This is a genomic window from Rummeliibacillus suwonensis, from assembly GCF_007896435.1.
Taxonomy (GTDB): domain Bacteria; phylum Bacillota; class Bacilli; order Bacillales_A; family Planococcaceae; genus Rummeliibacillus; species Rummeliibacillus suwonensis.
Genome location: NZ_VCBL01000001.1, coordinates 1,563,857 through 1,621,527 on the forward strand (window position 1 = coordinate 1,563,857; position 57,671 = coordinate 1,621,527).

The 57,671-nt window shown below is 32.0% G+C and carries 61 protein-coding genes and 1 pseudogene (1 of these 62 cut by a window edge); 6 read left to right on the forward strand and 56 right to left on the reverse strand.

Annotated elements, in window-relative coordinates:
* Positions 1-683, forward strand: a 683-nt coding sequence (gene istB / locus FEU33_RS07245) for an IS21-like element helper ATPase IstB (RefSeq protein ID WP_146549929.1), incomplete at its 5' end; no start/stop codon positions are given.
* A gap of 546 nt (positions 684-1,229) precedes the next feature.
* Here the strand turns inward: istB (FEU33_RS07245) and FEU33_RS07250 are convergent.
* From FEU33_RS07250 to FEU33_RS07260, 3 genes are all read right to left on the reverse strand, one after another.
* Positions 1,230-2,915, reverse strand: coding sequence for a methyl-accepting chemotaxis protein (locus FEU33_RS07250; protein WP_146548733.1), 1,686 nt, complete (start codon positions 2,913-2,915; stop codon positions 1,230-1,232).
* An 812-nt stretch (positions 2,916-3,727) separates the two neighbouring features.
* The gene (locus FEU33_RS07255) at positions 3,728-3,952 is read right to left on the reverse strand and encodes a PspC domain-containing protein (RefSeq protein WP_312755295.1); all 225 of its coding nucleotides are present in this window, start codon (positions 3,950-3,952) and stop codon (positions 3,728-3,730) included.
* Positions 3,953-4,251: 299 nt separating this feature from the next.
* Complete coding sequence (locus tag FEU33_RS07260; protein WP_146548735.1) at positions 4,252-4,791, reverse strand: hypothetical protein; 540 nt, start codon at positions 4,789-4,791, stop codon at positions 4,252-4,254.
* 177 nt (positions 4,792-4,968) lie between these two features.
* Between FEU33_RS07260 and FEU33_RS07265 the strand changes: the two genes are divergently transcribed.
* Positions 4,969-5,433: a GNAT family N-acetyltransferase gene (locus tag FEU33_RS07265; protein WP_146548736.1), complete on the forward strand. Its 465-nt coding sequence runs from the start codon at positions 4,969-4,971 to the stop codon at positions 5,431-5,433.
* A gap of 100 nt (positions 5,434-5,533) precedes the next feature.
* Here the strand turns inward: FEU33_RS07265 and FEU33_RS07270 are convergent, their stop codons facing one another.
* From FEU33_RS07270 to FEU33_RS18745, 10 genes are all read right to left on the reverse strand, one after another.
* Positions 5,534-6,046, reverse strand: coding sequence for a barstar family protein (locus tag FEU33_RS07270; protein WP_146548737.1), 513 nt, complete (start codon positions 6,044-6,046; stop codon positions 5,534-5,536).
* 429 nt (positions 6,047-6,475) lie between these two features.
* Entirely contained in the window at positions 6,476-6,988 is a 513-nt protein-coding gene (locus FEU33_RS07275) for a GNAT family N-acetyltransferase (protein WP_146548738.1), read from the reverse strand.
* 23 nt (positions 6,989-7,011) lie between these two features.
* A complete protein-coding gene (locus tag FEU33_RS07280) occupies positions 7,012-7,524 on the reverse strand; it encodes a hypothetical protein (RefSeq protein WP_146548739.1) in 513 nt (170 codons plus the stop codon).
* A gap of 161 nt (positions 7,525-7,685) precedes the next feature.
* Positions 7,686-8,192, reverse strand: a complete 507-nt coding sequence (locus FEU33_RS07285; RefSeq protein WP_146548740.1) for a hypothetical protein — start codon at positions 8,190-8,192, stop codon at positions 7,686-7,688.
* Between the two features lie 72 nt (positions 8,193-8,264).
* The gene (locus tag FEU33_RS07290; RefSeq protein WP_186731346.1) at positions 8,265-9,803 is read right to left on the reverse strand and encodes an NAD(P)H-hydrate dehydratase; all 1,539 of its coding nucleotides are present in this window, start codon (positions 9,801-9,803) and stop codon (positions 8,265-8,267) included.
* A 14-nt stretch (positions 9,804-9,817) separates the two neighbouring features.
* Entirely contained in the window at positions 9,818-10,810 is a 993-nt protein-coding gene (locus tag FEU33_RS07295) for a S66 family peptidase (RefSeq protein WP_146548742.1), read from the reverse strand.
* A gap of 104 nt (positions 10,811-10,914) precedes the next feature.
* On the reverse strand, positions 10,915-11,880 hold the full coding sequence (locus FEU33_RS07300) for an NAD-dependent epimerase/dehydratase family protein (protein WP_146548743.1): 966 nt from the start codon (positions 11,878-11,880) through the stop codon (positions 10,915-10,917).
* Positions 11,881-12,160: 280 nt separating this feature from the next.
* Complete coding sequence (tnpA, locus tag FEU33_RS07305) at positions 12,161-12,637, reverse strand: IS200/IS605 family transposase (RefSeq protein ID WP_146548744.1); 477 nt, start codon at positions 12,635-12,637, stop codon at positions 12,161-12,163.
* Between the two features lie 303 nt (positions 12,638-12,940).
* Positions 12,941-13,579 (reverse strand): hypothetical protein, encoded by a 639-nt coding sequence (locus FEU33_RS07310; RefSeq protein WP_146548745.1) that lies wholly within the window; start codon positions 13,577-13,579, stop codon positions 12,941-12,943.
* Between the two features lie 164 nt (positions 13,580-13,743).
* Positions 13,744-13,881 (reverse strand): hypothetical protein, encoded by a 138-nt coding sequence (locus FEU33_RS18745; protein WP_186731347.1) that lies wholly within the window; start codon positions 13,879-13,881, stop codon positions 13,744-13,746.
* 618 nt (positions 13,882-14,499) lie between these two features.
* On the opposite strand from FEU33_RS18745, the gene FEU33_RS07315 reads away from it, so the two are divergent.
* Positions 14,500-15,057 (forward strand): hypothetical protein, encoded by a 558-nt coding sequence (locus tag FEU33_RS07315; RefSeq protein ID WP_146548746.1) that lies wholly within the window; start codon positions 14,500-14,502, stop codon positions 15,055-15,057.
* A 186-nt stretch (positions 15,058-15,243) separates the two neighbouring features.
* On the opposite strand, the gene FEU33_RS07320 is transcribed toward FEU33_RS07315, so the two are convergent.
* The 5 genes and pseudogenes from FEU33_RS07320 to FEU33_RS07340 form a co-directional block, all read right to left on the reverse strand.
* Positions 15,244-15,672 carry a YugN family protein gene (locus FEU33_RS07320; protein WP_146548747.1) on the reverse strand — a complete coding sequence of 143 codons (429 nt, stop codon included), beginning with the start codon at positions 15,670-15,672 and terminating at the stop codon, positions 15,244-15,246.
* Positions 15,673-15,755: 83 nt separating this feature from the next.
* Positions 15,756-15,953, reverse strand: a pseudogene (locus tag FEU33_RS07325) (TrmO family methyltransferase domain-containing protein); the annotation flags it as partial.
* Between the two features lie 579 nt (positions 15,954-16,532).
* Positions 16,533-16,844 (reverse strand): hypothetical protein, encoded by a 312-nt coding sequence (locus tag FEU33_RS07330; RefSeq protein WP_146548749.1) that lies wholly within the window; start codon positions 16,842-16,844, stop codon positions 16,533-16,535.
* A 231-nt stretch (positions 16,845-17,075) separates the two neighbouring features.
* Positions 17,076-17,618 (reverse strand): DoxX family protein, encoded by a 543-nt coding sequence (locus FEU33_RS07335; RefSeq protein ID WP_146548750.1) that lies wholly within the window; start codon positions 17,616-17,618, stop codon positions 17,076-17,078.
* Between the two features lie 1,148 nt (positions 17,619-18,766).
* A complete protein-coding gene (locus FEU33_RS07340; protein ID WP_146548751.1) occupies positions 18,767-19,612 on the reverse strand; it encodes a helix-turn-helix domain-containing protein in 846 nt (281 codons plus the stop codon).
* Between the two features lie 172 nt (positions 19,613-19,784).
* Here FEU33_RS07340 and FEU33_RS07345 point away from each other — a divergent pair, with 172 nt between their 5' ends.
* A complete protein-coding gene (locus FEU33_RS07345) occupies positions 19,785-19,988 on the forward strand; it encodes a helix-turn-helix domain-containing protein (protein ID WP_244950991.1) in 204 nt (67 codons plus the stop codon).
* Positions 19,989-20,027: 39 nt separating this feature from the next.
* Here the strand turns inward: FEU33_RS07345 and FEU33_RS07350 are convergent, their stop codons facing one another.
* Positions 20,028-20,912 (reverse strand): hypothetical protein, encoded by an 885-nt coding sequence (locus FEU33_RS07350; protein WP_146548753.1) that lies wholly within the window; start codon positions 20,910-20,912, stop codon positions 20,028-20,030.
* Between the two features lie 269 nt (positions 20,913-21,181).
* Here FEU33_RS07350 and FEU33_RS07355 point away from each other — a divergent pair, with 269 nt between their 5' ends.
* The gene (locus FEU33_RS07355; protein ID WP_222433411.1) at positions 21,182-22,312 is read left to right on the forward strand and encodes a TIR domain-containing protein; all 1,131 of its coding nucleotides are present in this window, start codon (positions 21,182-21,184) and stop codon (positions 22,310-22,312) included.
* Between the two features lie 400 nt (positions 22,313-22,712).
* Here the strand turns inward: FEU33_RS07355 and FEU33_RS07360 are convergent, their stop codons facing one another.
* The 30 genes from FEU33_RS07360 to FEU33_RS07495 all read right to left on the reverse strand — a co-directional run bounded on the left by FEU33_RS07360 (position 22,713) and on the right by FEU33_RS07495 (position 49,924).
* Complete coding sequence (locus FEU33_RS07360; protein ID WP_280524838.1) at positions 22,713-22,922, reverse strand: DUF5776 domain-containing protein; 210 nt, start codon at positions 22,920-22,922, stop codon at positions 22,713-22,715.
* A 339-nt stretch (positions 22,923-23,261) separates the two neighbouring features.
* On the reverse strand, positions 23,262-24,002 hold the full coding sequence (locus FEU33_RS07365; RefSeq protein WP_146548755.1) for a fibronectin type III domain-containing protein: 741 nt from the start codon (positions 24,000-24,002) through the stop codon (positions 23,262-23,264).
* A gap of 184 nt (positions 24,003-24,186) precedes the next feature.
* Positions 24,187-24,390, reverse strand: a complete 204-nt coding sequence (locus tag FEU33_RS18750) for a DUF5316 family protein (protein ID WP_186731416.1) — start codon at positions 24,388-24,390, stop codon at positions 24,187-24,189.
* A 30-nt stretch (positions 24,391-24,420) separates the two neighbouring features.
* A complete protein-coding gene (locus FEU33_RS07370; protein WP_146548756.1) occupies positions 24,421-25,173 on the reverse strand; it encodes a hypothetical protein in 753 nt (250 codons plus the stop codon).
* 371 nt (positions 25,174-25,544) lie between these two features.
* A complete protein-coding gene (locus tag FEU33_RS07375) occupies positions 25,545-26,486 on the reverse strand; it encodes a DUF5776 domain-containing protein (RefSeq protein ID WP_146548757.1) in 942 nt (313 codons plus the stop codon).
* 74 nt (positions 26,487-26,560) lie between these two features.
* The gene (locus FEU33_RS07380) at positions 26,561-26,953 is read right to left on the reverse strand and encodes a phage holin family protein (protein ID WP_146548758.1); all 393 of its coding nucleotides are present in this window, start codon (positions 26,951-26,953) and stop codon (positions 26,561-26,563) included.
* A 211-nt stretch (positions 26,954-27,164) separates the two neighbouring features.
* Positions 27,165-28,223, reverse strand: coding sequence for a hypothetical protein (locus tag FEU33_RS07385; protein WP_146548759.1), 1,059 nt, complete (start codon positions 28,221-28,223; stop codon positions 27,165-27,167).
* A gap of 151 nt (positions 28,224-28,374) precedes the next feature.
* On the reverse strand, positions 28,375-29,889 hold the full coding sequence (locus tag FEU33_RS07390; RefSeq protein ID WP_146548760.1) for a hypothetical protein: 1,515 nt from the start codon (positions 29,887-29,889) through the stop codon (positions 28,375-28,377).
* A gap of 80 nt (positions 29,890-29,969) precedes the next feature.
* Positions 29,970-31,451, reverse strand: coding sequence for a phage baseplate protein (locus tag FEU33_RS07395; RefSeq protein ID WP_146548761.1), 1,482 nt, complete (start codon positions 31,449-31,451; stop codon positions 29,970-29,972).
* The gene (locus FEU33_RS07400) at positions 31,433-32,308 is read right to left on the reverse strand and encodes a phage tail spike protein (RefSeq protein WP_146548762.1); all 876 of its coding nucleotides are present in this window, start codon (positions 32,306-32,308) and stop codon (positions 31,433-31,435) included. The genes FEU33_RS07395 and FEU33_RS07400 overlap by 19 nt, the downstream gene beginning before the upstream one ends.
* Positions 32,309-32,317: 9 nt before the next feature.
* Positions 32,318-34,018 (reverse strand): distal tail protein Dit, encoded by a 1,701-nt coding sequence (locus FEU33_RS07405; protein ID WP_146548763.1) that lies wholly within the window; start codon positions 34,016-34,018, stop codon positions 32,318-32,320.
* Between the two features lie 113 nt (positions 34,019-34,131).
* Positions 34,132-37,659: a phage tail tape measure protein gene (locus FEU33_RS07410; RefSeq protein WP_146548764.1), complete on the reverse strand. Its 3,528-nt coding sequence runs from the start codon at positions 37,657-37,659 to the stop codon at positions 34,132-34,134.
* Positions 37,660-37,891: 232 nt separating this feature from the next.
* Positions 37,892-38,197 carry a phage tail assembly chaperone G gene (gene gpG / locus FEU33_RS07415; RefSeq protein ID WP_146548765.1) on the reverse strand — a complete coding sequence of 102 codons (306 nt, stop codon included), beginning with the start codon at positions 38,195-38,197 and terminating at the stop codon, positions 37,892-37,894.
* 61 nt (positions 38,198-38,258) lie between these two features.
* Positions 38,259-38,837 (reverse strand): major tail protein, encoded by a 579-nt coding sequence (locus FEU33_RS07420; protein ID WP_146548766.1) that lies wholly within the window; start codon positions 38,835-38,837, stop codon positions 38,259-38,261.
* Positions 38,838-38,852: 15 nt separating this feature from the next.
* Positions 38,853-39,221: a DUF3168 domain-containing protein gene (locus tag FEU33_RS07425; RefSeq protein WP_146548767.1), complete on the reverse strand. Its 369-nt coding sequence runs from the start codon at positions 39,219-39,221 to the stop codon at positions 38,853-38,855.
* Positions 39,218-39,619, reverse strand: coding sequence for an HK97 gp10 family phage protein (locus FEU33_RS07430; RefSeq protein WP_146548768.1), 402 nt, complete (start codon positions 39,617-39,619; stop codon positions 39,218-39,220). Before FEU33_RS07430 ends, FEU33_RS07425 begins: the two co-directional genes overlap by 4 nt.
* Positions 39,616-40,008, reverse strand: coding sequence for a phage head-tail adapter protein (locus FEU33_RS07435; protein ID WP_146548769.1), 393 nt, complete (start codon positions 40,006-40,008; stop codon positions 39,616-39,618). Before FEU33_RS07435 ends, FEU33_RS07430 begins: the two co-directional genes overlap by 4 nt.
* The gene (locus FEU33_RS07440; RefSeq protein WP_186731348.1) at positions 39,992-40,297 is read right to left on the reverse strand and encodes a phage gp6-like head-tail connector protein; all 306 of its coding nucleotides are present in this window, start codon (positions 40,295-40,297) and stop codon (positions 39,992-39,994) included. The genes FEU33_RS07435 and FEU33_RS07440 overlap by 17 nt, the downstream gene beginning before the upstream one ends.
* A gap of 9 nt (positions 40,298-40,306) precedes the next feature.
* Positions 40,307-40,465: a hypothetical protein gene (locus FEU33_RS18755; RefSeq protein ID WP_186731349.1), complete on the reverse strand. Its 159-nt coding sequence runs from the start codon at positions 40,463-40,465 to the stop codon at positions 40,307-40,309.
* 14 nt (positions 40,466-40,479) lie between these two features.
* The gene (locus FEU33_RS07445; RefSeq protein WP_146548770.1) at positions 40,480-41,628 is read right to left on the reverse strand and encodes a phage major capsid protein; all 1,149 of its coding nucleotides are present in this window, start codon (positions 41,626-41,628) and stop codon (positions 40,480-40,482) included.
* Between the two features lie 19 nt (positions 41,629-41,647).
* Positions 41,648-42,406, reverse strand: coding sequence for a head maturation protease, ClpP-related (locus tag FEU33_RS07450; RefSeq protein WP_146548771.1), 759 nt, complete (start codon positions 42,404-42,406; stop codon positions 41,648-41,650).
* A 5-nt stretch (positions 42,407-42,411) separates the two neighbouring features.
* Positions 42,412-43,551, reverse strand: coding sequence for a phage portal protein (locus FEU33_RS07455; RefSeq protein WP_342355262.1), 1,140 nt, complete (start codon positions 43,549-43,551; stop codon positions 42,412-42,414).
* A 40-nt stretch (positions 43,552-43,591) separates the two neighbouring features.
* Positions 43,592-45,226 carry a terminase large subunit domain-containing protein gene (locus FEU33_RS07460; RefSeq protein ID WP_146548772.1) on the reverse strand — a complete coding sequence of 545 codons (1,635 nt, stop codon included), beginning with the start codon at positions 45,224-45,226 and terminating at the stop codon, positions 43,592-43,594.
* On the reverse strand, positions 45,223-45,585 hold the full coding sequence (locus tag FEU33_RS07465; RefSeq protein ID WP_146548773.1) for a hypothetical protein: 363 nt from the start codon (positions 45,583-45,585) through the stop codon (positions 45,223-45,225). The genes FEU33_RS07460 and FEU33_RS07465 overlap by 4 nt, the downstream gene beginning before the upstream one ends.
* A 306-nt stretch (positions 45,586-45,891) precedes the next feature.
* Positions 45,892-46,629 (reverse strand): IS21-like element helper ATPase IstB, encoded by a 738-nt coding sequence (gene istB, locus FEU33_RS07470; RefSeq protein WP_425328582.1) that lies wholly within the window; start codon positions 46,627-46,629, stop codon positions 45,892-45,894.
* A complete protein-coding gene (gene istA / locus FEU33_RS07475) occupies positions 46,629-48,128 on the reverse strand; it encodes an IS21 family transposase (RefSeq protein ID WP_146548774.1) in 1,500 nt (499 codons plus the stop codon). Before istA ends, istB (FEU33_RS07470) begins: the two co-directional genes overlap by 1 nt.
* Positions 48,129-48,250: 122 nt before the next feature.
* Positions 48,251-48,508: an HNH endonuclease gene (locus FEU33_RS07480; protein WP_342355263.1), complete on the reverse strand. Its 258-nt coding sequence runs from the start codon at positions 48,506-48,508 to the stop codon at positions 48,251-48,253.
* Between the two features lie 3 nt (positions 48,509-48,511).
* Positions 48,512-49,012, reverse strand: a complete 501-nt coding sequence (locus FEU33_RS07485; protein ID WP_146548776.1) for a hypothetical protein — start codon at positions 49,010-49,012, stop codon at positions 48,512-48,514.
* A gap of 73 nt (positions 49,013-49,085) precedes the next feature.
* Complete coding sequence (locus FEU33_RS07490) at positions 49,086-49,499, reverse strand: hypothetical protein (RefSeq protein ID WP_146548777.1); 414 nt, start codon at positions 49,497-49,499, stop codon at positions 49,086-49,088.
* A 95-nt stretch (positions 49,500-49,594) separates the two neighbouring features.
* The gene (locus FEU33_RS07495) at positions 49,595-49,924 is read right to left on the reverse strand and encodes a hypothetical protein (protein WP_146548778.1); all 330 of its coding nucleotides are present in this window, start codon (positions 49,922-49,924) and stop codon (positions 49,595-49,597) included.
* A gap of 138 nt (positions 49,925-50,062) precedes the next feature.
* Between FEU33_RS07495 and FEU33_RS07500 the strand changes: the two genes are divergently transcribed.
* Entirely contained in the window at positions 50,063-50,248 is a 186-nt protein-coding gene (locus FEU33_RS07500) for a hypothetical protein (RefSeq protein WP_146548779.1), read from the forward strand.
* Positions 50,249-50,347: 99 nt separating this feature from the next.
* On the opposite strand, the gene FEU33_RS07505 is transcribed toward FEU33_RS07500, so the two are convergent.
* The 7 genes from FEU33_RS07505 to FEU33_RS07535 all read right to left on the reverse strand — a co-directional run.
* On the reverse strand, positions 50,348-50,641 hold the full coding sequence (locus FEU33_RS07505; RefSeq protein ID WP_146548780.1) for a hypothetical protein: 294 nt from the start codon (positions 50,639-50,641) through the stop codon (positions 50,348-50,350).
* A 49-nt stretch (positions 50,642-50,690) separates the two neighbouring features.
* Positions 50,691-51,242 carry an HNH endonuclease gene (locus FEU33_RS07510; RefSeq protein ID WP_146548781.1) on the reverse strand — a complete coding sequence of 184 codons (552 nt, stop codon included), beginning with the start codon at positions 51,240-51,242 and terminating at the stop codon, positions 50,691-50,693.
* 145 nt (positions 51,243-51,387) lie between these two features.
* Positions 51,388-52,104 carry a BRO-N domain-containing protein gene (locus tag FEU33_RS07515; RefSeq protein WP_146548782.1) on the reverse strand — a complete coding sequence of 239 codons (717 nt, stop codon included), beginning with the start codon at positions 52,102-52,104 and terminating at the stop codon, positions 51,388-51,390.
* 412 nt (positions 52,105-52,516) lie between these two features.
* A complete protein-coding gene (locus FEU33_RS07520) occupies positions 52,517-52,705 on the reverse strand; it encodes a helix-turn-helix domain-containing protein (RefSeq protein ID WP_186731350.1) in 189 nt (62 codons plus the stop codon).
* Positions 52,706-53,064: 359 nt separating this feature from the next.
* Complete coding sequence (locus tag FEU33_RS07525; protein ID WP_146548784.1) at positions 53,065-55,899, reverse strand: hypothetical protein; 2,835 nt, start codon at positions 55,897-55,899, stop codon at positions 53,065-53,067.
* Between the two features lie 260 nt (positions 55,900-56,159).
* Positions 56,160-57,098 (reverse strand): hypothetical protein, encoded by a 939-nt coding sequence (locus FEU33_RS07530; protein WP_146548785.1) that lies wholly within the window; start codon positions 57,096-57,098, stop codon positions 56,160-56,162.
* A gap of 318 nt (positions 57,099-57,416) precedes the next feature.
* Positions 57,417-57,671 carry the 3' portion of a hypothetical protein gene (locus FEU33_RS07535; RefSeq protein ID WP_146548786.1) on the reverse strand. The gene runs 150 nt beyond the window's last position, so 255 of the gene's 405 nt are visible here — the last part of the coding sequence; its start codon lies off the right edge, out of view — the gene reads right to left on this strand; the stop codon is at positions 57,417-57,419.

The following is a 57,671-nucleotide window of genomic DNA, read 5'->3' on the forward strand; positions in this document are numbered from 1 at the left end:
AATTTGAGGAGATACCTTTTGAAAGCAAAGAACAGTTTTTACGTGATATTCTATCGATTGAAGTCAATTCCAGACAAACCACCAAAATCGCTAGACTGATAAAAAAGGCTAAATTTAGAGAGCTTAAATGGCTTAGGGATTATGAATGGTCCGACCAGCTGCACTTACCAGCAACAACCTCGAAAGAGGAAATCTGTGACCTCCGTTTTATAAAGAAAAAACAGAATCTTCTACTTTTAGGAACGCCAGGCACTGGGAAAACTCATCTAGGAACGGCTTTAGGTGTGAAGGCATGTGAACTGGGATTTGAGGTCCGTTTCTTTAGGGTGGCTGATTTGGTGGGACAATTAGAAGAAGCGATGAAAGAAGGCACCTTGCAGAGATTAAAACGACAGATTGAGAAGTGCGATTTGCTTATACTGGATGAATTGGGATACGTTCCTTTTCAAAAGCAAGGATCGGAATTATTGTTTCACATTATTGCAGACTGTTACGAGCATAAAAGTGTGATTGTAACCTCCAATTTGGAGTTTGGTCAGTGGAATCGGGTTTTTGGGGATAACCGTCTAACTTCCGCCCTTGTGGACAGACTAGTTCACCACGCGCATGTCATAGCGTTCACAGGGGAAAGTTACCGGTTGAAAAATGCCTTATCCTCCGTAAAAACGGATACTGGGATTTAATGTAAAAGAAAAGCTGCAAGCCTATGTAAATTTCTCTGCAATTTTCTGCACTTTTTGCTTGCAAAAAACACACATGATCAATCTGACTTTCTTGCCCTCTGCCACATCCAGATGAAAGCAATATACCTATTAATATCAGTAATAGACATCTACGCCCCATAACGATCACTCCCTTATTTTTTTGTATATTCATTATAGTACAATAGTCATCGATACATCCTACTTTTCGACTACTTTTTACAATTCTCTAACAATTTAATAACAAAAAATTGATTTTTATCCAAGACAGTAGTTTTTGAAACAGAAATTCATGTGTATTTTTTAATGAGATTGTCGTTTTCTAAAGAACACAAAAAACCGCCTTTTTTTATATTTGTAAATACTGATACAAAATAAAAGAAAAAGACGGTTTTTATGAACAATTAACAGATTGTCATACTCATTATAATGAGTAGAAAGGACTCTCTATTATAAAAGATAAGTTTATTTCAAAAGATGAACTGAAACATTTTACACATTATCAGAAAAACAAAGAACTCTATGATTTTACACTTTAAATTCTTGTATTTGATTTTGTAATTTGACTGCTTGATCTGTCATTTCTTTCGTTACTGAATTAATTTCTTGAATCGTTGCTACCTGTTCCTCGGTCGCTGCGGCTACTGATTCAATGGCTCCAGCAGCACTATTTGCCCCATTTGCCATTTCTTGAACGGAGGCTGATACTTCTTCGGTTGCTGCAGATACCTCTTGCGCTGCGGATGACACTTGTTCAATACGGTCTGTAATTGAATCTACTGAATCTAAAATATGTGTAAAGGCTTGCTGTGCTTCTTCAATTAACGTTACACCACTTTCTACATCGACAACTGTGGTATTAATCGATTTTTCTACATCCTCTGTATCATTTTGAATGTTATTCGTTAATTCTACAATTTCGTCTGCTGACGCTCTAGATTGTTCCGCCAATTTCCGCACTTCTTCTGCTACAACAGCGAAACCTTTACCATGTTCTCCTGCACGTGCTGCTTCAATCGCAGCATTCAATGCCAATAAATTAGTTTGATCGGTAATATCTGTAATCACCTTTGTAATATCACCGATTTTTTCAGATTGCTCTGCCAATTGACGAACACGCGTACGCGTATCATATGATGATTCTTGAATACGTTTCAACTGTTCATGTGTAGAACTTAATGTTTGTCCGCCATGTTCAGCCGTTGTTTGTGCTTCAGTTGCTTCCTGATGTACTTCCTGTGTGGAGTGGGCAATAGATTGTACACTTTTAGCTGTTTCTTCTACCGCAACCGATGTATCTTTTCCAACTTCAGAAGAGGATGTTGCAGCATTTGATACTAATTCCAATTTTTCAGCAACATCTTGAGAAGCCTTTGCTACTTCTTCCGTACTTGCCGATAATTCTTCAGCAGCTGATGTGGAGTGCTCAATATTCTCAGATACTTTCGCAATTAAATTTCGTAAACTATTTTTCATCTTGTTGAAAGATGCCCCAAGCGCACCTATTTCATCTTTTGTTTTAATTGAAATATCCGCTACTGTTAAATCTCCATCAGCGATAATATTTGCTGTATCATGAAGCAGGTTCAATGGACGAATAATAGTTCGACGTATGAATAAAATGAGGAAAACGCCAATGGCTATTGAGATCAGCAGACTAATTAATGATGTTACATTAGAAGAACTTATTGAATGTTGAATACTATTTTTGGTATTATCTAATTGTTTATGCTGATAATTTATCATTTTCTCCGAACTATTTAAAATGGCTACATTTGCTTCTTTTAAAGGACCATTAACAATTTCGGCAGCCTTTTTGTTATCTTTTTGATCAAGAGCTGTATTTAATGTTGCCATTTCATTATTAAATGAAATATTTGCCGTGTTAATCGTTTTCCAATATCCTTGCATGGTTTGACTTCGAATAAGTTTTTGTAATTGTGCAATGGAAGAGTCTAAATTTTTCGCGTATTCTTCAAGATTTTGACGATTTTCTTCATTTGGGTCTATAATAGATGCTCTCGCGTAAAGTCCTTGCATCGCCAAATCCGTACGAATTTCATCCACTACCATGATTTGTGTCACACGGTTATCGAGCGCCTCATCAACATTAGCATCGATCGATTTTAAATTCACAAAATTAAGAATAATCGAAATAATAAATAAAATAATGATTCCGTAAAATGACAAGTTTAGTTTTTTACTTATGTTCATAAAGATTTTTCCTCCAATAGGATTATAATATAATAAATATATTTATAATACAATTTTATCACTTATATAGAAATAATCACCCTCTCTTTCCTATATAAAAATAGGAATCTGTTTACATTTATGTGACTATATTCATCTTAATTTTTTCTTAGCTAGTGCACCCAATGCACTATAATTTTATCAAACCTTGTATCTACGTCAAGTCTTCAGGTATATAAAATTTTTCTTTTTTGTTCTTTACGATTCACCATTTTAGCGCTATCTACAAAACAGTGATTTGAGTACTAAAACTCATGAGTAGATTCTTAGTTGAAAATAAGTACTCAATAAATCTTTGAATAGTTTTGTAAAAATTAAATAATTACGTAATAACAAAAATTTGTTTATCTCAAAAGTAATAGAGTATAAACTTTGAAAAGTATGTTATGTACATTAAGATTTAATTTATAGATATAGATTTCAGACCCATAGAACCAATCGAAAAAAGGAGACACAAAAGCTTTACATACCAAAAAAGCATAGAATACCGATTTAATAGTATTCTATGCCCTTTATAGTGGTATAACCTTTTCACTATTCTAATCATTATTATAATTATTTAAAAAAGTTAATCTTCATCAATTATACCACAGCGTAATTGCGTCTGGATCTTGCAAGCCTGCTTGAAATGCTCCTAATTAAAATGCTGCGTGATATGCGTGCTAGCTGAAAATTTGTGTCAATATAAGTTTTCAATCATTGTGGCTGACTCTCCGCTTTCGCACAGATAAAATGCCATAGGATTTTGCGCCTTTAGCCTGAGTTCCTCTGATTCAACGATTGTTTATACCCGTTGAATCAGGATAAAGCATTTTGGGGCTGATGGGCAATATATTGGCAAGAATTATGTATAGAAGTAAAGAAAATGGAATTAAAACAAATGCTAGTCTAACCCAAAATGATGGTAAATTTAGATATTCCGCAATTCCTCCACAAACCCCAGCGATTGATCGATCTATTGCAGATCTTCTCAACTTTCGATGTTGCAAGTAAATCACCCTCGATTTCCTTAAAATTTAAAAGCTTTTCATATAAGTAGATCGTTCTTTTTCTTATAAAGATTGATCTTATAATTGATGCAATAGGTACTATTGAAACATTATTATTATTTAATCTTTCAGTGATCTATAAACAGTTCTTATATCTTCGCCATTTGAATATTCTCAGTATTTTGGACAAATCCTCATCTGATAAAATTCCTATTTTTTCCTCAAAAACTTTCCATCATACATCTTTTTCTTTCATGAATTAATGTCAATCGTAACCAATTCCTAAAGCATCCTAATAGATGTTTCAATTATACTTTTCTCTGTTTTGGCCAGATGAAGTAAGAAATTGAAAAAATGAAGTCAACCCCTAAAACAATTGCCCATATTCTTAAAACATCTAGCAAAGCCTGCGTTTGAGATGAGTTATGGATTAAGAAAATGACTAATACTAACAAGCCTGCTCCTATCAAAAATGATACTACGTGTTTGCCAAAACCTTTTAAGTAATGTTTTGCATAGTCTAAGCCATATAAACGCCCGGGTTTTATCCCATCTTTTTTTACATAGTAAAGGAACCGCTCATCCGCCCATTTAACCATACTCTTTCCAAACCCAATCGAAACACCAATATACACTGCTGCAATCGCATGTGCTACTGTTGCAGTCGCTCCATGGTATAGATCGATCCCTGCTGTAATCAATAAAGCTAAATCGATCAAAGGCGTTAAAGCTAATAAAAAAATACCTAATTTGTTTAGATTCAAAACATATCGCGTCACCAAACCTAAAATAATCACGATCCAAAACATTATTTCACAGCCGACAATCATCCATGCAATGGAATTCAAAAATTCTCCTCCTCGTAAACATACTATAAGAAACGCTACATGATATGTTGAAAATAGTATTAATGATATTTTCATCAGTAACAGTGCTATTATTCATATTTAATATACATGTTTTTCATATTATGTTAGTTTTATTATATAACAGCAGGCAGATGAGGAAAAGTGAGGGATTCAAAAATGACATTATTAGTTAAAATGGATGAATCGGATTTTCAAGATTATATCACTGACAAAGAAAAGCGATATGCAGAAACTTTATCTAGTCATACCTACGAAATAGCAGAAGACCCTAAAATTCGTGCTAAAAATCTATTAGATGGTTATCTGGCAAACGGATTTAAAACTTCATATCATGAATTCTATAAAATTGTTCATGAAAAAGAGATTTGTGGGTATGTGTGGTTAAAGATTGAAGATGAAAAAAGGAGTGCTTTTTTATATGAAATCTATTTGTTCGATCGCTATAGGGCAAAAGGAATAGGTACACAGGTCATGTCAGAAATAGAAGAAATTCTTCAGGAAAGAGATATATTATATTTCAAACTTCATGTTTTTGGGACAAATCAGAAAGCGATGAGATTATATGAAGCATTAGACTTTAAAATTGCAGGAATCAATATGTATAAAAGACTACATGAGTAGAACAAAAAGGCAAACAACATTCATAAATCGCCTATGCTGCACAGATGGGCTCAAAAAATCAATAACGACAACATCAAATTTGATGAATAGATCCATTACCTTAAAAATCCTGTAAAAACATGATGGATTCCAGATGTATTTGGCTTAAAAGCAAATCATGAGAGGCTTTACTTTCACTATAAAAAACGATGTGAAAAGGAAGGGGTGCTGCTGTAAAATGATCATACTCTCTTCCCTCATTCCATTCGATCGTTGTATTTACTAATATATCTAAAAATATCTTTAAATTCTCTTGTTTGTTTTTAAACATTGCATCTAAATCATTGATAAATAGAACATATTGTTCACAATCTAACCACTCTAAATCATTGAAACATTCGTTGAGGGCATCCCAATTATTGCCGAAGTAATTAGGAAAGCTCAACTTATTTGCCAATTCTTGAAATAACTTCTTTTCGTTGCGACATTTTTTACCTTCAATAATGGCGACAAATTTTTTAGAGTGATCCTTAAAATTTTTACACGTAGCTTCATATAATTGATTAAATATTTTTTCATTAGTAGCTATATGAAAATAAGGCTTCTCATTTTTATTAAAAATATTGATATTCATATAATACACCTCATCATGTATTTAACCATTTTAAAATTTCTTCTATTATATTTTAACAAGCTTGTTGATTATCCAATTTTCTTCACAAAATATAAGGGTATTCACTGGTTTCCGCTACGGCTTGCTCGCTTTCCTACGGGCGAACGCTGGGGGCAACAGGATGTTGGTCACGGAGTCGTTGCCACAGGACGTGGCGCCCTTAGACTCCGTTCCTTAATCGCTTCGCTGCGGGGTCTCAACTGTTCGCTTTTCCCGTGGGACATTGAATTGACTTCCTGAATCCACACCGCACGAAGGAAATGCACATGCATTTTCGAGGACTCGAGCAAGCCTTCGCTCCAATCTACATAAATGGAGCTAAAAATACATGTTTTTTTAGAATTTTGTCCAATTTATCACTTATTTTTTTCCTAATCAACACGCCTGATTTTAAAATAACTTATCATCTGTTGAAAATATATTCACTCTTTTTCCTTTTCGTTCAATTTCTCTTTCTTTCGTCATTCCTATATGAATGGCTACTTTTTGTGAGGCTAGATTACCCATTTGGATGAGAGCGATCATTTGATGCAACTGTAAGTTATTTTCTCCATATTCTTTTAATGCTTGGGCAATTTCTGTTGCGAAACCTTTCCCCCAATATGCTGGAGCAATCCAGTATCCAATTTCAATTCGTTGTTTTCCCTTAATCTCTTGAGGTACAAGCCCTGCATGTCCAATCGGTTTTCTTTCTTCTTTCCATTCAATTATTTTTAAACCATAATCCTGATGAATCGCATATGAAGCATAAATCCAATTCAAAAAGTCTCTAGCTTCTTCTGCATTTCTTGTTTTCCCGTTGCCTATATACTTCATCATCCACTCATCTGCTAAAAGAGAGGACAAAAAAGGTAGATCCGCATCCCTATAATCTCTAAGCTTCAATCTCTCTGTCTGTAACATTTAAAATACACCTCTTTCTCTTTCTAATCATCGATTCTTTCAGGCAGCCTGATGAACTGATGTCTTGCTATATTGAATGAAAGCAAATGTTGAAATTCAGCTTTGCTTAAACACATCAATACATTATTGCCATTATCTTGTGATGTAAAAATGGACTTAGCTTGATAATCATAAATATCAAAATGAAAAAATGGTGTAATCGAATCATGCTCTTCTTTCATACTCTCAATAATAAACTGAATTACTTCCTTTGATAACGCTACATGTAAAAGCATAAGCCCATCTTCAGCCGCGCACAGCTTATAGTGACGTTCAAGTTGCATAATTTCTGTGATACCGTAACTTGAAAAGAAATAATTTGACGTTGAATCACTAACATCTTCTTTCCAATATTTAAAGGAGATAGTCAGACCTTTTTGAAGGAAAAATGAGGTGATACAATTCCAATTATTTTTAGTTTCTTGTGCTCGAAGTTCATATTTATCTTCCGTATCTTCAGGATTACTATTGTCAAGCCGATAATTATAATTTTCCATTTCACAACTTCCTTAAGTTCATATCATCATAACTTGGGATTGAAACAACTCATAACATGACCCATCAAAGTGAAATTTTCCAACTTATTCTAACCGCTAATCACATAAAGTCACAAACAAACTCATAACCGCAAAGTCCATTTGCAACTTGATTAAAACCATTACCCTTCAGTTTTCTCCTCAGCGATGCTCTTTTTATCTTCCTCATCCATTTGCCACTCTTTATTTCGTGCAAAAAAGCCCAATAAAAATGCCATGAGATGAATCAGCAAAAAGCTGTTCTCGTTAAAGTACCAGCTATTGGTATAGAAATTAAAAGCTCCTTTTCCATAAATAACGGAATCTGAATTATTCCAATTTCCGTGTAAAGCATGTAAAGATCGTTCAATGAGCTGATATTCGCCTGTTATCCCTACGAATAAAATAAAGATCGTTATCAATAAAAATACCCACGCTCTCTTTAAAGGGCGGATAGCAAAATATTTTCTTCCCACAGTCCAGGTAATCAATAGACTTAAAACCAAAAAGGGAATGAGAATTGTAATCGGTATAAAAGCATCATTTCCATGTGGAGCACTTTTAGAGGGTTCTTGCGTAAAATAAAATTCAATCATCATAAAACCGAAAAATGTAATGGCCAAAGATATGTACCATGCTAAATTTCGCAAGCTCATTCTCCTTTCAAGGACAACAATCTTCAAATTTCGCAAACAGCACAGAATATTGTTGCCATCATCATCTTATAACATCTTGTTTAGAATTTTGGGAATTTCCTCGATGACAGTATTGGGTGTCACACCATAATGAGATAGCTCCTCCGCTTTACTCTCTGCGGCCATTGCATGTAAAAAAGTCGCACAAACTAAAGCTTGTTCTGGAGTTGCGCCTTGACATAATAATGATAATATCACACCTGTCAAAACATCACCGCTGCCTCCCTTACTCAATGCATCATGACCAAGTGGGTTGATCCAAGTCTTTCCTTCAGGGGTTACAATGATTGTGCGATGTCCCTTTAATAAAACATAGACATGATATTTTCCAGCAAATTGCTGGGCGATTTCCAATCTATTTGTTTCAACTTCTTTTACAGTTTTATCAAGCATTGTAGCCATTTCTCCTGGATGTGGAGTAATGATTACAGAACCATTATAATCCTTGACTAAATGCATTTGATTCCTCAAAAAGTAGAGACCATCTGCATCAAAGATTATCGTCTGACGGTCAAGTTGTTTGAATAATCCTTGGACGAACTCTTCGCCACCAGCGAATCGACTAATACCAGGTCCAAAAGCAACAGCTTTATATTTTGATAAGTCTACCTGATGCAGAGCTGTCGGTGTAAAATGTCCGTCTTCTGCTTTTAAAGGTAAAAATAGAGCTTCTGGAAGTTGGACAGCAGCAATTTCGTAATTACTTTCCGGTATTGCTAAAGAAACCAAGCCAATCCCTGAATGAAAGGCTGCTTTTGCGGAATAAATAGGTGCACCAACATATGGCTTTGAACCACCTATGACTAAGCCATGACCAAATGTTCCTTTATGCCCATTGGAAGGTCGTTTTGGTAGCTGTGCAAAAACATCACTATCTGTGATTAAATGAGGTAATTCAAGTTTTAACTTTTTGACTGATGATGGGGGAACTGAAATATCAACCACTTTCCAATCACCAATGTATTTAGGTCCATCCTGCAAAAAGAAGCCCTTCTTCGGCATCACAAATGTAACTGTTTGATCAGCTTTTACCGCAAATTCTTCTACAAGCCCATCATCTGCTTGTACACCCGATGGAATATCCACAGACAGAACGAATGCTGTAGACTCATTGACCAGTTGAATGACGGAACGATAAGGTTCTTTCAGCATGCCCTGAGTACCTGTTCCAAGCATGGCATCTACAATAATCGTAGCACATTTTAGTTTTTCACGAAGTTTCTCGAAATTTTCTGTTGTTAAGTGGGCATAAGGTAATTCACGATTTCGATAAATGGTAAAGTGTGTTAAAGCATCACCTTTCAGCTTTTCCTCATCAACCAGTAAGCAAAGCTCAACATTTAAACCGCGATCATAAAGTTTTCTTGCAATGACAAAGCCATCCCCACCATTGTTTCCTGCACCGGCCAACACGACAATTTTTGCTTCAACATCTTCATAATGTTTCAATAATGTTTCCACAACTGCTGATCCCGCATTTTCCATTAAAATAGTCCCTGGCAGACCTAATGTCTCAATTGTATATTGATCTAAAGCTTGTAAATCTTTTTGACCACCTATGTACATAAAACCACTCCCAATCAAAACCAATTTTCCACTAATATCACTTTCTTTTCTGTCGCATTCAGTTCGACTTGCCGCCCCAATGGCATTGAATGCAAGGGATGTGTATGACATGAATCAAAATCCGCTAAAATAGGTATATCTCGTCCATCAAGTTGTTCCAATAAAATTTCGTATGGCTTCCTACCTGTTCCTAAATCATCATATTGCTCATGCTTCCCCAATATAATACCGGAAACCTTGTCCAAAATGCCATGTAGTTTTAACATCGCAAAATTTTTTTCAACAATTGCAGCTGTTTTAGTTGTATCTTCTATTAATAGAAGATCTCCCTCTTCAATGATTGGGAAATATTCAGTACCGATCGTGCCATACATCGTGTTTACATTCCCACCTACTAGTCTACCTTGTGCAATCCCCTTTTGCACACAAATCCACTTATTCCTATACAATTTCTTTTCAATTGTTTTCTCTAGCCAATTTACTTTCTCATCAGACCATTGTTCAGGCATTGGTACAATATAAGGTGTTTTCTGTTTTTCCATAAACATCTCTTGAAAATAGTGCATGGTATCATCGATTAATGGAGGAAATTCACCTAAAGTAGAGGCAACGGAAGGACCGTAGAAAACAGGAATTCCAGTTTTCCTGTATAGGGCTAATAAGATAGCCGTCACATCAGATAAACCAACGATCATTTTCGGATTTTTTCTAAACGCTTCATAATCGATATAGGGTAGAATACTATTCGCGTTTGTCCCCCCCATAGATGGCATAATCATCTTTACTTCTTGATCAAGAAGTAATGCGTTCAATTCTTCTGCTCGCTCTTTTGGCGTACCCGATCTATAATGATCTTCTTTTCCTGTTAGTATTCCTTCTTTTACTTTTAAGCCCAGCGATTGAAGTCTTTCTTTTCCTCTGACATAGCGTTCGAAAGCCATCACCGAAGCTGGTTTAGAAGGAGAAAACACACCAACTGTATCGCCTTTTTCCAATGGTTGAAACATACAAGCCCTCATTTCTCTATTCACAACAATTGGTACTATTATAAATGAATTTTCTTGCTATGCCAAAGATGTTTACTATTTTCATAAAATACTTGTTTCTTATTCTAATTTGTTTTGTACATCATCACTTTCTCTAATTGCGGGAACTGATGATACTTTCTTTCAAATTCCTGATAACCAAACCATCTATAAGCTCTTTCTAAACCTTCTTTTAAAGAAATAGTGGGTATAGATAATCCAAAATCCTGCAATTTTTGCGTATCTAATAGATACGTAATATCTCGAAATGGAAAAAACGCTTTACTAGTGATACCTAAAAAATCTAAATCTTTTTGTGAAACTTGAATCGTTGATACTTCTGTACTTGTCACATCTTGAAGCACCTGCATTAGTTCATGCCAAGTATATATGTGAGGATTTGTTATGTTAAAGACTTCTCCATTCGTTGCCTCATTTGTCATTGCTTGAAGCGTAATCATCACTAAATCGTCAATATGGATAAATTGGGTTTGTCCATTTCCTGTATCGGGATATGGTATTGGTAATTGATCCTCAATCCTTTGAAAAAAATAAGATTCTCGATATAAATTATTTCCCTCTCCATAGATATAGGTAGGTCTGAATATTAAAATAGGAAGATTTTCTTGTTTGTGCGCTTGCAATAATAGTCGTTCTACATCTCTTTTCTCAGTCCCATAGTTTCCCCAATTTGGGTTGAAACCAATCTGAGCATCCTCAGATAAAATGGCTGTAGACGGTATATAGACTCCACCAGTGCTCATAAAAAAATAGCGTTTTAATCTTGAACGATCCATAATTTTTACTATTGGCTTGATGTCTTCGATTGTATACGCTGAAATATCAAAAATATAGTCATATGTATGGTGTTTCAAGTGCTTTTCTAAAGCAACTGCATCTCTTCTATTGCATTTAAAGTGATGTCGGTACCCTTTTGTGGTAATTGGCTTAATACCCCTAGTGACCAAATCAACTGTAAAACCTTCAGCTATAAGTTTTTCTAAATAAGCTCTTCCTACAAATTCACTGCCTCCAAACAATAAAACGTCCATTGTGGTCTCCTTTATGTATAATCGATGGTTGAAACTAACTTTCTGTTCTTTTCATTTTACCATTTATCAATCAAATTAGGTTTATATTTTAACACATGCATTGATTATCCAATTTCACATCACAAAATAGTTCATTTCTTTGATAAAGTAATCAAAACCACCAGTATAACTGGTGGTTTGCTCTGCGCGTGAAACGCTGGGGTACTGGCCCATGTCTAAAGACATACTGAAAGATCCGCCAACCGCACTCCGTTCTCACACTACCACTAAAGTGGTTCTATTATTTCCTCTTTTTAGGTTTTATTTCCTCACCTGTGAAAGGATCAATGAATTCTTTCATCGTCATTTGATCCTCCAAAATATCTTCCTGTAATTGATTTTTTATATACTCTTGAATCACTTTCCTATTCCGGCCTACTGTATCTACATAGAATCCTCGACACCAAAACTTCCGATTGCTATACTTATATTTTAAGTTTGCGTGTCGGTCAAAAATCATTAAACTACTTTTTCCTTTTAAATATCCCATAAAGGATGAAACACTTAATTTTGGTGGAATACTTACCAACATATGAATATGGTCAGGACAAGCCTCTGCTTCTATTATTTCAACGCCTTTTCTGTCACATAATTGGCGTAATATTTTCCCTACATCTGCTCTTATCTTTCCATATATAATTTGTCTTCTATATTTTGGTGCAAAAACAATGTGATACTTACAATTCCATGTTGTATGTGCTAAACTTTTATTATCCATTTGGATCCCCTTTCGTACAGAGTCGGTTGGCTAGACCTCACTCCATTGTACGACCGGGGTTTTTTTATTGTCCATAGCTAAAAGCTTTTTAGAACCCCTCGCATAGCAAGGGGTTTTCAATTCTACAAAAATTCACCCAGTAGGATCTTTTTCATCCCTACTGGGTGTTAGTTGAACCAATCGAACTTATACAAGATAGTAGATCTCACACTAATCGTCCTAATTTTACTGTAGCCTTGATGTGAGGATCTAATCGCCCATTCATGCAAAATAAATGTAAAGGAATGGGCTGTCCGATATTTTTTAGCTATTATTTTTGATCTTTTGCATTAATCCCCCATCATCTAAGTATGTGATTTCACTAATCTTTCCTTTTTCAGGAAGTGTTACGATTCCTTTAACATTATAATCCTTTTCCGTACCACCATTTTTTTGATATTTTACTTTTACGATAAAATCATAACCTTGTTCATCGTCTTTATTCTTTTTAATTGAAATATCATTCACTTTAATATGGACATCTTTTGATTGAAGAGTATATTTAAAAGCCGAACTGATGAAAAATTTTTCAAATCCTGCTTCAGTAAAGGAAGATTTATATAAACCTTCAATGTATTTATATAGTTCACTCCCACTTGATGCCTTTACAACTTTTTCACCACCAACTATCGTAAAATTTTTGGTGTTTTGAATGATTTTGTTATACTTCAGTTTTGGACTTGTAAATTCAGATGTTAGAACATGTTCAATCGAATCTACACTTTTTTGATCTATAATTTTATCATTTTCTTCTACAATGACCTTATCTGCTTGAACAAGCTGATCTTTTACCAATTGGTCACTTTGCGAACAACCAGTCCCTATCAATAGCACAAAAATCAAAATACTTAAACCAACAAAACTTTTTAATACGAAAAATTTTTTGAATAACCTATTTAGCATTAAACATCACCTTTCATTTTTCATTCATTTTCAGTAAAATCTTCTTCATATTTTCTTTTAACTAGCGATCCAGCTTTTTTTGAACTAATCCCCATGGTTATTTCACAAAGACTAAATTTTAAGAGATATGTTTGTAGTTTTCAATTTGATAAAGTGAAACTCCATCAGTGGGGGTTTTCTTCATCCCCCACTAAAATAAAGGAACTCAGGTTAAAAGCGCCATGTCCTGTGGCAACACCTGAGGGACCAACATCTTGTTGGCCCGAACCAATCGGACTTTTACGGGCAGTTGATCCTCCCATCTATCTTTTTCGTTTCTCTCTAATCTTGAGATGGGGGTCTTACTGCCCGTTAAAGTGGGATAAAGTGAAACTTCATACAATGAAGACTTTCTTGATCCTCAACCTATCTATTTGAGTCTTAAAATAGGGACTGTCTGTCGTTCATATAGGATAAATGATTGTATTTTGTTGTTCTACATCCTATTGAGAATTTAGCGTCAGTATCATTACAAAAGAGTTAAATATCGCCACGTTTTTGAAATGAATTTGTAACACAATTGCAATTTATAGGAATTAGAAGCTATAAACCAGGCTTTTTAAAGCTTGGTTTTGAGGATCATGTAATAGGTTACATTTTGAAAAGATTTTAAAAGAGGTATTCAAAAAATTTATCTCGTCAAGGAAATATCTAAAATTTTCCCTTTACTAACCTTTCTAAAACAACGGATTGAATAATATGATACAGTATCAGCCATTATTTTAATGATCATGATTCGAAAAAGGACGGTAGAATTGTGTATGAAATATTTGCGGCTTATCTATTTTTTTATCCTTGTTTTTTGCTTTTGGTACTCCATTAATCTAGAAAAAATATTTTTTATAGAAAAACAAAATATAGTTCAAAGCAGAATCGCACCAATGACTGAATTTGAAGTTGAATCTTTCCATTCAACGCCCAATAGAAATATTACCTTACGTGAAGCCATTATGCTTTCCATTGAACAAGGAAAAGCATACGATCACACGCCTGAACTAATCAGCATTTCTAGTGTCAATAACAAAGAAACAAGTGGTAAAGGAGGAAAGAAGCCAAATTGGAATAGCATGATCAGTCTCCCAAATGCACAATATCGTATGAATGTCATCATTGAAAATGGAAAACTAAAAAAATACATCCTATTAGATGCATCCGATGACAAACCCATTAAAAATCAAGATATAAGCGTTGATAGTGATAAATTGATCAACTTGGCGATCAAAAAATATGGTCTTAAAGCCATTCATTCTAAAAAATCTTCTTCTGATGACTATCATTTTCAAATTCAACGAAATGATGAGCAGGAGCCTGTTTTCATCATTGAAGGAAAAACAAAAAAAGGAAAATATATGGAAATATATTTTAATCCCTTCAACGGTAAATATTTAGGAAAAGGTATTAAAGAACAAGCAGATTTGGATGAAAAAACTGGTAGCTAATAGGCTTATTCCGAATACTTTTCGTATGATTCAATCTTCCTTTTGCCATTTTTATGTATAGCCGCATCCTAAAGTGAAACTTCACTTTATGGCGGTTTCATCCCAAGCTTTTGTCCCCCGCTTATACCTTTTACTGAATTCTCGATACGGGGGACTTGCTGCCTATTCATGAGGGATCAATCTGTCTTAAGATACTAAATCTGTTTCCAACGAATTCAGCATTTCATCAATTTTTTGTTCTCCAGCTTGGACCCACTGATTTTTATCTTTAATTTCCCCATCTTTGTCGATAGGTTCTTGGAACTGACTAAGTCCTCCAGTAACCGTTAGCAATGAATTTTCATCGTAATCTAATCCAAGATTCACGACATGCTTAATCACAAAAGGTCTTTCAAATTCAATATAGGCAGAATGATGATCTAATTCCCCATCTATAACACGAAAAGGCATCCGTAGATAAATGGTTTCGCCATCTTTCCGATGAAGAATGGAATCGAATTTTCCTTCATGATATTCAAAATTAGAGCAAAAACTACAACCAAAACGTTCAAAACTATCTCGAATGTACCCAAATTCTGCTTTTTTACCTTCAATACTGGATTCAAATTGAATCATGATTTCACCTCTGTAAGAATTATCTCTTCTTATTCTTGACAAAAAAATGAATATCATTCAAAACGAATTAAAGTATTTCTTTTTTATGCCAATATTGTTTCATTCATTAATGAGGTAGTCCCTTCTGGTTGAATAACTGTTCCTTTTGGCAAAAACTCTTTCATTACAGGTTTTATATCAATAATGGATGTTCCATCAATCGCATCCAAACCCTTTACTAAAATTTGATTTTCTTTCACACTTAAAAGTTCAACCATGGTAGTGCCTAATTTATTTGTTTTTATCAGACATTTTTAATTATCCAATTTTATCCATTTTGATATAGAGGATTTGCTGATTTCCGCTGCGGTTTGCTCGCTTTCCTGCGGGCGAGCGCTAAGCCGCTTCCTCGCTACGCTCGTGCAGGGTCTCAGCTGTCTCGCTTTTCCCGCGGGAGTCGAGCAACCCTCCGCTCCAATCTACATAAATGGAACTAAAAAATATATTTTTTAGGATTATGTCAAATACATTTTCCAGTTTCTTCTTAACCTTAATCAACCCATCTGAAATTTTATAGCACAAATATCATTAGGTAAATGAATGATAAATTAATATTTTTATAAGAATTTATTATAATTAAATTTAATTCCATAATGCATTTTTGAGGAGTCGAACAAGCTGCAGCTAAAATTTATATACATGAAGCTAAAAATACAATATTCTTTAAGATGGAGCCAAATATTCACCCTGATTTTTTCCTAATTAACATACTTTTTTTATATAATTTTGGCACTAAAAGTTTTTCAATTTATCCAATAGTTTTGTCATACTCTGAATATGTTTGTGCACTTATTTTCATAATAAATGTTCAATTCTCATTTTTATTGATGATCATGTTCCTCACAATCACAAGCATCCGGAAAAACATAGCCATCTAAAACAAGCTCTACTTCTTCCCCACTATCATCAATCCCAATCGTTACATCTTTCAAATCATCAACAACAGCTTGTTCAATAGCAATCCTTATATGTTCAACAATTTCTATCTTGTCTCCATCTTCTGCAGGCTCGAACTCAGCTGTCAATGTTGGATGACAGCAGCCAGCCAAATTATAAAATCGTAAAGTATCTTCCTTTTTTTCTGCCATTTCTTTTTTTAAAAAAGAGGCCGCTTGTTCTGTCATTTTCATCATCTATACCTCCAAAATTTGAAAATAGTATCATCATAGTTCTATTGTGGCCACTCCTTTTTTACTTCATACATGCTCAAAAGTTAATTGACCTAATTGGAAGAATAATGATTTAAATAAACTAAACGGATTGACACCAACAAACTGGCATCAATCCGTTTTGATCAAACATCCTAACATGCTATCTAATTCGATAATAGATTTTCAATACTAATATTCACACTTACTCGTTCATCATTTTATACTAGCTGATGGTTGTGATGAACCTGAATGATTCCCCAAATGCAATTTCTCTTTTACAAAGCGACGAATGAATGGAATGACCCAATAATCTCCGCCGATTTTACCGGCATTGAATCCACTGAAAAGTAAAATAGATCCTAGTAAAATATAAAGTGGATTGACTGAAACTGTACCAGCGAACAGATATATGAAATTCATAAACAGCGCAAAGAAAGTAGCCGCAGTTGTCAGAACACCAAATATTAATCCAAGCCCTATCAGAAATTCTCCCCACGCCACAAAAAAGCTAAACAATTGTGCATGTGGCAATGCAATATTTTCGATAAATCCATTAAACACTGGATATAAAACATCTTTTTCTGGGCCAAGCACAGGATTTTTAACAACATTTTGCATATATCCTGCCGCATTAAAAGGACTCGAATCTCCCCACACTTTTGAAAAACCATCTAAAAGCCACTTGTATCCAAGATACAGACGAATCAATAACAAAACAACAGATGCATATTTATTTGTTCTTAACCAATGTACCATAACTTCATCCACTCCCAAAATATAATTCAACATTTTACTCTTTGAGCATCGTCATGCCCCTACTACAGAAAAGTAGATCTACTAAAATGGTATATTCCATGGGATATATTTACTACAAATAAATTATATCGCAGTTCTTACTAATGCAGAAGCTTTTTTAGGACATTTTACTCAACTTTTAGACAAATGTTACAAAATATCAACAAATTATTTGACTAATATCTCTACAATGTATGTTCAAAACATCAACCATTTATTATAAATCGAAAGAACTAATTTATAAAAATAGATGAATATTAAATTATCAAATGTAAATAAAAACAGGAGCTTAAAGAGATCAACTAAGGAGGCCACTGAAAAAGTGTAGTAACACAATAATTTATAGTATATATATGATATTAATTGAAGTGGAATTAGCTTCGCTTTCCGTGGGCAAACTGCCGAGCCTCCTCGTCCGCTCGCTTCCTGCAGGGTCTCGTCTAGTCCGTTTTCCCACAAGAGTCTACGCTAATTCCACTTCAACAAAGTAGTAATATCGGATTTTTATGATAAAAAATTAGCTTTTTTTACTTTTTCGGTGGCCTCCTTAACTAAGTATGGTCTCTTTTTAGTCACTACCGTCGCATTAAAACCATGAATGACAAGAGTATATCTCTGTTATTATGGAAAATGGCTTATGAAGAGGCATATACAAAAATTTATTTATGAAGAAATGGTTCTCTCCATCCCTGCCTATTCAACAAACAGCCAGATTGTTGAGTAATCCTTAATAGTGTTTAAATGTTGTTATAATGTGCCAATTGAATTCAGATAAGGTTCGTAACATTAGTTGTAGCATAACTTTCATCAAGTCTAGATGTTGCCGATTCTTCCCCAAATGATCAAGTGGATGTGTAACTTGTGTAGTAAATGTGCAGTGGTGATAAAAAAGTCGCGAGAACTAATAATAACGCCAAAAATAAAAATTCCTTATAGATGCTTATATATCAGCATCTATAAGGAATTAAAACATTGTTTATAAAACTTGCTTTTGCTACAATATGCCGACTAAGAGAATCGAACTCTTATCAATGGAGTTGATTTTATAAGGTTTTACTACGGCATGAGTAACATTTTGAGTAACGGGTACATTTCTGTACTCGTTATTTTCATGTATTCAACCAATCATATTTACATATATCAAATGGTGGCTTATTTTCACTTAGATCCAATTCGCTAGAGTCTTTTTGTTTAGTAGATAGCCAATTATACCTTATAAGGTTCAAATGTCTGTCACGTCTTTCTATAGCTTTATTATAAGCACCTTCTATCAATGACCTCACGCTTGAAATTATACGCAAATGAGATAGTAAATCTAATGCTACTTTCTTGATCGTATCTTTTGCCACTATAAAATCTTCATTAGAAGTCATTTGAATAGCTAGTGATATTTCGTAAGCTGAGTTCAATACACTATCTCTAAATGGCATCATACGAATGAACTCATACAACAATTGCTGATACTTATTTCCATATTGTTCAATCAGATTCCCCTTATCGTCTATATTATTATTTGTTAGTGCTTGTTTTTTTAAAGAGTGTAATGGTTGACTTTCAAGATTCCTATCGCAATTCTTACTCTCCGTTACATTGTCAGATTCTTCACGCTCAGACATTTTCGGTGGGACATTACAAGGTAAAATTATAAATATGTTTGCACCTTGACCACCTTTTCCACGTACTGTAGTTTCTTTTTTGATAATACTTAATGACTCCAATTTCTTGATGGCTCGATATACTGTTTTCGTACTAATCTCTAATGCGGTAGCTATTGTAGATGCTTTAAGATGACACGCTCCTGGATAATCAAGACTATGTGATGCAATTTTATATAAAATAGAACGTTCGCTAGCTGTTAAATTGTAATAGTGTACTTGGATATGCTTGTCCACTTCTTGATCCATTTCGTCAATTGATTGAAAGGTTATGTACTGTTTTAGATATTCAAATGCCATTTATATCACCTCACCTTCGTTATAAAATCATCTATTAATGATAATATATAACTAAAAAGTGATAATGTAAAGTGATTTATAATTATTTAGTGATAATTTATTTACATATAATTATGTGGAAGTGTATAATATCAATAATTAGAAAAAGGTGAAATAGGTGAAATATATGAGTATGGCTAAGAAAATTAAAATGTTATTGATTGAAAAGGAAATGAATATATCAGATTTAGCTGATAAAATTGGAACATCTCAACCAAACCTTTCTAATAAGCTAAAGCGTGATAATTTTAACGAAAAAGAATTGATTGATATTGCAAATGCTTTAGATGTTGTTTATGAAGCAAATTTCATATTAAAAGATGGACGTAAAATTTAAATAAATCAAATAAAAAAGTAGCCAAAACTGGCTACTCTATTATTCTTGAATTGTTGTTAAAATTCCATCTTCAAAATATAGATATTTATAATCAGGATATACCCATTGTTCACTAACTCCGTACGATGATGTAGTTTTATTTATCTCTTGTGGTTTACCCCATGTTGATTCTAAAACTTCTTCATTAGTCATACCAATGGCTGGATCGACTCTATTACTATTTTCTAACTCCTGTTCAATTTCCCTTTGATGTTGCTCATAAATTGATTCCCATTCCATTTTATCAATTGGTAATACTCCACTCTTCGCATAATAACTATCATCTGTAATTGCTTTTACAATATCGTTTTTCAATCTTCCATTATAATTTGGATTAACAAAAGTCGCCAATTCATAAGATGGGTTTTCTGAGTTTTCTTCATTTTGAAGATATATGACATAATGATACAATGTTGATCCTTCCGCATCTTCTTCTATTATATTATTACTTTTATATAAGATTTCTAAATCATTATAATTTTTTTGAGAAATATAATTTTCCATTTTATCTAATAATTCTTCTTTTTTATCTTCTAAAAAATTTTTCAAATCCTTTTTTGATTTATCTCCAAAAGCCATTGAATTTTCAATAGTGTCACGATTTTCATATAAAAAAGAATAATTATCCATTTTTATTAATTCACTCAAGAAATCTGCACTCAATTTCTTAACTTTTTTATTATCTGTATCTTCAAAATTATTTAATTCAGATAACAATTCTTTATATTCTCTTTGATTTAATAATTTTTCTAACTTTTTAATTTCTGTTGAATCATTTATTTCTTGGTTATTACTTGCCTCCGATGTTCTAACTGTATCGCTTTCATTACAAGAGGTTAAAATAAGTGAAAATAATAATAAAAGAAGTAATATAGACTTATTCATAAATAATATCACACTCCCATTTCTCTTTTAAATAAATGATAACATTAGAAAAATAGGATATAAATAGTAATTATATGATATTAAAGTACATTAATTAATTCAGTAAAAAAGTATTCAAAAACTGATGGTATAAAATAAGATTCTAATAGTGAGATACTTTTTCACTTCTGAACTTACTTAACTTTATTTTTACTTTTATTATCAAATAATCATTTATCATGGTATAATAGTAATAAATAACTATATTTATAATGTGTTTCAAAGAATTTATGAATGGACTGAGTAACATTATAGAAAACGAACTAAAATTTTCAACCCTTTATGATCACTATAAAGAAACTATATCTTATCTCAAAAGTGACTTAATCAAAAGGGACAGGGTAACTCTCTATATATTTTTATTGTTGATAAGCTATTTCTTAGTAGAATTAAAACCATTAGATTCCGTTTTACTTGCTAATAAATGGGTTGAAAAAAAAGTAGGATTTGAATTAAATATAAATTATAATATTTTGATTACTGCCTTATTATTACTTTTACTCAATTTTGCAATTAAATATTTTCAAATATGTATGAATATTGAAAGACAGTATAAATATATACATACTCTAGAAAATAGTTTAAATACTTTCAGTGGAAGTAAATTGATAACCAGAGAGGGTTATTCTTATTTAGAGGAATATCCTCTTTTATCCGCTTTAATACACAGAATCTATTATTTCTTACTACCTATAGGAATAATATTTGCAATGGGTATAAAAGTTTTTTCAATTTTGAAAAATGGATTAGATTTTGTTTCAATCATAAATGTATTACTTAGTCTTTTAATTATATTATGTACTATACTGTATCTGTTATTTGTTTATAGAGATATTGGAAATGTTAAACTTCTAAATGAAAATGTAAAAAAATTATTTGTTTATATAAAATTGTACAAAGAAGAAACAGAAGCTAATGAGGAGGTAATAAATAATATGGCAAAGAAAAAGGTATGCATAAGTTTTGACTATGAAAATGATAAACATTATAAAAATTTGTTATCTGCATGGGATAAAAACACTGATTTTGAATTTTCCTTTAATGATTTAACCCCCAGTGAGATAAACAGTGATGATTATAGTAGAGTGAAAGCGGTATTAACCCAAAAAATTAATTCAGCAACTTATTTATTAGTTATAATAGGGAAACATGCCAACGATAAGCACCCAAGAAGTATTGAAATAGGTGATAAAAATTGGATAAATTGGGAAATAAACAAAGGAAAAGAATTAGGAAAAAAATTGATTGCAGTAAAATTAGATAATTCAAATGAATCTCCGTCTGCAATACTAAATTCTGGAGCTTCATGGGCAAAAAGTTTTACACAAGAAAGCATAATAAATGCTTTAAATAAGGCATAAAAACTTATATTAAACAAATAATTTTTTAGGAGCTGGAAGTGCTCCTTTTTTAATAGTTTGAATAACTTATTAGAATCAATCTTCAATATTTTTCATCTCCTATCCATCTTTTTAATATTCAACAAGATAAAAAACTTAAAATTCACAATAATTATCATTAAATCTAAAATTAAAATAAATATGTTGATTAAATGCCAAGTCAATTATATCTGTATTTCTGAAATACGACATTCTGTCGGATTTGATTTTGGTTCTAATATGATTAAATAATAGTATCTGAACAGGTACGTTTTTGGTAATAATTATAAACTTAATAGTGCATTTGATAATTAATATTAATAATATATAACACTATATAATATAGTTTTTAATTATTACCATTATCATACCTGTTGAAATATTACACTTTCTTCACATACGACTTATTAGCACTAATCCAATATCCACTAGCAACTTTTAATCTAGTTGTACCTGCCTTTGATTTACCTGTTTTTACAATAGTGAATACTGTACCTTCTGGATATGCTATCCCTGATTTAGTATGATCATTAAACTCTACAGAAGTGTATAAGTTGCAACTTTTAAGCAATTTAACCTTCTTAGGATTCATAGTGTAGTATTCATCTTTCCCCACTTGCGGTCAATTAGAGCAACTATAAAATTAAGTGAGCGCAAAATTGCTTTGTCGTAAATAGGACGGTACATAAATGTGCTGTCGTAAAAAGTTACGAGTCCTAGCTTTTTATACGTTATCAATCAAATTAGGGTAGTGGTTTATTCTAAGAACCGTTCATACTAATTGTATGTGTGGTTTTTTCATCATCTGTAATAGCGATTCTCTTAACTTCCATTTTCGCACGTTCAATATTTAACATTTACATTCGCCTTTCCTTATCCTTATAAAGGATAATAAAAGCACATCACATTAGTGACATGCTGAAAATGTTAATTATTGTTGAATTTCAGTTTCTATATATAATGAATTTTCAAAAGTATTTGCGAAATGTCTAAATAATTTTCCAGAATAATTATAATCAAATACCATAGTACTATCTTTATCATACCATGTAGGATCACCTTTAACTTTGAATAAAACCATCTCTGACTTATCTGGTTCTATAATTATTGATTTAGGATAAGTTATTTTATCATCTATTATTTTTACTAATGTTAGACTTCTAGTAAAACTTGAATAATCACTATCTACTAAATATCCAGTTTCTTGAATTTCTATCTTTTTACTACTCTTATTCTTTATAAAAATTCCTACACTTTTTACATTACTTCTTGCTTCAGTAGTCATAAATGTATATAGATTTTGTTCAGTCTTTACTTGAGTTCTTATAGTAATAGTTTTTGAATACTTACTGTAAGTCGTTTTATTTTTCTTTTTTATATAACTTTTTACTTTATAAGAATATTCTGTATCTGGTTCTAAATTAGAATGTATTATTGAATTATGCTTAGTGGTGTATTCTTTTACAAACTTACCATCGTCATTTTTTAAATATAATACGTATCCAGTTACACCTTTTACTTTATTCCATGTTAAAGTATTTGAATATTCTTCTGAAGATGTTTCAAATTTACTAGGTGCTTTTACAGTTTTTGCATGTACTTCATCTCTACCAATACTTAATACTGAAACAAATAATATCATCGATAGTAGAATGGAAATTAATTTCTTCATATTATTTCCCTTTTCATAGTTATTTATATCTATTATAACAATATATTGCAAGGGAATAAATAGAAAACTAGTTTTTATAATTCTGTACAATAATGCTATGTAACAAAATGAAGAGTTAACCATATTGGCTAACCCATTCATTAGTTTATCCTTTATTCGAAGCTTTTATAGAAGCCAGCAACTATTATAAATACCACATTAAAGCTGCAATAATAAGCAAAATAACACCTATTGCTCCAAAGTATAAGCCTACTTTTTCTCGACTATTTCTATATTCTTTTGTTTCAGAGAAAAAATTTGCTCTTTGCTCAGATCCTGAAGTCCATGCTCCAATGCTTAATCCTGAAATGACAATACAAATAATTCCTATAATTACTAAATATCTAATAAAAACATCTCCTTACAATTGACCTTTTAATTAAAGATTTCCCGAATGATTATTAGATAATTTTAATGTCCAAGTAGAACCACTACCATGTTTCAAAGTTACTTGCGTGTTTACGCCCATATTATGCCCCACTTCCAATGATACATATCCCCATGAAGAAGGAGCATTATAGCTAAAAGTATTTGAGGAAGGTGTATATGTCTTACTTTGTGTTAAAGAAGGGAAACCACTAGTACCAATTACAACTTTTCTTTTTGATAAACTTACAGTTCTATCCTCAATTTTCCATCCACCTGTAACTTTTGTAACCTTACCTCTAGTTGTTCCACTAACAACTTTTGTTTTGTAATAGAATCTACTATAGGCTTGTACACTATATGATTTGTCCCATTTGCTTGTTCCCTGATCTATAGTAGATAATGTTGTGATAGCATCACTATGAGAAGCATCATCTAGAAGTATATTTTGAAATTTTGTGACCATTACAGTTTGTTCTTCAACTCCATCAACTTCTTCTTCATCTAAAATTTGTGCTGTTTCATATTCAGCTACTTTAGGTTCAGGCAATGAAGAGTTTATCGTATATTCAGCTATTTTATTTTCTGAAAAACTTAAATCAGGCTTTACTGTTTCCAAGTCTGAAACACCATTTATGGCATCTTTATAAGAATCTTCAATGCTCTTTTCCTTTGAAACTTCCTTGGCATACGAAACATCACTTTTGGTTGCCCCAATAAGACAAAAAACTGTTAATAAACATAACGACATTAAGATTTTCTTCATAAAAACACTTCTTTCTGTATTATTATTAATAATAATAGCATATTTTGTTTATAAATACAACAAATGGGTTAATATTGTTTTTTTAGTAAATATGAATATTATTTATATAAAATGCAAAAATCAATCTAATGATATATTTACGCACCATAAATGGGGTATCTTTGATCTGATGATCTTTATACAGAAATTTTCCTAATAGATACATTATATTACTATTTAAAAGTAACATATTTTGTTTTAAAAATAAACCAACTTTCCAAATAAAAGGATTTTATTAAAGCCAAGTCCCTTTATTTCCACACTCTTTAATTATATTAATTTAACTTAAATAATCCAAAATCGGATTCTGCTAAATTTTTTATTGAATCAATTCAGATTTTCCTTACATATTTCTTATTGGCACTAAGATAATATCCTGATTTTGTTTGAAGTCTTGGAGTACCTGCTTTAGACTTTTTAATTCCTGTAATAGTGAATATCGTATTTTTAGGATAATACATGCCAGTTTTATTCTTATTCGTAAATTCAACTGATTTATATAAATTGCAAGTCGTTAACAATTTCACTTTACCAGGATTAGATGTGTAATATTGCGATGAACTAGAAGTAACCTTTACAGCTTTCAATTTACTTAATAACGTTGTATTTTGACCAGATGTGCCTTTATAGTTAGAAATACTATATTTTTTAGCTAAACTTGCACGATTGCTAAATGATGAATTTAATCCATTTGATGTCATAAAGTCAATTAAAGAAACTGTATTTCTATTTTTTGTATATTTATAGCTTGTAGTGCTTGATGATTTACTTGTTGTTGAACTTGAAGTCTTAGTTGTTACAGGTGTATCAAATAATTTCTTTTCAGCCGTACGCCTATTCAACAAGCCTTTTTTATAAGTAGTATTTGTACCCCAATACACTAAAAAGTTATTAGAAATAGCACTAACACTCTTTGAATGATGTAATAGTTGATACAATCCATTATCATATGTAGATGATCCAAGACCACGATTATAAGCATAGGAAACTAATGCATCAAATTGATTTTGATTCACTTTAAATCCGAATTGTTGAAGTAATTTGTTTGTACCATTTACGAATCCAGCACAGTCTTCTTCAAACCATTTAATTGCTTGTGTTTTCGTAATTTTAGTTCCTACAGTAATACCTTTTTTCTTAGCTTCAGATAATGAGATGGTATGTCCTGCCCCAACAGTCATAACCCCATCATTTAGCTTGTACCATGTTAATTTAAATCCACCTTCATGTGAAGCGATAAAGTTAGCGCCATTATCAGATAATTTCATTGTCATTATATATCATTTCCTTTCTTGAATATAAAAAGGAGGGCGTATAGCCCCCTTTAGAATTTATAATATGTATTACATTACTTTTGATCATTCTCATCTCTTATGTTTATAAATTTCTCTTTAATTGCCTGTGGTAGAGGTACATTCATAGTTTCAAGGTTTTCTAACACACTAATTCCCTCTATAGCTATTAAATAATAAGCTACCATCGTTCTAAACACTGGTACTCCACCTACTAATAAATCCAGCATATTGGCAACGATTAACGCCACAAAATACATACATTTGCGTAGAACACCTTTAAAGCCTATACGACTAGATACTTTACCAGTAATCCAACCTTTCGCTATTCCAGTTATAAAATCAAAGGTCATTAACACAACTAAAATTGATAAACTAATATTCCAATCGCCTATCAGCCATGTCAATCCTGTGAGTGTTAATGCCCATATCCATGCTAATTTTTCCATTTATTCACCTTCTTCTTAAAACGCTAATTTGACGTGTTATGCTCTGTAACACCTTTTAAAATTGCATAATAAAAAGGACACCTATACAAGGCATCCTCTAATATTTATTAATCTATGCTTAGAAAATATCTAAGAGATTTATCTACTATTTTCGACAGAAAGGAAATATTTCCTGCTAAAAAATGCATACAAAGATTAAGAACTCATTCTATTATTTTAAATAATATTGCTTTTCGTTCTGAAGAAATTGAATCGCTTCTTCAAATGCAAGCAATACATACTTTCCGTTCATTTGTTCCAAATATATCTTTTTTTGATTATCATACCCTTTAAATTCTTTATTTTCTTCCCAAAGAACTTGAATAGAACCTAATTCGATACCTTCTTCAGGTATTTCTAAAGGAAAAGTTAATTTTGATTCAAAATGATTTCTATGCAACTGAATACATTTCATATCGTGTTTTATCAGATTATAAGCATGTCTTAAACCAAATAATAGTATTCCTTTTGAATCAACTTTTTTTCTATCAGTGTATCCAGGTGTATTATTCTTACAATGCCATTCATCCGTAGTGAGCACCCATAACAATAAGTTGCCTATCTCTAAGTATAGTTCTTTTTCTATCGCTCTGCTTAATGCATCCTTTAACCTTTCTAGCGACTTATCTATTGCATAATGATTGTACTCTAATCTTTTCATAGGATCTAAATTTTTATCTATAGTCATATTATCACTTGATCCATCCTTTTTTATCCCCATTTTCTTCTTAATCCTTTTTACTTCTTTAAATTTAACCTCTGAAATATCTTTAATAAAATCAATAACACCGTTTCTATTTTTAATCATGTATCCTCTTTTGCCACTATTTTTAATTAATTTCCACTCTAATTTTTCTTCTAAAACACTGTCAGCAAACAATATATAATAATCGTATTTAGGAATTAGAAAATAAACAATAACTCTTACAATAAGAAACCATGCAAGGGAAATTACAAAAACAGTAATAAGAAGGGCAATTATAAATATTTTTTCTGAAAGATGTTGAGCCATTTCTTTTGAAGGATTAATAATCAAAACTATGAGAAATGTAACGTAAGCTACGATAAAAATAAATAATTGGTTATAAAAGTTAATTAACTTAGAATTTAATATTTTCTCCAATGGATTGTTATCTGAGTTTTCAATCCAATTCTTAATAATAAACAATAAAAAACCTACTATTAAAACACTCCATTTATAGTTCTCTAGTAATTTCAAAAAATCAGCCACTGAATCACCCTCAATCAATAAAAATTTATATATTTATATCGGTATCAATAGTTAAAATTTACATAAAAAACATAAAAATGGTGCTACTCAATTGACCACGTTTTTCGATTCTGTTCCATTAAGCTACATAATTTTCATTCGTAATAGTTTTTTAAATTCCAATCGCAACCCACATTAAAACAGTATTTGTTGAATTAGTACGGGTAACAAAAATATCACATGCATCAACGGCAATATTTGAAGCACCACAACCAGTAACAGTTGTCCCCGGAACTGTTGTTTGTGCAGTCACCATTACAACAGGAGCAGAAGAATAAGTATGACCAAAAGAAATATTTTTTGATGTTGGTGTATTTGCCGTTGGTGAAATAGTAACTTTACCAGTTGTTATAATTGGAACTTGTTGGCGGTCACTGCCTAAAAATAATGAATTTGCAAATAAGGGCGCTAGTGCATTAGATTGATATTTTGTAATTTTTACACCATTGTCGTGTTGAATATAACCTCTATATGTTTTAGCACTATCATTGTCTTGTGCTTCACAGATACGGCCAACAAAGTTAGAGCCAAATTGCATATTATCAGTAACCATTAAAATAGGTGTTTGAAAACTCATATTTGTATTAAACAATCCAGTACCATCACGTGCGGGGTCTGCATTTTCTAAATTGCCGTCTTTTTCAATAACCTTCATTATACTAAATACATTTCCTTCGCTTGCAACAGCAAATGAATTTTCATCATAAATGTAATTACCTGTTTCAAAATCAGGTGTTGGATTTCTAAATTTCATTAAATAAGGAAAATATCCAGCATTAATTGTTTCTTTATAATCATTAGCATTTTCAGACCCAACAGTAACAAGTTTTGATGTAATATCACCTGAAAAATTACCTTTTTTAGCTTGAATAGTTCCATCAGATCCAACAACAAAATTATCATTAATATTGATAGAACCAGCTGTAACAGAGCCTAAATCAGTAGATAGAGCTGATAATTTACCAACGGAAAGAGTATTATAATCAAATTTCTTTTCTATCCATCCTGTATTAGACCAAATATAAACAGCGATTATTTTATTATTACTATCTATTTTGTACCAAATATCACCAGTTGCTAAAGGAGTGGGTTGCGCTTGTTGTGTGAAAACGGTTGTTTTAGATGTTGCAGTAGTCAAAGCATTAGTTGCTTTATTATTGGCATTTTCAGCAGTATTTACAGCATTTTCAGCATCAGTCGCAGCACTGGCAGCCTTATTATCAATAGTTGTATTGATTAAAGAATTTACAATATCACGTTTTGAATAATAAGTGATAAAAGCATTTCTAATAGTTGATAGATCAATTTCTGAAGTTGTAGACATATCTTTCAAAGGTGCATCAGTATTTTTGTAAAGAAGGTCATTCAATGTAAAATAGGCTGTTTTAAAATCAATAAAATCCTGTTCAGTTGTTAATGAATAATTTGTACATTGTTCAACTAAAGAATCGTGTTCAGGTACTAAATTTTGAAACTCATTATCTAATTGTTGCTTTTCAAAAGGTGTAATCATTCCATCATTATTTAAATCATCTAATAGTTTATTAGCCTTTTGAATATCATTAGAATTTTGTTTATTTATAATACCATTTTGTGTAAATGATATTTGATTTTTTGCGGCTATCATAAATTTTTTATCTCCTTTGAAATTTTAGTGTAGTTATAGGCAAAAAACCTACCTTTGTAAAAAGACAGGCTAAATTTTAATTAAGTTCTAAATGTTTCTCTTACTCTATATAAACAGTTATTTCGTCTTAATAATGCTTCATCATCATTTGTAAATGCAAAACCTTGTACAAGCCATTTTTGACCATTTAAATCATAATAACAACTTATTGTTTCGGCTTCATGATGGTCATCTTCAGGAACGATTGCATCCGTTGTAAATGTATAATTTATTTGATATACCACTGAAGAACTTCTTACATCAATACAATATAATACTGGTGTATCACCATTATTTGCAGTTCCATTAGTACCGCCAAAAGTTACATATAAATAAGGAAAATCTAATGTACTAGATTGATAAATTTGGTTTTCTTGAACTAAAAAATCTGAAGCATTAAGAATATATTTTGAAAGTAATCTTCCTTCATTTTCAATTTGTTCTTTTGTATTGATTCTAAATCTTATTGAATCTGCTGAACCATCTACAAATAAATAATAATTGTTTTTAAAATCAGCGTTAACACGTGCCATTGTTTCAGCAAGTTTCACAACAGATACATCATTAATATCAATCATTGTTTCAGCTCGATAGGGGAATTTACAAGCATAAGCAGTATCGTTATCAACGTCTTTTATTTGTGCGTAAACCATAACCTTATTATTTTCAATATTTAGGGCAAAGTGTGAACCATGACCACCGTTTTTAATTTCCATACGGTCAATTATTAAACCGTTCATTCCAGTGCGAGTAATAGAGTAGCTTTCACCTTTAGCAATGTCGGCAGCGGTTAATTTAGAACCTTCATAAATTTGTGACCAATAAATATTTTGATTTACTGGTTCAACAACTGCATATTGAACAACTTTCACATTTAAATCTTCAGTGTTTGAATTATTATTTTCTAATTTACTAAAGAAAAAAAAGTCTTGTTCTAATGCAAAGAATAAAGGTGTTTCTGCTGTTACAGTATCAACGGAACAAGTAATTGTATAGCCAGCTACTTCTTGACCAACTTCAATAACATTTCCAATACCGATATGTGCATTTTCCCATTCTTCGTTATGAACACCATTAACATCTGTCATTTGCCATACAAAAGAAGCTTGTTCTAAGTCATAAGTAATGTTTGTCATGCCATCATAAACACGTGCGATAATTGATTTTTTATCAGTCATATTTTCAAAATCTGTTCCCTCAGGTGTGAATAATTCAACTTTCCAAGATGAAGCCGCATTCGCTTTTTCTAAAGCCTGTGAAGCCAATGATTCAAGTGCCCAGATTGAAGAAGGCTTTACTACGTCTATTTCTATAAAGTCGCCAAAAACAACTTTATTAGCTATATAATCAGATTGTGAAATTTGTACTTCTATTGCACGTGCTTCAAGATATAATTCAGGTGACATTTCTGTATCAATAATATAAGCACTGTCACCAAGTTCAATATCTTCATCAATTAAAGCTACGTCAACAGTATATTCATAATGAGGATGATTATAAAATTCTAATTGTTTTTCCCCCAAGTCAAAAGGCCTGAAGGATTTAAAATACTTTCACGTGTAACAGCGCCTTCAAGATACTTATTACCAGCGTTATATAAATCATTCGCTTCATTATCTAGTAAAAATGTTTGTCCATTATTAACTGAAGCAATTGTTACTCTTTCGCTCTTTGAATTAGTACCACCATAAATATATAATTTTGTATATAATTCTAAATCTGATTTTTTGCGAGTAACACCAACTAAATTTCTACTATATTCAAAGCGAAAATCTTTATTTTCATCACCAAGTTTTTCAACAAAATTAATAATTTTGTCAACAATATAACCATTCTCTAATACAACATATGCTTCAACTTCACATTCAAAAATTTGAATAATTGAATCAATTGCAGCTTGTACAGTACCATCAGAAACCTCAAAAGACTTTTCTCCATTAAAATATGAATCTAAATCATTTAAACGCCATGAAGTGCCTTGTAAGGCATATAAAATGATGTCACTTACAAGTGAACCAGTAAAAGCTTTTGCTGCAACTTGCGTATGATAAAAATCCCAAATTGCTAAATTATAGCATGAAGCTTTTCTTGTATGAATTCCACCAGCAACAAGTTCATCCTCAATATCATCAATACGATAAATAAACCATTTTGAATTATCATCTGAAGGAGCTAGAATATGATTACCAATTTCAATTAAATCAACTTCATTCGTACCATATGGGACATTGATTTCTAATGTATCTGACCAAATTTTTTGAGAATCCTCAGCGATTTTTCGAGTAATTAAATCATTATAAAAAGGAGTTGCTGAACCTTCTAAAGAAAGAATTCCAGCAACTTTTAAATTAGTATCTAAAATATAATACATATATTTCATAACCCCCAATCAATATTTTGTTGGCACATAATCAACTTTTATCTCAGCTTCATCAGGAGAAGGAGAAAATGAAAATACTTTTGACGTACCACCAATAACTTTAAAAAATGTTGAACCAATATAAAAATTGTTCATGTATGGAACACCATTTCGATAAACACGACCATCTTCAGAATCAATTTTTATTTCTTCACCAGCATAAGCCACAATTTCAGGTTCATTATTAGCTTTATTACCGCCATCTATTAAGTTCCATACTTTAACATCACATAAAGCCATAGTATTAGGTGTATAATCAATGCCATTTAAATCTTCAGTAATGTCATATTTACTGATTACAAAAGCAATACCGCCTAATTGTTTATTTGAATATCCTTTAGTATCTGTATAAGTATAATTCTTTGTTTTTGACCAAGCATTTGAACCATTTTCATTTAATTTCATAAATGAGAAAGTATATTTATTCCCTACTTTTTCCAATTGAAGCCAACCATAAAAATCTGTATAAGTTGATTGATGAAAATCTGAATCTAGTTTCAATGTTTTATAAACATTTTCAGTAACTTTTGTCTTTTTCTTGTTCACTGTTTTTGTCACTGTTTTTGTACCAACTTTAACTTTTACTGTCTTCGTTGCTGAAGAAGTAGTTTTGTATTTTGATAATACAGCACCAGTTGAAGCATAAATTTCTTTACGGTTATCACTGTTATAACCAACATCACAAGCAATCATGACTTCACGTGTATTATCATTATCTTTTAACATCATTTTTCCAATTCGTGTACCATCAGTTGCTAAAAGATATACTTCAATTTTATTTTTTGCACGAAAAGTATGTTCAATGTTGTAAAGTCTTACACGAACTCTATAATCATCACAAGCTTGTGTAACCATTTGTCTTCGTGCTGCACCATGCCATTGTTTTGAAACATTACCACCAAAATAATCTTTTCCATCTTTTTGACCAATTCTTAAAGAATTTGCTGTTGAACGCATATCTGCAACAGAAGAAATATAAACATTTTCAGTTGAAAATGTCATAGTTTCTTGCGTTAATTTTGTCCAAGTGTCTAATGTGTTACATGCGTCATTTAAAATTTGTGGTTCTTTATTTACTATCGTTGTTTGAGATTCAGTATTTTCATCTTGCCCTAAAAAAACGTATGAACCACTATCATCTGAAATAGCAATATTTGTAACATCTGTATTTGGAATTATTGTAAATACTGGATATGTTGGTGCTTCTCCATCAGGTGTTAATTCATAAACATCTTCAGTAATGGTTTCACTTTGTTGTTCACCATAGGCAAAAGGCTTAGAACATGTAAAAGTTATAGTAAATGAAGAATAACTTGAAGTATTTGAAATACGCTCAGGTGTTGAAATGGCCGCAACATGTGCATGATAAGCATATTGTGGTTCATCAGAAAGAATTAAATCGAATTCATCATTAGAATCATCAAAAAATAAATTACCTAATTCATGAATCATTTCAGCACGTTCTTCTTCAGTTTCAGCTTTCATTACACAATCAATATCTATTTTTTTAGCACCATGAGAAGTACCATTGTAGATGTTACCAACCATTGCTGGTACTTCTTGTGCAATTTCTGAAATATCCCCTAAGATTCCTCTTTTGATTTCTTCAACAACTAAATTTAAATCATCAGAACTATTGAATCCACCATAGGTAAAAGTGATTTCTTTCATATAAACTTCCTTTCATACAGTTGAAAAACTCATAATGATTAAATGCCATGTAAATATTTGTGAATTTTTCAGCATTAAATTGATATTTCTATTAGAATTTAAAAGCTCATGAACTAAGTAAGTCCACGAGCCAATTTATAATTCATATTCTCTTTTTTCGTTAAGTTATCCATACTTTTTTTCAATTGTTTTCCGTCTAAATATGTATTATTATCCTTTGCTAGAATAGCTGATAATAGATGAATGATAGATTGATTTTGTTTAGCTAATATTTCTATTTGTTTATCATTTGTATTTGTTTGTGTAGTATGAGAATCACCTATAAAGCGATTCGCAACTTGTGCTAGTAATTGTAATGCTCTACTGCGTTTGCTTACATCCAGCGGAATAATAGCTTCTGGTTTATTGCCTTCACCAACCATTGCTAGATGCTGTTTTGTGATAATACCACCGTCCGCATATCCAACTCCTCGCCAAGCAGAAGTAAGCGAACCGTATCGACTTAATGAGTATCGAATAGCTGCAAGAATGTTTGACAATGGATCATAAATATTTTTATTATGCCCTGGTAATGCATAAGCTTTGAAGGTTGGATCGATAACTTGCATTAATCCTTTCGATGGAGTACCTTTTAACGCATTAATATCCCATAGATTTATCGCCTTTGGATTACCACCCGATTCTGTGGACATTTGCATTAATAACCTACTAAGATTAAGAGCGCTATATTGACCAGTCATTTTTAATGCTTTTGTTGCTATACCTTTCCACTGATTAACACCAGCCGATGACTTATATTTAATGTTTCCACCCATATCACTAGACTTGTCAAATAGCCAGCCAGAAGCTTTATCCACTACAGTATTGACTATCCCTTTAATCAAGGTAGGAGTGATGCCTGTTGTAAATTGAGCAGGGATTAAATTTCCAATTTTATTTTTCAAAAGTTTAGAGATATTTGTTTTACTGTCAACCCATTCCCATATTGATGTACCCCAGTCTTTAACTTTATTAAAAGCACTAGAAGCTAAAGATTTGGCATTAGACCATAGCTTTCCAATACCATTAGCATATCGAGGAATTAAACCGAGTTTCTTTGTATCTTCAGCATTTAAAACCTGTGCTCCTTTTGGTAGATTCATCACGACATTGCGTTCTTGTGGGATAAATGCTTGTCCATTTGGCATAGACACTAATTCACGATAATTTTTGCCTTTTGCATCATTAACCATTGCTAATCCGCCTGGATGTCCGTCTGTACCTTTTTCGTATCTAGCAAGCTTTAATTTTGGTATTCTCGTTTCAGCACCTACTCTTTTTAGTACCCAGTTGATGCCACTACCTACTTTATTAACACCCCATTCGACGCCTGAAATCATGCCGTTTAACATTTTCTTTGCACCTGATTTCATCGCACTCGAACCTTTGGAAATACCATTAGCCATTTTATTTGGCATATTTTTCACACTTTTAATCATACTAGACACTTTTTTAGAAACACTATCGCCCATACTTTTAAATATATTCGTTACTTTGGTCTTAATATTTCCAGCTTTATCTTTAATAATCTTATAACCATCACTAAACTTCTTCGTAACATATGACCACATTAATTTAATAGTGCCTTTAACACCTAACTTTTTAAGTACATGCCAAACTTTTACAATACCATTTTTCATTGTGTCTACCTTTTTGCGAAAAGCATCACTATGCCTGTATGCATATTTAAAGCCAGCTGATAGTAAAGAAATACCTGTGATAACCAATCCAATCGGTCCCGTTAATACTCGTAAAGCTGTTCCTAGTCCAATGCGTAAAAATGGAGCTAGTATTTTACCTACTTTGATAACTCCCCAAAAGCCTTTTGATAATAAGTTAAATCCACCAATAATTGCTTTTGTTCCAATGGATAATGTACCTTTAAATATCTTCCCTGTTGCACTGGCAATCTTTTTAAGAGTATCAAGAGATGGTGTTACTTTACCAATAACATTTTTAATACCTGTAAAAGTATTTTTCACTTTCGTACCTTTGTTTGGAATCTTATCAAATAAGTTAAAAACGATACGTAACGGTTTTAAAAATAAACTTAATGCCATTATTACAGGCCCCGTTCCTATACCAATACCGCCAATAGCAAGAGTCACTAACTTTCCTTTTTCACTCATGCCATCAAACCATTTTGTAACAGTTGCTATACCTTTTTCAACATGTGGAAGTGCTTTTTCTGCTAAATCTAATAACGAGTTACCTAAAGGCTCTAATGCTGTACCTGTAGAACGTAATACACCTTGAAAGCGTTGTCCAAATGATTTCTCACTATTATCATTCATTTTCTTCATTGTGTCATTGGTGCCTTCTAGCTTTTTATTAACAGTGTCCATAGATAAAACAACATCTGCACCTTGATCTTCCCATTTAGTACCGAAAAGAGCCTTACCTATTGTGTTAAATTCTTTATCAGGTAATGTTTTACGCATCTTTTCCAAGTCAGGAATTACTGCTTTATACAAATCGGATATAGTTGCTTTTCCATTTTGATAATCTTTGAATACTTTTTGAGTATCTTTAGACATAGATTTCATAGCACCCGTATAAGTTTTACTAGAATCCTCACTTTGTAACTTAAATTCCAACAAAGTATCATTCAATCTGTCTAGGTTATAACCTTTTTCAGCACCATTTGATAAAATAGCAAACATTTCTTTAGCAGAAAATCCAGCTTCTTTAAAGTTAATGGTGTATTCACTCATATTATCAAACATTTCATTTGAAAAGTTCATACCATTCTTAGCACCTTTAGCCATTAAATCAAATGATTGTTTGGCAGTAAGTCCATAATTCTGCATCAATGTATTACCTGCACGAGTAACTTCATTCACATCAGAATTGAACTCTTTTCCTAATGTGATAGCGCTTTTCGTTGCATAGCTTAAATCAACATCGTTTAAACCTTTCATATTCTGTTTTACTTGTACAATGGCATTCGTTATATCATCTAATGATTCACCAAATCCTTCAGAATAAAGCGTTTTTGCAGTTTTCTTTGCTTGTTCTAGCTGTTTAGTTGTTAAATCAAGAGCATTTTCGATATGTGTACCAGAAGTATCAAAGTCGCTGGCAACTTTACCAATAACAATACCAAGACCACCAATAGCAGGCGTAACTCGTGTGGTCATCGTTTTTCCTAACTCTTTTGTTTTATCGTTTAATTTACCAAAAGCAATCCCTAATTTGGAAGTTGCTTGTTCACCTTGATTGTGAAATCTATTTATTGCTATTTGAGTAGATTTTAATTGCTTTTCAAGGTTCGCTACTGCCGCAACTTGTTTGTTGAAATCAGTTGCTAACTTTTGTGCTTTTGCAGAAGATGCCCCACTGGCTGCTACTTCTTCATCATAGGCTTTTTTTAATTTATCAAGATATGCTTTATTAACTTGTAATTGTTTACCTAATCCATCATATTGTGCTTTTAACCTGCCTAATTTATCTCCAGCTGCATCATAAACAGCCATGTTTGCTTTCATTTCCGTCTGTGCTGCTTTAACTGCACGTTTAACAGAGGTCATTGAATTAGTAAATTTTGTAGAATTTAAATCCATTTCAATAACCATTTGACCAAGTGGTTTTTTATTCTCCATTTTTCTCACCACCCTACTTTTGCATTTAAAAAAAGACCCCCTTTAAGAGAGTCCATTCATATTTTTAAATCCGCTAAATCCATCCTTATATTTCCATTTGATTCATGATTCTTATCACCAAGAACACGCATCAAATGATAATAGTCTGCATTAGCTATATCATCATAGCTCCAACCTTGTTGCATTAAATTTAAAAATAGCTTATCTAAGTTATCTAATGCTTGTTGTGGAGTTAAACTTTTTCCGCCTGTTCTCGAATCGCTTGACGCTTTTTTTCATCGAATCCCATTACATCAAATACAATGCTTTCCAAAACATCAGAAATCTCATTTGATGGTGTTCCATCTATAATCTCATCCGCTGTAATTCCAAATATTGAAGCCGCATACTCAATTAATGCATTGACTTGTTCAAATTCAGATTCAAATGTTTTAGCCTGTAATTCTAATGCTTTTAACATATGTCTAGTTGATACAAATTCAACCTTATGTACTTTTGTTTCCTTAGTTTTTGGATCATAAATTTCAATTTTAATCATTTTATTGCCCCCATTATTTTAATCAATTAAAAAAGACTCCCATATAAGAGAGTCCATATATTTAGCCTTCTGGTAATGTTTCACCAGGAAATGCATATGCTCGTAACTTAGTGACTAAATCAGCACCAATTGCTTTACCAAGTGTTTCCCCATCTTTATTAGCTACACATGACATTGTCATCGTTTCTGGATCAGGCTCATAGGCTCCAGCTTCTTTTGTTTTGAATGCTACATCACCCATCGACATTTTACCCTTAAAAGCCGCTAACATAACAGGTTCTCCATTTTTATTCTCAGACTCTAGTAAAACTGCCATGTATGGTGGTTTAGAGTTCTTACCAACAAGTGTAAAACCATCTACATGTTTTGTATGACCTGCTGCACAATTCATCAAATCCTCTGGTAAATCTAAAATTGTAAAGTTGACAGACACATCGCCTGTTCCTTGTTGAGAAACATAATAAGCTACATCTGATCCAAATACTTTACTTGCTTCAGCGGACAATCCTGCAATAGTTGCTTCTCGTGTCGCGCCTTTGCCATCTACACCATCCACTGTAAAAATATTATCTTGTACTATTTGATCATTTTCATCTAATTGTGCAAAAGTAGCACGTTTAAATCCCACAATAATCCCCATTATTGAATCACCTCATTATAAAATCGCACTATATCTTCGTGCGTCTACATATCTTTTTGTGTCTTTAAAATACTCATCTAATCCATTAGGTAATTGTTCAAAACCTAATTTACGCATTTCTTGCCGAATAGCTTCAGCAATCAATTTAACTGTTTCATAATTTTGTCCTTGAACATCAATTTGATAGCTATATTCAAAAGCATGATTATCATTACTACCGTATACAGTAGGCGTTGGAATATCTAACGGATCAATAACAACAAATGGTTTCGCTGTATCTGCTGATTCTGGATACTCATACACTTTAATACGATTTTCGCAATAAGCTGCGATAATATCATTCGTTACTAATTTGTTATGTACTATTAATAACATATCTGTCATTGATTCTGTTTCAACTCCTTATATACACTGTCAAAATAAGCTTGTTGGCTATTATCTATAGCATGTTTTAAAGCACCATATCCTTTAGGTTTAATCTTTTTACCATTCTTGTCATATCCAAACTCATTCAAGTGAATAATTCGATAACGACCTTTCGGGCCATTCCAACCTAATTTAACAGACTTTTCGCCACCTCTTACACTTACTTTACTAATGACTATTTCTTCAATCGATGCACCAGTGTCTTTAAACTTTTCAAATTCTTTTACAACTTCTTTTTTAACTACTTCTGCACCTTTTTCTAATGCTTTATTAGTCACTTTAGATAGTTGACTTGATTTCATTTGCTTCTCTAATTCCTTTAATACTTCATCAAATCCGTTGAATTTAATACTCATTTATCTACCACCACCAATAATACGGTAATAAAATCGTTATTAGTTAGATTTGGACGAACATCAATCACACTGAAACGGTCATATACCATCACACCATCTACTAATTTTCCATACCTATAATCTTGTACTTCTGCATAATGTTCAGTAGATGGATAATACTCACCAAAGGTATCACGAATATTGATCGTTACTGACTTTTTCGCACCTGTACCATTTAATATTTCTAAGTCTTTCATTGATGCATTGTATGGCTCACCAAAACATGAATACACTTGCGTCAGTTCTGATTCAGTTGGGAATGGTGAATCGTCTGGTGCATACTCATAAAAAATTACTGGTGTACGTAACTCACCACTACCAATCTTATTCGAGTTAAATTGTGGTTTCATCTGCGTTCACCTCGTCACTTTCTGGCGTATAAAGTTCTAATGCTAATGATGTAATTTGACTAGCAAAATTATCGTTAAAAAATTCTAATGCATCATTATAAGCATAACGAGTTCGTTCAAATACTAACTCCTTTGCTCGTCTATTGACTTCAATATCAAATTGACCACATTTTTGTACAATATCATCACAAGAAAAGGACAATAACCTTTTTAGATTATCGTCCTCAATTGAATGTGATATTTTCATTCTCTGTTTAAATTCAGTCAGTAATTGATCAGTGATTTCCAATTGAATCACCTACTTTTCTTTATCTTCTACACGACTTAAATAAGAACTATCAAGATTAGATTCAACCTCTTTAGCTCTCTTTACAGTCATATCAACAATTTGATCTGCTTTATAAACATCTTTTGTATGTATATCTTTAAATACTTTTTCTATTTTATATTTTACCAATTAAATGACCTCCCTTAACCCTCTGGAACAGTTGTAGGAACATCAAGCGTATATATTACTGCTGCTTTATTATCTTCAGCTTTACCAAATGCGAATTGTTTAGCAGTATATAAGTTGCAATCTTCAAGTGCTAATGTTTGATCATATTTATTAATTTGAACACCACCGCCAATATAAGCATCATAACGATCATTTACAAATGCCAATAATTTATTTTGAGCAAGAAACTCAGATTCTACAATTCGTAAGTTGTAAGGTAATGCTGTTACATAAGTACCTGCCGCATTTAAGAATGTGTATTGCGCTTTAACGTCCCATGCATCAACAGGGTTTACAAGTAGTACAACTTTCCCTGAAATATTGACAGTTTTACCATTCGATTTAGTAGAAAGATATTTCATGACACTTGATAATTCTTTAACTGTAGTAGCTGAATCTTTAAAAGTAAGTGTACCGTTTGAAGCTTTGTCAGCATAACCATTTGTTGGATCAATAGCTGCTTCCAAATCTTTAATCAATCCAATTGGTTTATCTTTACCATTCCCGTTGATAAATACATCTTCAAAGCCTACTGCAAATGTTTCTACAATTTGAGTACGTACATATGCTTCAATCCACTCAGCTCCAAATTGATCTAAATCTTTTGGTAATACAATAAATGCAGTCGCTTTATATTGAGTAATATTTTCTTCACTAAATGCTGCATCCAATTGTCCTTGAATAGAGCCAAACATTTTACCCCATACAATCGCACCTGATTTTTCAGATTTAATTACTCTTGTTTGTAAACCAGCGTTTTGCAAATTGATTTCACGTAAGAATGGATGATCAGTTACTAAATCATCAAATACACGATTGATTGTAGTTTCAGGTAAAATTACTTCTGATTCAAAGCCACCTGAATGAACCACTTCATTGAAGAATTTACGTTCCTCAGAAGTTAAAACATTAGCTCCTCGTGCTGCTAATACCGATTGGTCAGTATTACTATTAGCGACTTGCTCAGTAATTTGAGTAGTCAATGAATCTACTAATGCATCTTGCATAGTATTCCATGCGATTTCTACTTGTTCACTTGTTGCTGTTTCATCTTTTGCAATTTGTGCGTATGCTTTCTTTGCTTCGTTATAAGCTTCTGTATGATTTTTTAATTTAATTACCATCAATAAATACCCCCATTAATTAAAAAATGAACCCATGTTTTTTAGCTTTCGCTTTAGGTTCATCCGTTTCCATATTTTCAATTTTATTTATAATACTTTCTTTTACTTTCTCAACAATATTATTCATTTGTTGTTCATCAAATTTGATATTGATAAATTTATCGTCTGATACATTTGCTTTCATGGCTTGACGTGCTTTATCAACTACCGCCATCGGTAAAATAGATGCTGAAACACTTGCAACTTTCGGTTCCTGATTTTCAAACATAACCGAATCGGCAAATCCATTTTCAACCGCTTGTTGAGCTGTAAAGTATGTTTCATTATTCATTAATTCTAATAATTCCTCATATGATTTACCTGTTTTAATCGCATAGGCATTAGCAATAGATTTATTATAATTCTCTAACACTCCTGCTTCATGTTTTAAACTTCTATAATCACCTGAAGCACCACCAGAAACATTATGTATCATCATTTGCGCTGTTGGACTAATTAAAACTTTATCACCTGCCATTGCTACAATTGATGCTGCACTTGCTGCCATACCAACTATTTTTACAGTTACATTACCTTTATAATCTTTTAAAGTCGTATAGATTTCAGAACCTGCTTCAACCATCCCACCTGGAGAGTTTATAACAACTTCAATATTTGAACCATCAGTAGGGAGTGTTTCTAAAATATCATTAGGACTTGCTGATTCTAGCCCATACCAGTCATAAACATCTTTATAGTCATTTGAAATGATAGTACCTTTTACATTAATAATCGTCATTCTTGTTATTCACCCCCTTTCGTTGCATCTACAGTTTGATAGTTTTTAGTAATAACATACTTATCCAATTCAGGATCATCTGCACGTTCATCACCAAATTTTTCACGTACTTCATTTCGTGTATAAGCTCCACTTGCTACTAACTTATCTACTGCTTCTGCATTTTCAATAACATTCGAAATTTGAATACCTCTAATTTCAATTTTGTAACCATCTTGTATTTCCGACTTTTCAAATATTTTGGCATTCAATTCATCTTCAATTTTCTTCAATAATGGATTAATACAAAACTTAATATATGCTTTCATTGATTTGTCTAAATCAGCCATTTCACCATGTACTAAAGCTGTTGGAATGCCTAATATTTTAGCTACATCATCTGTAAGCGCCCGTTTGAGTTTGTTACCCTCTTCAATTGATAAGTTTGAGGTAGTTCCATCTGAGATTTCGCTGTATTTCATACCCTTTAGTTGTGGTACTATTGCCAGGGTTTTATTAGCAAACGCATTAAACAATTTATCAATGTAACCTTGTAATTTATTGTTGTTATCATCACTAAATGATTGTGCAGATTCGACATCTACAACACCTCTTATTTGATGCGCTCGTTTAGTTGCATCTATAACATTTGCAAATACATCAGCATAATCACTAAATAATCCATCCATAAACTTAGTCAGTTTTGTGTTGTTATATGTAAGATAAATCACTTGATCCATATTAAATTTTCTATTAAATGTGTAATTTTTATATGTAACATTACTAAAAATATCAGGAAATAACGCATACTCCTCACGATAAAATGAATCAGCAATTAATAGATTATCGTTAATATTAACAATCAATACCTCGTTATTGTTTATTAATTTATATATGAGTGACTGCCAAAAATCTGAAGCCGATTGATCCGTATTAGGACGCACATTTAGTAAGTAATCCCAATCATTCTTGATACGTTTATTGTCTTTAGAGAAACGCACATCATTAGCAGAAATTGTACGTGCAATAAAGTTAATACATGTCTCTAAAGCTAGTTCTTTTAGATATACTCGTTGAGATGATTCATAGTAAAACTCAAAGTCATATGATGATGCAATCTCACTATTTCTTGTAAAAATATTATTTAAAAATCCGATTTTACTCACCTCCTTTTACGCAAATAAAAAAAGCCACATCATATTGTGACTAGAAATTTATACTATTTAAGAAATCTAAATTTGCTCCGATATCTATTTCTTCGATTTCATCCATTTTATATAAAGCCATTAAAAAAGCCTGGAAACCGTCTGTTTTCCGAGCCTTTTCTTCTTTCTTCATATAAGTTTTATTACCTCTTGCATCAGTTTTAACTAATGTATTGTTTGTAAACCACCTCATCAATGGATTATTTCCATATACTACATTATTGTTACCAAATGCAGTTTCTACAATAGGGGCTATCTTGCTATGTACACCACTAGGATTTCGTATAAATTCATATTCATATCCATTTTCCTCAAGTAATGGCTTCAACAAATCCATTCTAAATCCATCCGCTACAACTTTATGTATACCGTAAACTTCTCTTTTATCATTGAACCAGTCAATTAAATGTTGTGGATCAATAGTAGGCTCATCAACAATTGTTAATAATCCGTCTATCTCCCATTTTTTAATAGGTGCTTTAATTTTGACTTGCTCTAACAATTCTTTACGAACCCAAGTATGCGTGATCCAGTAATATTTACCATAAACTTTAAACAAACAACCTGCTGAAGCAAAATCTCGAATTGAAGCATAGTCGAATGAAGCTATACATGTTTTACCTTTTAAATCAGGATAAGGTTGATTAGTAGCTAATAGTTGTTCACGACTTGCTACATCTTTCTCTGGATCAACTTCAGGTAAATTCATTCGTTTAGTCATAAATTCTAATCTACCTTTTGGTAAGTCATTATATTCATTTGACACTGTTTCATATAGTGTTTTAGCATAATCTGACATAGGATTACAAAACATAGGATTAGCTAGTTGCCAATTTGATTTATCGTGTATTTGCTCAGCATCATCTAATTTACAAATAAAAATGAACATATTATTTGTTTCGTTTATTGTACCATTCAACACATCGTTAGCTATATCTTTCATTTCATCTAAAAATCCTTCACGAACATAACCATCGGTGCTAATCATGAAACTTCTCGATTGAGGAACTTTTCCTAGTCCACTGTTCATTACTCGTACAACACCATCATCTTTATAACCGTGTATTTCATCATAGACTATACAACCATCACGTCTTGAGTCTTTTGTCTTAGCACTACTTGTCAAAAACTCAATTGTACTATTTGTTTTTCTTGCTCGTATATGTGATTTTCTATTTTCAAACGCTTTTTTTAATGGAGCGTTTTCTTCGATAATGTTATAGATTTCAGTAAAACTCGTTTTCGCCTGTTTTTCAGAGTTAGCAATAATCGGAATATCATAACCTTTTATTCCATGTAGTTCACTTGTTAAAAAAGTTACTATTCCACTTATTAAACCGTTCTTACCTGCTCCACGTCCCATCATTATGAAGAATTTACGATAAAATCTCACACCATCATCTTTAAATAGAAAGATAAACGCAATAATAAACTTTTGAAATGGTAACAGTTTAAAGAACCATTTTTCAATAAAACGTACACATTTATCAATTAAATCTTCATCAAAATACAAGTCATCTCGTAAAAATACATAATTTTCCAAATGTTCTATGAATTGAATTCTTTCTTTATTAAGTTTTATTTCACTATTTTTATATTGTTCTATGTATTCTGTTACGTATTTGTTAATGATCATAGTAGATCACTTTCCAAATACTCTTCTGCTTCTTCTTGTTTTTCTTCCGGTAATAAATCGACTAACTGTTTGATTACTCGTTGATAAGCTTGATCTCTACTATTGTATTGCTTAGCGATTGGTCTTTCTCTTTCGTAAGCATCTAGCTTTTCAGATTGGCTAAATAACTCATAATCTCCATGTTCGCTTATGTCTATCCACATTTCATCTAATAATACTCTCAAACGTGAAGCCTGTATAATTAAACCTTCTACTAATTTACGTTTATTCTCTGTGATATCGACAAAAATCTTATCAAGCCGCTTCTTTTCTTTTTTAACTAATTTATTTCGCTCAACTAATTTTGTATGATCTGTCACCTCATTCACCTCATTTTTAAATTAATTTGTATATATATGGTAGGGTTGTACGTGTGATAATCAAAAATTTAAACAGTCAAGTCCCTATACCGTTTCCTACTATTATATAAATTGTCTGATTATTTTAGGCGGGGGTATATTATTGTCTAAACTTCTACCACCATTCATCGTTCCATTTACTTTTCTTCTTCTCTTTCCCGCCAAAACGATTGTGCTTTTTGTTGTGGCATTTGATATGTTTTTTGCAAGCAAAAAGTGCAGAAAATTGCAGAGAAATTTACATAGGCTTGCAGCTTTTCTTTTACATTAAATCCCAGTATCCGTTTTTACGGAGGATAAGGCATTTTTCAACCGGTAACTTTCCCCTGTGAACGCTATGACATGCGCGTGGTGAACTAGTCTGTCCACAAGGGCGGAAGTTAGACGGTTATCCCCAAAAACCCGATTCCACTGACCAAACTCCAAATTGGAGGTTACAATCACACTTTTATGCTCGTAACAGTCTGCAATAATGTGAAACAATAATTCCGATCCTTGCTTTTGAAAAGGAACGTATCCCAATTCATCCAGTATAAGCAAATCGCACTTCTCAATCTGTCGTTTTAATCTCTGCAAGGTGCCTTCTTTCATCGCTTCTTCTAATTGTCCCACCAAATCAGCCACCCTAAAGAAACGGACCTCAAATCCCAGTTCACATGCCTTCACACCTAAAGCCGTTCCTAGATGAGTTTTCCCAGTGCCTGGCGTTCCTAAAAGTAGAAGATTCTGTTTTTTCTTTATAAAACGGAGGTCACAGATTTCCTCTTTCGAGGTTGTTGCTGGTAAGTGCAGCTGGTCGGACCATTCATAATCCCTAAGCCATTTAAGCTCTCTAAATTTAGCCTTTTTTATCAGTCTAGCGATTTTGGTGGTTTGTCTGGAATTGACTTCAATCGATAGAATATCACGTAAAAACTGTTCTTTGCTTTCAAAAGGTATCTCCTCAAATTTCTCGATAATATGGGCAAGGTGGAGTGTTTTACAAATGGCCTTTAAATCGTTCATCAGGAAACACCTCCTTCCAAGGAAGGACAAAGTTTTTTATCATAAGTGTGCAAATCTGTTTCGTAGTTAAGCAAAATCTCAGGTGTGTGTACTTCGGTTAATTTTTCTGGATAAGCAGCCTCCTTAGCTTCTAGGATATACCCCAGTTCATGTGGAGCTCTTTCAAGCCGTTCTTCTGTTTCCAGAGAGGAGTGAATATCATCTAGTGTATGCTTCTCTAATAGTTTCTTTATACCTTTAACCCTTGCTCGGGTTTCTTCCGGGTGTATCGTCAGATACGCTTGAACCCTCTCAGGCAAATATTTAAAGAATCGTGAATACTTGACAGACCGAGGCTTCTTCTCCCAATCTATTAAAATATCATTCCATGGTATCGCTCTTGTTGTATTCATATAAGGGCGGTCTTCCTGGTAAACAATTTCTCCGCCATTCGTAAAACAGGTGAATCGATCCCATTCCATTTTGAGGACCAATCCTTGTTTCATTTTCGCTTTGTGGATAACAATTTTTTCACCGTCAACTTCAATTTCCCCATATTTATTAACCTTTGTGGATTTTACAGAATAAATCGGAAGATCCGTTAAAGGCAAGGCTTTCAAATGTTTTTTATCCTCTTTCCACAACTCATCAATCAACACATTTTTTTCATAGTGGAGGCGTTGCCGATCCTTTTCCATTCCCTCCTTCAACCAGTCCGCTAATTGTGGAAAACTCTTCATTATCGGTGCTGTTGTAAATAGATTATTCCTTGTATAACCAACCTTCTTTTCCACATTTCCTTTCTCATGCCCGCTTGACGGATTACATGGCTGCACTTCAAAACCATAATGGCACTTGAATCTCAAAAATGCGTCAGTGTAGGTCCGTTTGTCCCCTTTGCCAATTGAAATTACTGCCGCAGACAAGTTATCAATACGTAGATAGGTTGGGACCCCTCCAGCCTGGTGAAACAACTCCTTTAGCCCTTCAAGGAAACACTCCGTATTTTCGCTTGGAAGAGGGTAGCTAAATCCAGCATTACTATGTGGAAAACTCAAGATTAGGGCTTTGACATCTTTATACGCTCCGTCTTTTACCACAGTCATGTTTCCGAAGTCCACTTGTGCTTCACCCGGAGGGTGTTCTAAACGCTCATGTCTTTCAACCTTGGCTGCTTTGAGTTGGGGCTTTCGGTGTTGGATATATTCGCATACGGTCCGATACGAACCTTTAAAATCATGGTTGTTTCTAAGTTCTTCATGGATCTTCTTGCTAGTTCTTCGGTCTTTTCTCTTGAGTTTCATGTCCTCCTCAAGCCAACAGTCAACAATTTCTCCGAACCCCTCCTCATACATCATTCCTCTTTTAGTGAACTTGAGTGTTTCTTGAAAACTTTCTCCATCTGCGTATTTTTTAACAGTCCTCCAATTACAACCAGTTTTTCTTGCAATCTCGTTTATAGATAAATCTTCTTCTTCTCTTAAATGTTTGATATAATTTACTTCAGGCATCGCTAGCATCCTTTCATGTCCTCCTACTGTTGTGGTCTCTCAATCAATACAGTAGGGAATTATTATGGGGCTGGCAAGCCTTTTTTTATGCAGTTGAGTTCTGCACAAATTTCTCGCAAACCTCTGTACTTTTATTTTGCAATAAACAATTTGATACACAATGTTTCAAGGTTGTCCATATGTAATGCTAATTTAGGATGATGTTCTAAGTCTTTGATATGGTTTACATCTAAACTCTTATGCTTATCTTGATTATGTTTGTCAGTAAAACATCGACCATTTCTTTTACATTCCTGGCATTCATAGTTATCACGCTCTAAAGCTTGCTGTCTAACACGTTCCCATTCTTTACTACGATAAAACTTATAACGTTCTTCCTTGCTCATCATAATCTACTCATCACTATCTAACTCATCAACTCTATTATTAAACTCATGTTTAGTTCGCACTAGATGTTTTTTATCATCAGCTATATCCAATGTATTAATGTCTATAAAGTATCCTGAATTATGATTTACTTTAGTCAACCATTTAAATGTAATATCAGTTATACCAGTTTTATAGTAATAACTATTATTAATACCATCCATTGTGATCACTGGAACTGAGTTCTCATCTTTAATATGTATAGTCAATGGGAATTTAATTTGCTTATTAACCTTAATTTCCGGATTATTATTACCAGATTTACACAAGAAAGCATTGTCTTCCACATCTTGTATCCATTCCCGTTCCAAAACATTTAACCTATCTCTTAATCCAACTATCTCATTAGTGATATCTTCAGCTTTTTTAAACTCTCTATCATTAACTAATATGATTCGGTTGTTATATAACTTATTAATAGTGTCATGAAACTCTTGTATATCTTTATATTTAACCATACGCTTCATTCAATCATCTCCATTTATTTAAATTTGTGCATAATAAAAAGCACCTCAATTGAGATGCCTACTGAATAAAGCATTATCTATAATATCTGTAGACTTCTTCAGCAATATCATTTGCAAAACGGTCAGATATTTCTCTGTCCATTTTATGTAGAGCTTGTGCTAGATTAACTATTAATTGTGGTCTGTCTTCAATGTTAGTTAATGTCATTAAAGTTGCTAATGATACTATTAATTCTTTGTAATCAATTTCATTTTGACTATAAATCACTGTATAACTATCGCTATCAAGAAAATCACCTATAAATATTTGGTATCTAAAAGGATGATTTTCTGTATCACTTTTTAATAAGCTTTTAGCTAAATCCAGCAAATACTCAATAGAATAATTTGAATACTCTTTTTTAAAATTATACACAGTTTCTTTTCCACCGTGTTCCATCAAGATATCTTCCCAAATCAGTGTTAGTTTTCTATTATCCAAATTCATCATTATCCATCCCTTCAACACTAATCATAATGCATAAGCGAATAATTGTATTTAATAGAAATATAATGAAAATAATAACTATAGCATGTAAAGTACTATTTATATTTCCATACTACTTTTTGGAATCTATCACGTTCAGTATGATTTTTTCTAAGAATTTTTAAGAATTCATCCTTTGAAGGTCTGTCAATAATATCGGAAACATCATTCGAAGTCCACTTTCTATTCCCTATCCGATACCCTTCTTCATTTAATCTATTCGCAACTTCTACAACTCTTCCGCAGTGAGCATAATATTTAATTGCCTTTTGTTCAGGAGTATCTTCAGGATATAACTCAGCAGTTTTCACAAATCTTTCAATTTTTTGAATTGCTTCTTTTAAGATATCAATATCCTTTATTGCATTTTCTACTGTGTATTTCAAAATCCCACTCCATTCTACATTTTTATAGATATTTTACTCATCTCTCTTCAATAATCATAATATAAAAGGAAATGTATGTAAATATATAAAGGATTTGATCTATTAATGTCGAATTACATATTTAAAGGAGGTGGTTTTATGGCAAATAATTTCCTAAAACCTGGCGATAAAACTCCAGAGTCTGGACAATATGGCTTATTTGGTTCAAGAGGTGGTTCAAAAGGAGTTGAAATAACCAGTGTTAAAAACAAACCTCTACCACCTACACCAGAACCTGGTATGCAATACAAACTATTAGATAAAACTAAACATAAGAAAAAGTAATAATAGAGACTACCTTATTTTATTGTAGGGTAGTCTTAAAACTTTTATAAATATATCTTTGCAGTCTCAATAAATATGATTTAATTTTCTTAATTTATATTAATAATAAAATATTCCTTGCGATGGATCAGCTACAATACAAAAAGAATCATTTTCTCCATATCTTTGTTCGAATTCTGAAGCTTTTTTTAGATAGTTAAAAAGCTCTGATGTTAGTTGTATTTCATCAGAATTGTAATAAAATGTTATACCATTAAATGAAATTAGTGAATCTGTTTCATCTTTAGATAGCTTACTCACAAGAATATCATCATTATCACATTTTGAATGTACTATTACTGTTTCATCATCTTCATACCTAATTCTTGTTCTATCAACTACAATGCTACTCATTATGTATTCTCCGTTCTATAATTTTCTAAATATGTATACTTGCTATGTATTAGTTATATAAAATATTTTTTAATGTTTGAGGACTTAAATTGTATTTATTAATCATAGCCTTGAAACCATGAATCTTATCTCTAGGAATATAATTCTCCTTTATGTATTCTTTTTGCTCATTTGTTAATCTTATAACTCGTTTTCGCTGAATCTTATTTCTACGGCAATTTTCTGCATGTGTTAGGTATCTTAAGTTATCTATGCAGTTATTTTGACGATTGAGATCAATGTGATCCACTTCTAATTTTTCCATATTATCAACTGGCTTAAATATCATCATAACTAATCTATGCACTTGGAAATGTTTTACTTTTCCTTTATGAATCGAATCCTTATCGCTATAGATTCCTATTTGACAGTAACCGTCACGATCTATTTTTTGGCTTCGGATAGTCAACTTTCCATTTTTGATACTTATAACTGTCCCATTTGCACTAATCCAATATCTACTAAAATTAGGTATCTGTCTAAATAACTCAACTCGTCCATCTGGTAGTTGTATTACTTCTTCATTCATATCAATCTTAACTTTATTAATTAATTCGTTCATTTATATCCATCCCATTCATTTTTAATTCGAACGGATTCCATCCCTTAAATAGTTGTCACCTCACAACTTGTAGACAAAATAAAAAGACTCTTCCCAAAACAGGAAAAGCCTTTAATATGTATGTATTTAGTTATTACTATATGTACTATGCTAATTTCTTTTTCACTTGTGCCAACTTTCCTCTAGTTTGATTATGTTTTACACTTTTAATATCTAATTCAATTGTTTTAACGCATTCACTCATCAATGATTTTAATTCAAATTTATATTGACTTCTATAATAATGTTCTCTTTCTTTTGCAATCTTTAAAATTACATTCATAATTTTAATCTTACTATCAGCAACTGATAGCTTCTTATCACTACGTCTTGTTTTACTAGTTCTTTCATACTCTAATCTAGTTTTATTTTGTACATGCCATTCAATACATTTTTGATACTCTTCTGCAAAGAACTCAGCACCAATTTTAGAAAATGTAACATCAAGCATATTGTAGTTGTATGATTTTTGTTCAATTGTAGCTTCTTCAGATACGTACAATCCATTCTTGCGTATTTCAGGTAAAACCTCGCTAGTTACCCATCTTTTAAATTGTTTTGCGGTATCTAATTTTGATCCAAATATCAGGCTATATAACCCTGATTCGTTGATTATAACTGCTTTCGATTTGTAATTTGAACCAGTCCCCTGAATCAGGGTAGTGGTTTTATCTTCAATATCAACATGTGTTGCAATAGCATTTTCTGGTTTAACATAACCTAAAATTGTTGCAACATCTTTCCCTACAAAATACGCTTCGTCATCAACTAATACTGTTCTTACTTTTTGATTTAAATACTCAAATACTTTTACTTGTTTCATGTTAAAATCCATCCTTTATTTTATGATTTTTTTGATTGAGTAAGCACGAGAGTCATCTTCCACTTTTTCAAGCGACAACCCTCATCTTACTTCTCTCAACTCTGCTCAGCTCAGCTCAACTAAAAATAAAGAAAGGCAAAATTGGTAAACCTTTAAGCCAATACGATCATGTCATATCGGGTAATGTCAGTCATCTCACACTAACTAATTTCACTGTTAATCATCTTCTCGCCAAGGATCATTTTTAGATGCCACAGGTAATCCATCATTATTTCTTACTGTGTTCTTTTCAGCTATTTCATGTAATTTACTTCTATTGCGTTTTACTACATCTTTTAATATTCTAACCATCTCCTTTTTAATTTTAACGGATTAAATCCCTAGTTGAGTGCCACATCACACCCTGATAAAGCTATTTATTCTCTAATTCAGCAATTGCACTTTTCAATTTTTCGATGTTTGATCGACTCATTTCGCAATTGTTGTTTAGATACTGACTTAGTAAACTCGTTGATATGCCGATTTCTTTTGCAATTTGTTTTGAGGTCACTCCAGCTTTCTTAAATTTTAAAAACACTAATAGTTTTTCTTCATCTGACACTTTTATTCACCATCTTTCTGTTAAAATTTTAATTAATACATAGTTCTAATTGCTTATATTAGTATTCAGTGTTGATTTGTATTTTAATTTATAGTATGTTTTAAATAGATAATTTTAAAGTAATTTAATTTTAAAAAATAATAATGTAGATTGACAGAACAGCAGTCCGTTTTAAAGACTGCTCTCTATCATCACATACACATAATAATAAAAGGAGAAATTAATAATGAACACTAGTAAGATATAAATAAGTTTAGTTTAAAAAATATTTATACCTTTACCATATTATCCACTTTCACCTTGCCCCTCAAAACTTCGATAAACATTGGAGTTAGGTAGTCATGATTTTGAAAGATGTATTACTTTTTTGCAGATTTTTGTGTAAAGCAACTCATAAATGCATCATGTTTTGTATTATATAATGTGTTAAATAGTTTAATTAGACTATTGCATTTTCCACCTTCAACTGAATGGTTAACAATTGCGTACACGGTTTTGTTATTCATTTTTCGTTTTCCAATCGCTTCGTTCAGTTCTTCTGTGACATCTGCTAATAGTCTATATTTTTCTTCCGTTTTGTCGTCATCATCTTCGAGATTACTGTATTTTGCATTGATACTTTTTACTTTATTAACATAGTCATTTACAAATTGAATTGTAATTTCTTCTTGTTTTTGATTGTAACCTCTAAATTTGACATCATTTAATAATAATTCAACCTCAACATTTTTATGTCTGTCTGCATATTCTTTTTTAATAACCAATTGTAGATAATCCATCGGTGTTTCATATTTCGCATTGCCCCATTTTGTATTATTGTTACTATTGTTATTACTTTTTTTCTCAATCGTTTTAAAGAACAAAGGTTTAGCAACCAACTCTTCATTTTTATCATTAACAACTGGCATGTACTCAACAAGTTCCTTCTTAATACGCTCAATCTCATCTTTTAGATTAACTTTGTAGAATCTCTTGGCCATATCTATCGCTAACATGCTAGCTATTGTAACAACATCCGTATATTTTAATATTTTTTGTAAAGTAGCATCATCTTTATTTTTCGATTTTAGATTCCCGTATATACTTTGTGCTAATTGTCCGAGGTTAACTATTTCGCCTATAATTTTCGTACTCTCGCTCAATTTGTTATCTATCTTACAAGCATCTTTATTAGTTAAACGATATTTAACACTTTTCTCTGGTTCGATACCGTTCACAACTACATTACATTTTCCGTACACTTTATCTACTAACTCGAGTAGCAATTTATTGTTACTTACATAAATTTGATCAGAATCAAAGTCACATCCTGAAAGACGATCCATTATTGGTGTACACACACTATTGATTACGATTATGTTATTACTCAATTCAAAATATGTATTAATTTCTTTATTATATGTATTTGTAAATCTAGCATAATTTGAACTAGCAGTATGGGGATGACGTGCCCCAACTAACTCCTCATTCCAATCAAATAATTTACAGTAAACTTGATTGTCATGTAATGCTAATGATTTTACATTTTCAGTGTCATATCGACCAATTGCACGGTAAAGGTATTCTATTGGATTACTTAATAATACGCAGTTATCACTCTTAGCTATGCGAAGATGCCCCTTCTTAACGTGCTTGATGTAGTTTCGGATTACATCTTTTCTGAAATCACGAAACATTTTTGTTCCTTCAAAATCATTATTTAATTGATATAACTCGTACATCATCTTATTACTATTTACCGCATTAGCTGTTTTAAGTATATGTTCTGCAAATATTTCATCATTATTTTTAAGTTGTTCTATGTATTTGATTTCAAAATCGGCTAATTGCTTAACATTATCAAATTTAGCTGGTAACGTATTTAGTAGTTGATAGCTCGTTTGTTGTAATACTTCTCCTTGTTCGTTTGTACCCTGTTTTGATGTCTTTTCGTGTTTAACTACGCCAAATTTACAACCATCTTTTTCAATAAACTTTTTCCAATGATCATACATTTTCTTTTTACCGCCAACATAATCAGCAAATTTTAATGCTTTTAAGGAGTTTGGAGTTGTAATGAGATGTACGTCTTTCGCATATATAAGATCTCCAAACATGTCCTTGATTTGCCATTCTTCGAATTTAATGTTAGCTGGATGCTTATCTTTTAAAAATTGTTGAACATTTGTAGCAAACGCAGCCGATTTGTACATATGATTTCTTAGAAGCATCATAGATTGTCCATCTTTGAAGTAACTAGCTTTTAATAATGATTGACCATCCCAAATATCGTTTTTAATTTTATGATCATCAACAGTTGTACTATCTAATTTTGTGATTTTTTTACCTTCATTATCTATGTATGTGACTGGTTTGACAACATTAACAGTATCTCTAAACACGCTCTTAACATCATCAATTAATAAGATATTTTCTGATTTAATAGTAAGCGTATCCTCAATGCTCGAACTAATCAATGACTCATAACTCATGAGTGCTGGTAAGTCAATTTCATTGGCCTGTTGCATTTGTTTGTTCAATCCTAATCGTGACCAGTTGATCATCGTATCATGCAGTGATTTCTTTATAAACAAACATTTTCCTGTACGACTTTTAGCACTTGATCTTTTATAAAATACGTACTCGATAGTTTCTTCTGATTCAATTTCAGATTTTCCATCTTTAGTTTTCTTCCATTTTGGAAAAGTTAATTTAAAGCCTTCTGTATACAGTTTTTCACGCAATTTACTTCGATTTAAACCTTTCCATTTCGGATTCCTTTTATTTCCTTTCAACTCAGATTCAATTAGTTGTATATAGTTGTTTTTATTCTCAATATCCTTAGTTAAACTTTTATATTCTTGTTTGTCTATGTATTCACCATTTTCATCAACTAGTTTAGATTGTTCTTCTTTTATTTCATCAATTTTTTTGGTTAGTTTAGTAATCAAATTTCTCCCACTGATAACCTTTTGACTAAACTCAACATTGATAATATCATTTGTATATAACTTAGATTGTTCTTTCTCTTTTTTAGTACGAGTTTTATTTTTCGTAAAAGCATCAAAATCTTTAAGCGATAACATTTTTTCAAGCTCTAAACTATAAGGCAGTGCCCCTTTGTACTCTTCAAAATTTCTAATTCGTCTACATCTCACATTATTACTGTAAATATCACTAGCTTCGATTGATTTAATATAGATTGATTTGTTCATATTATGTATAATTCTCTCCATTTCAATTTTATTTTTCGATTATGATATGTAATAAATTGGTACTAATTATTATGTGATATGTACATCAAGTTGGATAATCTGAATAAGTTACGTTTTGACGATATATATAATATAGTTATATAACTGTAATAATTGTTAAATTTTAATACTATTAACTACTAGACTTCTACATATTATATAAATATTAATGGCTTATATTAATATGTATCGCCAATTTATAACTTATTCGGTTTTCTAATTTAAAATGGCAACTTTTCAAGTGGAATATCAATCTTCCCACCGAATAAGTTTTCAAATTTCTCATCTCTCATTTTGTAATACTCGCTACTTCTTATTACTTTTAATTTTTGGTATGTTTGTGGTTCTACTAAAAATTTATCAAATTCATTAACGATATATGTATTAGACTTTCTTTCCTCTGGCTGTGTCGCCAAACAAAAATATTCCATATTATGTATAGTTTCAATCATCTTATGTTTATTTAATTGGTCGAGATAACGTTCTAGTGTTTTCTTCGACACCCCTGTATCTTTTACCATTTGACGAATTGATATATCCCAACCTCCTAAAAATTTATCGTTCATCATTTTTATGTACGAATAAAGATAGAAAGCTGTACAGCCTAGTTTGTCATTCTGCATGGAGAATATGAAAACTTCAAATGGTACGCAATGGGTATTCATTATGTTATAAAACGTGCCTTCCTCATCTATATTACCTTCATCATCATATTCCCTTACAAATGCTTTAACAGGATATTTAATACTGTATTTTCTACTCAAATGTTTTTTTATATCTTGTTGAGTGAACCCATCCATGTCACTAAGCATAATAAATTTTAAACCTTCAAATTTATCTAATTCCCACATAACTGGAAAGTCTTTGACAGTTTGTGTATATCCAATTTGATCAAGTACGCCGTTCTTTTTTAAAATGTAATCAATAGTTTTTTGGTCTGGATGATAGCCCAATATTTCTTTAATTTGCTTATTGTTAATCCTAGTTTCATAATATTTTGTATATCTGTAAAGCCAATTAATTAAGTAGTAATAACTATAAGCAAACGGAATATGTACAGGTTTAATATCACTTTGTTTTAAATCTTCAAATATTTCATTTGGCATAAATACTTTTGATTCCATCTCGTTATATCGCAATAATTCTTTAATATCATTCAATAATTATTCTTCCTTTCTATTTATTACTTTTTGAACAATTTACTAGTAGCTTTGCCTATTGCTCGGTTGTATAATCGTTTACCAATTGTCCCCTTTTTTATTGCATTAATATTACCTAAAAATTTTGCAAAAGCATAAAGAAAACTCCTTAATCCGTTCATATTATTTATATTCCTTTCTATATTTAATTTTTATTTAACGCTATAAGCATGATTGATAAGCGACAATACAAATTTTACTCATCAACCACACTATAACGCCTTATATGTACAACTGTGATGCTTTAAAGCTTATGATATGTGTGTTATTTGATTAGTTTTAATTTAATTTTGATTTGTAATAGCGATCATATAATTCTTCCATCAATTCATTAGCAAACTCATTTTCTTTTTTATCTTCGATTTCCTCGATTGATTGGAATAGAAAATGGAATATATCCTCGTTTGAGAAATCTTTAATTTCTACTGGTTCAAGTTTATTAGCTTCGTTGATGATAAATTCCTGTTGAGTTTCAATATCTCTAACTTTCCATACTCGTCCTACATCAACTGTTGTGCCACCAAAAGTAACTGT

Excerpts from the sequence above, each read along its gene's own strand:
- FEU33_RS07250 (WP_146548733.1), bottom strand. The coding sequence starts at position 2,915 with ATGAACATAAGTAAAAAACTAAACTTGTCATTTTACGGAATCATTATT.
- FEU33_RS07265 (WP_146548736.1), top strand. The coding sequence starts at position 4,969 with ATGACATTATTAGTTAAAATGGATGAATCGGATTTTCAAGATTATATC.
- FEU33_RS07270 (WP_146548737.1), bottom strand. The coding sequence starts at position 6,046 with ATGAATATCAATATTTTTAATAAAAATGAGAAGCCTTATTTTCATATA.
- FEU33_RS07275 (WP_146548738.1), bottom strand. The coding sequence starts at position 6,988 with ATGTTACAGACAGAGAGATTGAAGCTTAGAGATTATAGGGATGCGGAT.
- FEU33_RS07280 (WP_146548739.1), bottom strand. The coding sequence starts at position 7,524 with ATGGAAAATTATAATTATCGGCTTGACAATAGTAATCCTGAAGATACG.
- FEU33_RS07290 (WP_186731346.1), bottom strand. The coding sequence starts at position 9,803 with ATGTACATAGGTGGTCAAAAAGATTTACAAGCTTTAGATCAATATACA.
- FEU33_RS07295 (WP_146548742.1), bottom strand. The coding sequence starts at position 10,810 with ATGTTTCAACCATTGGAAAAAGGCGATACAGTTGGTGTGTTTTCTCCT.
- FEU33_RS07300 (WP_146548743.1), bottom strand. The coding sequence starts at position 11,880 with ATGGACGTTTTATTGTTTGGAGGCAGTGAATTTGTAGGAAGAGCTTAT.
- tnpA (WP_146548744.1), bottom strand. The coding sequence starts at position 12,637 with ATGGATAATAAAAGTTTAGCACATACAACATGGAATTGTAAGTATCAC.
- FEU33_RS07310 (WP_146548745.1), bottom strand. The coding sequence starts at position 13,579 with ATGCTAAATAGGTTATTCAAAAAATTTTTCGTATTAAAAAGTTTTGTT.
- FEU33_RS18745 (WP_186731347.1), bottom strand. The coding sequence starts at position 13,881 with ATGGGAGGATCAACTGCCCGTAAAAGTCCGATTGGTTCGGGCCAACAA.
- FEU33_RS07315 (WP_146548746.1), top strand. The coding sequence starts at position 14,500 with ATGACTGAATTTGAAGTTGAATCTTTCCATTCAACGCCCAATAGAAAT.
- FEU33_RS07320 (WP_146548747.1), bottom strand. The coding sequence starts at position 15,672 with ATGATTCAATTTGAATCCAGTATTGAAGGTAAAAAAGCAGAATTTGGG.
- FEU33_RS07330 (WP_146548749.1), bottom strand. The coding sequence starts at position 16,844 with ATGATGAAAATGACAGAACAAGCGGCCTCTTTTTTAAAAAAAGAAATG.
- FEU33_RS07335 (WP_146548750.1), bottom strand. The coding sequence starts at position 17,618 with ATGGTACATTGGTTAAGAACAAATAAATATGCATCTGTTGTTTTGTTA.
- FEU33_RS07340 (WP_146548751.1), bottom strand. The coding sequence starts at position 19,612 with ATGGCATTTGAATATCTAAAACAGTACATAACCTTTCAATCAATTGAC.
- FEU33_RS07345 (WP_244950991.1), top strand. The coding sequence starts at position 19,785 with ATGGCTAAGAAAATTAAAATGTTATTGATTGAAAAGGAAATGAATATA.
- FEU33_RS07350 (WP_146548753.1), bottom strand. The coding sequence starts at position 20,912 with ATGAATAAGTCTATATTACTTCTTTTATTATTATTTTCACTTATTTTA.
- FEU33_RS07355 (WP_222433411.1), top strand. The coding sequence starts at position 21,182 with ATGAATGGACTGAGTAACATTATAGAAAACGAACTAAAATTTTCAACC.
- FEU33_RS07360 (WP_280524838.1), bottom strand. The coding sequence starts at position 22,922 with ATGAATCCTAAGAAGGTTAAATTGCTTAAAAGTTGCAACTTATACACT.
- FEU33_RS07365 (WP_146548755.1), bottom strand. The coding sequence starts at position 24,002 with ATGAAGAAATTAATTTCCATTCTACTATCGATGATATTATTTGTTTCA.
- FEU33_RS07370 (WP_146548756.1), bottom strand. The coding sequence starts at position 25,173 with ATGAAGAAAATCTTAATGTCGTTATGTTTATTAACAGTTTTTTGTCTT.
- FEU33_RS07375 (WP_146548757.1), bottom strand. The coding sequence starts at position 26,486 with ATGACAATGAAATTATCTGATAATGGCGCTAACTTTATCGCTTCACAT.
- FEU33_RS07380 (WP_146548758.1), bottom strand. The coding sequence starts at position 26,953 with ATGGAAAAATTAGCATGGATATGGGCATTAACACTCACAGGATTGACA.
- FEU33_RS07390 (WP_146548760.1), bottom strand. The coding sequence starts at position 29,889 with ATGATAGCCGCAAAAAATCAAATATCATTTACACAAAATGGTATTATA.
- FEU33_RS07400 (WP_146548762.1), bottom strand. The coding sequence starts at position 32,308 with ATGAAATATATGTATTATATTTTAGATACTAATTTAAAAGTTGCTGGA.
- FEU33_RS07405 (WP_146548763.1), bottom strand. The coding sequence starts at position 34,018 with ATGAAAGAAATCACTTTTACCTATGGTGGATTCAATAGTTCTGATGAT.
- FEU33_RS07410 (WP_146548764.1), bottom strand. The coding sequence starts at position 37,659 with ATGGAGAATAAAAAACCACTTGGTCAAATGGTTATTGAAATGGATTTA.
- gpG (WP_146548765.1), bottom strand. The coding sequence starts at position 38,197 with ATGATTAAAATTGAAATTTATGATCCAAAAACTAAGGAAACAAAAGTA.
- FEU33_RS07420 (WP_146548766.1), bottom strand. The coding sequence starts at position 38,837 with ATGGGGATTATTGTGGGATTTAAACGTGCTACTTTTGCACAATTAGAT.
- FEU33_RS07425 (WP_146548767.1), bottom strand. The coding sequence starts at position 39,221 with ATGACAGATATGTTATTAATAGTACATAACAAATTAGTAACGAATGAT.
- FEU33_RS07430 (WP_146548768.1), bottom strand. The coding sequence starts at position 39,619 with ATGAGTATTAAATTCAACGGATTTGATGAAGTATTAAAGGAATTAGAG.
- FEU33_RS07435 (WP_146548769.1), bottom strand. The coding sequence starts at position 40,008 with ATGAAACCACAATTTAACTCGAATAAGATTGGTAGTGGTGAGTTACGT.
- FEU33_RS07445 (WP_146548770.1), bottom strand. The coding sequence starts at position 41,628 with ATGGTAATTAAATTAAAAAATCATACAGAAGCTTATAACGAAGCAAAG.
- FEU33_RS07450 (WP_146548771.1), bottom strand. The coding sequence starts at position 42,406 with ATGACGATTATTAATGTAAAAGGTACTATCATTTCAAATGACTATAAA.
- FEU33_RS07460 (WP_146548772.1), bottom strand. The coding sequence starts at position 45,226 with ATGATCATTAACAAATACGTAACAGAATACATAGAACAATATAAAAAT.
- istB (WP_425328582.1), bottom strand. The coding sequence starts at position 46,629 with ATGAACGATTTAAAGGCCATTTGTAAAACACTCCACCTTGCCCATATT.
- istA (WP_146548774.1), bottom strand. The coding sequence starts at position 48,128 with ATGCTAGCGATGCCTGAAGTAAATTATATCAAACATTTAAGAGAAGAA.
- FEU33_RS07480 (WP_342355263.1), bottom strand. The coding sequence starts at position 48,508 with ATGATGAGCAAGGAAGAACGTTATAAGTTTTATCGTAGTAAAGAATGG.
- FEU33_RS07485 (WP_146548776.1), bottom strand. The coding sequence starts at position 49,012 with ATGAAGCGTATGGTTAAATATAAAGATATACAAGAGTTTCATGACACT.
- FEU33_RS07490 (WP_146548777.1), bottom strand. The coding sequence starts at position 49,499 with ATGAATTTGGATAATAGAAAACTAACACTGATTTGGGAAGATATCTTG.
- FEU33_RS07500 (WP_146548779.1), top strand. The coding sequence starts at position 50,063 with ATGGCAAATAATTTCCTAAAACCTGGCGATAAAACTCCAGAGTCTGGA.
- FEU33_RS07505 (WP_146548780.1), bottom strand. The coding sequence starts at position 50,641 with ATGAGTAGCATTGTAGTTGATAGAACAAGAATTAGGTATGAAGATGAT.
- FEU33_RS07510 (WP_146548781.1), bottom strand. The coding sequence starts at position 51,242 with ATGAACGAATTAATTAATAAAGTTAAGATTGATATGAATGAAGAAGTA.
- FEU33_RS07515 (WP_146548782.1), bottom strand. The coding sequence starts at position 52,104 with ATGAAACAAGTAAAAGTATTTGAGTATTTAAATCAAAAAGTAAGAACA.
- FEU33_RS07525 (WP_146548784.1), bottom strand. The coding sequence starts at position 55,899 with ATGAACAAATCAATCTATATTAAATCAATCGAAGCTAGTGATATTTAC.